Annotated in this window: 45 protein-coding genes (2 of these 45 running past the window's edge); 15 read left to right on the plus strand and 30 right to left on the minus strand. The window is 36.3% G+C overall.

Translation table 11 applies throughout. The annotated features are described in order from the left end of the window. The 6 genes from ACJRPK_RS16360 to ACJRPK_RS16385 all read right to left on the minus strand — a co-directional run. Positions 1-135, minus strand: partial view of a DUF4287 domain-containing protein gene (locus tag ACJRPK_RS16360; RefSeq protein ID WP_407141490.1) — the 5' portion only. 408 nt of this gene lie to the left of the window's left edge; only the first 135 of its 543 coding nucleotides appear in the window; its start codon is at positions 133-135; its stop codon lies beyond the left edge, outside the window. Between the two features lie 126 nt (positions 136-261). After that, positions 262-696, minus strand: a complete 435-nt coding sequence (locus ACJRPK_RS16365) for an SRPBCC family protein (protein ID WP_407141491.1) — start codon at positions 694-696, stop codon at positions 262-264. A 15-nt stretch (positions 697-711) separates the two neighbouring features. Next, positions 712-1,344 (minus strand): MarC family protein, encoded by a 633-nt coding sequence (locus ACJRPK_RS16370; RefSeq protein WP_407141492.1) that lies wholly within the window; start codon positions 1,342-1,344, stop codon positions 712-714. Positions 1,345-1,540: 196 nt separating this feature from the next. Further along, positions 1,541-1,966 carry a hypothetical protein gene (locus ACJRPK_RS16375; RefSeq protein ID WP_407141493.1) on the minus strand — a complete coding sequence of 142 codons (426 nt, stop codon included), beginning with the start codon at positions 1,964-1,966 and terminating at the stop codon, positions 1,541-1,543. 117 nt (positions 1,967-2,083) lie between these two features. Continuing rightward, positions 2,084-4,588 carry a zinc-dependent metalloprotease gene (locus ACJRPK_RS16380; protein WP_407141494.1) on the minus strand — a complete coding sequence of 835 codons (2,505 nt, stop codon included), beginning with the start codon at positions 4,586-4,588 and terminating at the stop codon, positions 2,084-2,086. A 496-nt stretch (positions 4,589-5,084) separates the two neighbouring features. Next, on the minus strand, positions 5,085-6,068 hold the full coding sequence (locus ACJRPK_RS16385; protein WP_407141495.1) for a D-cysteine desulfhydrase family protein: 984 nt from the start codon (positions 6,066-6,068) through the stop codon (positions 5,085-5,087). Between the two features lie 524 nt (positions 6,069-6,592). On the opposite strand from ACJRPK_RS16385, the gene tssD reads away from it, so the two are divergent. The 11 genes from tssD (at position 6,593) to ACJRPK_RS16440 (ending at position 18,061) form a co-directional block, all read left to right on the plus strand. Further along, positions 6,593-6,991 (plus strand): type VI secretion system tube protein TssD, encoded by a 399-nt coding sequence (gene tssD, locus ACJRPK_RS16390; RefSeq protein WP_407141496.1) that lies wholly within the window; start codon positions 6,593-6,595, stop codon positions 6,989-6,991. 103 nt (positions 6,992-7,094) lie between these two features. Beyond that, a complete protein-coding gene (locus ACJRPK_RS16395) occupies positions 7,095-8,900 on the plus strand; it encodes a type VI secretion system Vgr family protein (RefSeq protein ID WP_407141497.1) in 1,806 nt (601 codons plus the stop codon). Positions 8,901-8,928: 28 nt separating this feature from the next. Beyond that, positions 8,929-9,417, plus strand: coding sequence for a PAAR domain-containing protein (locus ACJRPK_RS16400; protein WP_407141498.1), 489 nt, complete (start codon positions 8,929-8,931; stop codon positions 9,415-9,417). A gap of 11 nt (positions 9,418-9,428) precedes the next feature. Beyond that, positions 9,429-12,371 (plus strand): hypothetical protein, encoded by a 2,943-nt coding sequence (locus ACJRPK_RS16405; RefSeq protein WP_407141499.1) that lies wholly within the window; start codon positions 9,429-9,431, stop codon positions 12,369-12,371. Positions 12,372-12,388: 17 nt separating this feature from the next. Beyond that, positions 12,389-12,988, plus strand: coding sequence for a hypothetical protein (locus ACJRPK_RS16410; RefSeq protein ID WP_407141500.1), 600 nt, complete (start codon positions 12,389-12,391; stop codon positions 12,986-12,988). Between the two features lie 208 nt (positions 12,989-13,196). Further along, positions 13,197-14,243 (plus strand): glycoside hydrolase family 108 protein, encoded by a 1,047-nt coding sequence (locus ACJRPK_RS16415; protein WP_407141501.1) that lies wholly within the window; start codon positions 13,197-13,199, stop codon positions 14,241-14,243. After that, positions 14,179-14,697: a hypothetical protein gene (locus ACJRPK_RS16420; RefSeq protein ID WP_407141502.1), complete on the plus strand. Its 519-nt coding sequence runs from the start codon at positions 14,179-14,181 to the stop codon at positions 14,695-14,697. Before ACJRPK_RS16415 ends, ACJRPK_RS16420 begins: the two co-directional genes overlap by 65 nt. Positions 14,698-14,776: 79 nt before the next feature. After that, positions 14,777-14,926, plus strand: coding sequence for a hypothetical protein (locus tag ACJRPK_RS16425; RefSeq protein WP_407141503.1), 150 nt, complete (start codon positions 14,777-14,779; stop codon positions 14,924-14,926). Positions 14,927-15,069: 143 nt separating this feature from the next. Then, positions 15,070-17,055, plus strand: a complete 1,986-nt coding sequence (locus ACJRPK_RS16430; protein WP_407141504.1) for a CHAP domain-containing protein — start codon at positions 15,070-15,072, stop codon at positions 17,053-17,055. Next, entirely contained in the window at positions 17,033-17,761 is a 729-nt protein-coding gene (locus tag ACJRPK_RS16435) for a M949_RS01915 family surface polysaccharide biosynthesis protein (protein ID WP_407141505.1), read from the plus strand. The genes ACJRPK_RS16430 and ACJRPK_RS16435 overlap by 23 nt, the downstream gene beginning before the upstream one ends. Before the next feature lie 42 nt (positions 17,762-17,803). Further along, positions 17,804-18,061, plus strand: coding sequence for a hypothetical protein (locus ACJRPK_RS16440; protein WP_407141506.1), 258 nt, complete (start codon positions 17,804-17,806; stop codon positions 18,059-18,061). A 208-nt stretch (positions 18,062-18,269) separates the two neighbouring features. Here ACJRPK_RS16440 and ACJRPK_RS16445 read toward each other — a convergent pair whose 3' ends face one another. The 7 genes from ACJRPK_RS16445 to ACJRPK_RS16475 all read right to left on the minus strand — a co-directional run bounded on the left by ACJRPK_RS16445 (position 18,270) and on the right by ACJRPK_RS16475 (position 27,928). Continuing rightward, positions 18,270-18,749, minus strand: a complete 480-nt coding sequence (locus tag ACJRPK_RS16445; protein WP_407141507.1) for a hypothetical protein — start codon at positions 18,747-18,749, stop codon at positions 18,270-18,272. 9 nt (positions 18,750-18,758) lie between these two features. Then, the gene (locus ACJRPK_RS16450) at positions 18,759-20,378 is read right to left on the minus strand and encodes a M1 family metallopeptidase (RefSeq protein ID WP_407141508.1); all 1,620 of its coding nucleotides are present in this window, start codon (positions 20,376-20,378) and stop codon (positions 18,759-18,761) included. Positions 20,379-20,391: 13 nt separating this feature from the next. Beyond that, positions 20,392-21,321, minus strand: a complete 930-nt coding sequence (locus ACJRPK_RS16455; RefSeq protein WP_407141509.1) for an alpha/beta hydrolase — start codon at positions 21,319-21,321, stop codon at positions 20,392-20,394. Between the two features lie 8 nt (positions 21,322-21,329). Beyond that, on the minus strand, positions 21,330-22,682 hold the full coding sequence (locus tag ACJRPK_RS16460) for a M28 family peptidase (protein ID WP_407141510.1): 1,353 nt from the start codon (positions 22,680-22,682) through the stop codon (positions 21,330-21,332). A 12-nt stretch (positions 22,683-22,694) separates the two neighbouring features. Beyond that, positions 22,695-24,422 carry an amidohydrolase family protein gene (locus ACJRPK_RS16465; RefSeq protein ID WP_407141511.1) on the minus strand — a complete coding sequence of 576 codons (1,728 nt, stop codon included), beginning with the start codon at positions 24,420-24,422 and terminating at the stop codon, positions 22,695-22,697. 122 nt (positions 24,423-24,544) lie between these two features. Further along, complete coding sequence (locus tag ACJRPK_RS16470) at positions 24,545-25,699, minus strand: nitrate/nitrite transporter (protein ID WP_407141567.1); 1,155 nt, start codon at positions 25,697-25,699, stop codon at positions 24,545-24,547. Positions 25,700-25,717: 18 nt separating this feature from the next. Then, entirely contained in the window at positions 25,718-27,928 is a 2,211-nt protein-coding gene (locus ACJRPK_RS16475; protein ID WP_407141512.1) for a bifunctional alpha,alpha-trehalose-phosphate synthase (UDP-forming)/trehalose-phosphatase, read from the minus strand. Positions 27,929-28,023: 95 nt separating this feature from the next. On the opposite strand from ACJRPK_RS16475, the gene ACJRPK_RS16480 reads away from it, so the two are divergent. Further along, positions 28,024-29,835: a glycoside hydrolase family 15 protein gene (locus ACJRPK_RS16480; protein ID WP_407141513.1), complete on the plus strand. Its 1,812-nt coding sequence runs from the start codon at positions 28,024-28,026 to the stop codon at positions 29,833-29,835. On the opposite strand, the gene ACJRPK_RS16485 is transcribed toward ACJRPK_RS16480, so the two are convergent. The 10 genes from ACJRPK_RS16485 to ACJRPK_RS16530 form a co-directional block, all read right to left on the minus strand. Further along, complete coding sequence (locus ACJRPK_RS16485; RefSeq protein ID WP_407141514.1) at positions 29,816-30,865, minus strand: mechanosensitive ion channel family protein; 1,050 nt, start codon at positions 30,863-30,865, stop codon at positions 29,816-29,818. The genes ACJRPK_RS16480 and ACJRPK_RS16485 overlap by 20 nt on opposite strands. A 170-nt stretch (positions 30,866-31,035) precedes the next feature. Next, the gene (locus ACJRPK_RS16490) at positions 31,036-33,312 is read right to left on the minus strand and encodes a starch-binding protein (RefSeq protein WP_407141515.1); all 2,277 of its coding nucleotides are present in this window, start codon (positions 33,310-33,312) and stop codon (positions 31,036-31,038) included. Between the two features lie 484 nt (positions 33,313-33,796). After that, positions 33,797-35,608, minus strand: coding sequence for an acyl-CoA dehydrogenase family protein (locus ACJRPK_RS16495; protein ID WP_407141516.1), 1,812 nt, complete (start codon positions 35,606-35,608; stop codon positions 33,797-33,799). Between the two features lie 47 nt (positions 35,609-35,655). Beyond that, a complete protein-coding gene (locus ACJRPK_RS16500) occupies positions 35,656-35,988 on the minus strand; it encodes a four helix bundle protein (protein WP_407141517.1) in 333 nt (110 codons plus the stop codon). 73 nt (positions 35,989-36,061) lie between these two features. Beyond that, positions 36,062-37,252: an acetyl-CoA C-acyltransferase gene (locus ACJRPK_RS16505; protein ID WP_407141518.1), complete on the minus strand. Its 1,191-nt coding sequence runs from the start codon at positions 37,250-37,252 to the stop codon at positions 36,062-36,064. Between the two features lie 78 nt (positions 37,253-37,330). After that, entirely contained in the window at positions 37,331-39,736 is a 2,406-nt protein-coding gene (locus ACJRPK_RS16510) for a 3-hydroxyacyl-CoA dehydrogenase NAD-binding domain-containing protein (protein WP_407141519.1), read from the minus strand. Positions 39,737-39,749: 13 nt separating this feature from the next. After that, positions 39,750-40,208, minus strand: a complete 459-nt coding sequence (locus tag ACJRPK_RS16515) for a MarR family winged helix-turn-helix transcriptional regulator (RefSeq protein ID WP_148783269.1) — start codon at positions 40,206-40,208, stop codon at positions 39,750-39,752. A gap of 193 nt (positions 40,209-40,401) precedes the next feature. Then, positions 40,402-42,174 carry an AMP-dependent synthetase/ligase gene (locus tag ACJRPK_RS16520; protein WP_407141520.1) on the minus strand — a complete coding sequence of 591 codons (1,773 nt, stop codon included), beginning with the start codon at positions 42,172-42,174 and terminating at the stop codon, positions 40,402-40,404. 376 nt (positions 42,175-42,550) lie between these two features. After that, positions 42,551-46,216, minus strand: a complete 3,666-nt coding sequence (purL, locus tag ACJRPK_RS16525) for a phosphoribosylformylglycinamidine synthase (protein WP_407141521.1) — start codon at positions 46,214-46,216, stop codon at positions 42,551-42,553. A 153-nt stretch (positions 46,217-46,369) separates the two neighbouring features. Continuing rightward, positions 46,370-47,581, minus strand: coding sequence for an RsmB/NOP family class I SAM-dependent RNA methyltransferase (locus ACJRPK_RS16530; protein ID WP_148783272.1), 1,212 nt, complete (start codon positions 47,579-47,581; stop codon positions 46,370-46,372). Between the two features lie 73 nt (positions 47,582-47,654). Between ACJRPK_RS16530 and ACJRPK_RS16535 the strand changes: the two genes are divergently transcribed. Beyond that, positions 47,655-48,725: a WD40/YVTN/BNR-like repeat-containing protein gene (locus tag ACJRPK_RS16535; protein ID WP_407141522.1), complete on the plus strand. Its 1,071-nt coding sequence runs from the start codon at positions 47,655-47,657 to the stop codon at positions 48,723-48,725. A gap of 16 nt (positions 48,726-48,741) precedes the next feature. Here ACJRPK_RS16535 and ACJRPK_RS16540 read toward each other — a convergent pair whose 3' ends face one another. From ACJRPK_RS16540 to ACJRPK_RS16570, 7 genes are all read right to left on the minus strand, one after another. Beyond that, positions 48,742-49,179: a hypothetical protein gene (locus tag ACJRPK_RS16540; protein WP_148783274.1), complete on the minus strand. Its 438-nt coding sequence runs from the start codon at positions 49,177-49,179 to the stop codon at positions 48,742-48,744. A gap of 5 nt (positions 49,180-49,184) precedes the next feature. Next, the gene (locus tag ACJRPK_RS16545) at positions 49,185-49,703 is read right to left on the minus strand and encodes a hypothetical protein (RefSeq protein ID WP_407141523.1); all 519 of its coding nucleotides are present in this window, start codon (positions 49,701-49,703) and stop codon (positions 49,185-49,187) included. A 16-nt stretch (positions 49,704-49,719) separates the two neighbouring features. Next, positions 49,720-50,271 carry an RNA polymerase sigma factor gene (locus ACJRPK_RS16550; RefSeq protein WP_407141524.1) on the minus strand — a complete coding sequence of 184 codons (552 nt, stop codon included), beginning with the start codon at positions 50,269-50,271 and terminating at the stop codon, positions 49,720-49,722. 991 nt (positions 50,272-51,262) lie between these two features. Continuing rightward, on the minus strand, positions 51,263-53,092 hold the full coding sequence (locus ACJRPK_RS16555; protein ID WP_407141525.1) for an ABC transporter ATP-binding protein: 1,830 nt from the start codon (positions 53,090-53,092) through the stop codon (positions 51,263-51,265). 27 nt (positions 53,093-53,119) lie between these two features. Next, entirely contained in the window at positions 53,120-54,847 is a 1,728-nt protein-coding gene (locus ACJRPK_RS16560; protein ID WP_407141526.1) for a phospho-sugar mutase, read from the minus strand. A gap of 60 nt (positions 54,848-54,907) precedes the next feature. Beyond that, positions 54,908-55,855 (minus strand): glycosyltransferase family 2 protein, encoded by a 948-nt coding sequence (locus tag ACJRPK_RS16565; protein ID WP_407141527.1) that lies wholly within the window; start codon positions 55,853-55,855, stop codon positions 54,908-54,910. Between the two features lie 113 nt (positions 55,856-55,968). After that, positions 55,969-56,496, minus strand: coding sequence for a DUF4199 domain-containing protein (locus ACJRPK_RS16570; protein WP_407141528.1), 528 nt, complete (start codon positions 56,494-56,496; stop codon positions 55,969-55,971). 172 nt (positions 56,497-56,668) lie between these two features. Here ACJRPK_RS16570 and ACJRPK_RS16575 point away from each other — a divergent pair, with 172 nt between their 5' ends. Then, the gene (locus tag ACJRPK_RS16575; protein WP_027411739.1) at positions 56,669-56,920 is read left to right on the plus strand and encodes a type B 50S ribosomal protein L31; all 252 of its coding nucleotides are present in this window, start codon (positions 56,669-56,671) and stop codon (positions 56,918-56,920) included. 112 nt (positions 56,921-57,032) lie between these two features. Then, positions 57,033-57,671, plus strand: partial view of a GlmU family protein gene (locus ACJRPK_RS16580; RefSeq protein ID WP_407141529.1) — the 5' portion only. It continues 543 nt past the right edge of the window; only the first 639 of its 1,182 coding nucleotides appear in the window; it begins with the start codon at positions 57,033-57,035; the stop codon falls past the right edge of the window.

A 57,671-nucleotide genomic window follows, 5' to 3' on the forward strand; every position in this document is an offset into this window, starting at 1 on the left:
CTCTTTTTTCAGATAGTTGACACCTTCAGAATGTTTAGAGAACTGTTTTTTTTGAAGTAACTTTTTCCATTCCTGTAATGATTTCCCGGTTTTTTCGGGCATATTGTCAATCATAGTTTGTAATGCCTTATCCATTTTATTATAAGTGTTTTATATTATTTTTGGTGTCGTAGGGCAATTGGACATAGCGGTGCTTATCTATAAAAATACAAATTTTGTGAAACACGAGTGCCTGTCAATTAAGCAATTTTTTAAAATATGTTATTGTTTCAGGTAAGCAGGTAAACGTTCCTGAATAAAATACTGCCAACCCCCGATGCAACTTTCTCTTGTGAACTCCGGTACAGTATCCGGGAAATCTGCCACAACGTTTGTAGTAAGCCGTAGGATAAGGTTTTCTTCATGTTCGATAATCTCAAAAGTAACAAAAGAATCACCGGGATATTCTTGATACTGCCAATTGTAAGTGATTTTATGCTGAGGTACTACTTCAGTGATTTTCCATAGATGTGTAAAAATACGATCCTCTACCTGTACCTTAAACTGTGTTTTAAAACCAACTTGTGGTTCGAATGCCTTTATATTTTCAAAAAACCATTGTGTCATTTTAGATACCTGTGTAATGGCTTCCCAAAGGCGATTCCGCGATACTTGAAAAGGTTGTGTTACTACGATTGGTACATCTGTATTTTTCATAAAGTAGTTAATTTTTTAGTTCATCATGTCTAAAACGATCGGTTTGAGTCCGCTAAAAAAGAATTCGACCGCAATAACCATCACAATGAGTCCCATCAAACGCATCATCACGTTGACGCCTGTTTGTCCCAAAAATTTCATGATTCGAGAAGAACTATACAAAATAATATAAGTCAAAATTATAACCAAAAATACTGCAAAAATCAAAACTCCTTTTAGTTCAGCTGTATCAGCATCTTCCATCATCACAATGGCATTAGTCATAGCGCCCGGACCACATATCATTGGAATAGCCAAGGGTGTTACTGAAATATCATCCACATACGTTTTAACTTCTGAAGCGTTTACCTTTACCTTACCCAATCGTGCCTGTAACATATCCATTCCCATAAGGAAGAAAATAACGCCACCAACTACTCGAAAACTATTGACCGAAATACCGAAAAAATTAAATAATAATTGACCAGAAAATGCAAACAGAATGATGGTTATAAATGAAACGATGGAAGCTTTTTTTGCAGTTTTTGTTCGATGCGCTTGATCCAGATCGGCGGTCATCGTCATAAAGATAGGCATGGTGCCAAACGGGTTTAAAAGGGTAAAGAAAGATGTGAACGTTAAAATTCCGAAAGATAAAATATCATTCATGTAGCTGGTAGACTTTTAATTAGTGAATTGGTTCAAATACGACCGATCATAGAAGTATAGAACACAAGTTTAAAACTACATATTTTATTTGTTTATAGAAGGATTTTATTATCTAAATCAAAAACATTGAAGACAGATAAACTGATAGCTATTCTTTGGGGAAATAAAGCTGTTTTTGACAGGTTTGCCGAGGCTCTCATCTTTTTTCATAGAACAAAGCAGGTCCGTCGCATGCCTGCCAGTTGCTAATCATCGTAGTTGCAGATGTGAAATATAGTTGCTCTTCAGGAGTACCGGAGCAAGATCCGATAATTTCGTTATCCTCCGGATAGCTTAAGAACAAAACTGCTTCTCCCTGTACTACCGAATCCTTATACACGCCGAATATTTCAATAGTTGTATTGTTTCGGGTTCTGGATTTTATGAAAGTAGTATCGTCAGAGAAATCGTAAAATTCCTGCCACTCCATAGCATCTCCTGTGGTTTCTGAATTCGGTTGGGTTCCGGACATTTTTACAAGTACCCATAAATCTTCATATACTCGAGGGTTGGTATCATCATCTGAATTACAAGAATAGCTTACCAAATTTAATATGATAATCAATAAAACGATTTTCTTCATGAAGCTTTGTTTCTTATTAGATACATAGATAATTAAATAGTTGCTTTCTGATACTAAAAAATCCTGTTTGACTCGTCAAACAGGATTTTGATAATGATAAGGTTTAGCTTTGAAATACTAGGCCTTAGGATCTAATATTAAAGAAACACGCTCTACAATGTCTTGTAAATGGTATTTTGTCATTCTATCTGATGTTCTCGCAATTGCATTGCGCGCGTCACGACGAAGTGTATTAAGCTCAGCACGAACCACGGCACGAATATCACTTTGCGATGCATTTACATCGGTACGAACTACCCAGCGTCTCATATTTTCAGGAATTTTAGGTTGTTCTTTCGTCATTAGAAACTCCATACGATCGATGTAAGCTCTTTGTAAATTACGACGATAAACATCTGTTTTCTTGCCTGACCTCAATTCTGACCAGAGCCCTTTACGTAAGGCACCCATCATGTCAAGTAATGTGTAGGCTTCCTTAGTATTTAGTGCCTCGTTTTCAATTAAACGCGCCATTCTGCCATGATCTAAAAGATTATCCAAGGTACGCACTTGAAACTTGCGAATACGTTCTATAGTACCGGCAGATTCGATTTTGTCAAAAATATTCTTTTCTAATAACCATTCAGGTGTATCAAAAAGTTGTTCCTGTAAGAATGCCATGGCACGTTCTTGATTTGCTTTTGTAACATGAGTATACACGGCACCTTCTTGATCGTATGTTTTATAGTACTCGTATACCCCACCAATATTAGAAGTTACGTGGCCCATATAACGATTATACTGACCCAATACCTGTTCGTACATCGTTTTGAGATCTTCATAGTTTTTACCATCCTCTGCGGTCCATGTGATTAGATTAGGTACGATACGCTGTAAATTTTTGATTCCGTACATACTTGCTTTTACGGCATCATCTCCTAAGTCTTCAGTTTGTGAGCTCGGATCAATTACACCACGTTGTTGTTTTCCAAAACGGTACATCGGGTCATCCTGATGTTTTAAGATCCAACTATCCAAGGTTTTCTTTTCACCTTCGGCAGTAGCGTCCAAAATAGGTTTGTACCCCCACATAATGGCATATTTATCATATATTCCGATGTTAGGCATCAGTGCAACATCACCATCGCCTGGTTGCGCTACATAATTAAAGCGAGCATAATCCATTATTGACGGAGCTGTTCCGTATTTTTTTGTAAACTCCGGATCTCTTAAGGAATCCACAGGATATGCAACACTGCTTCCCATATTATGTGGTAATCCTAAAGTATGACCTACCTCATGTGAAGAAACAAAGCGAATTAAACGTCCCATAACTTCATCCTTAAACGCCACACCTTGTGCATTCGGGTTGATGGCTGCAGTCTGTACAAAAAACCAGTTGCGTAGTAAAGACATCACATTATGATACCAGTTGATATCACTTTCTAATATTTCTCCAGATCTTGGATCACTAACATGGGGTCCATTAGCATTGGGAATTGGAGAAGCCAAATAGCGAACAACAGAATATCGAACATCTTCTGGACTCCAATCAGGATCTTCTTCGATACTAGGCGGGTCTTTAGCAATGATCGCATCTTTAAAACCGGCAGCCTCAAAAGCAACCTGCCAATCCTCAATACCTTCTTTTATGTATTTTCTCCATTTTTGTGGTGTTGCACGATCTATATAATATACGATCTGCTTTTTAGGAACCACAAGTTCCCCATTTTTGAACTTTTCCTGGTCTTCCTCACGCACCTCAAGTCTCCATCGATCAAGATAACGTACGGTTTCACTTTTTTGCGCTTCTAATCCGTAATCGACCTGCCCTCTGGCAAACCATCCCACACGTTGATCAAAATAACGTCGTTTCATTGGATTCTTAGGAAGTAAAATCATTGAGTTACTCATTTCTATCGAAATGGATCCCGTACTTGCATTAGAAGGAGGTTCGGCTGCGATATAGGTTTTTACGTGACGCGCTTCAATATTTAACGGATAACTTCGTATGGTGTCAATATAAGAGCGACTGTCGTCGAGCTTGGATATTTTATATTGTTTTCTACGATTTTGAGGAAGCCCTAAAGCTTTGACATCTTTTTTAAACAGATTGGTTACTTCGATAACCGTAGCGTTGTTACCATTTACTGAGTCTTTATTGAAGGCTTTGATAGGAAAAGCATAAAGTACAGGCTCAAAATTAGAGTTTTCTACGGCTTCGTGAATCGGTAGCGAATCTGATGCCACAACCTGGTGAGACACTACGCGTAGCAAAATTTGTTTGTTTTTACGTTGCCAACGGAGCACTTGAGTATTTTGTTTTCCACCTCCAAAGCCTATACCGTTAGCAGTTTTAGCGATTCGGGTCACCATTAACATTTCACGATTAAGCAACGAATCGGGAATTTCATAATAATACTTACTGTCAATATTGTGGACAGTAAATAAGCCCGAATCGCTCACCGCTTTATCGGTAATAACCTTATTATAAGGTTTGATTGCATCTTTATCAGTTGACTTTGATTTGTTTGTTTCTGTGGCTGCTGCAGTCTTTCCTTTCTTAAACGGAAGCACAGAACATCCACTAATGGATAAGGCGACTGCGGTAGATAGCAACAGTCGGTATGTGTTTTTAATCATGTAAGGGAATTTTTTAATCATTTTGAAGCTACTAATGTAGCCAAAAACGTGGGTTTTGAAAATATTGAAGTCTTAAAATTATGAGTTATGGGATTTTAATTATTGTTACTATTTGGAAGTACCTAATTTGCACGTTTGTAGTATGCTGAATGCAAAAGAGAATTGGGTTTGAAGTGGATTGAATTTTTATTAAAATCTAAAATAGCTTTAAAGCCGTTGAATAAAGCACTTTTTTTAAATAATCCGTTGTGTTGTATTTTTTCTAAATCAGCCTTATTTTTTGAGATATAAATTTGGTAGGCGCTCAATGTCACGATTCTAAATTAAGGAAATATGTATTTACCTGATTTTCTCGGATTCCTATTAGTGATTGATAGAAAGCTATATAAATAATCAGTTTATGCGGAATTGCTTTGCAATATTTAGAGAAGGTTAGAATATGTATGTTTCGTTAAGTTTATTAGAGAATATAATAGAAAGAAAGATCGTAAAACTTTTATCTTAATTGAATTTGATCTACGTATTCAAATATAGCAGGAAAACCTCCGGTATGCCAAAATAGAACGTTCGCACCCTTCTTAATTTTATTGTGTTTTAAATGATCAAGCATAGCATAAAAAGCTCTAGCGGTATATACAGGATCTAATAATATACCTTCTTGTTGAGCTAGTTTATATAAGACTGATTTTTCATCTTCAGATAGGTGTCCATATCCGGCTTCGTCGTACCCGGTGATTAAAGGAATGTCGGATAGGGTGAAATCACGGTCGATGTCAAGCAGCTCAGCGCCAGACCGTACAATCGTTAGTACAGATTCCTGAATTGAGCGTCCGTTATTTTCTTCTTTATCGATACGTATGGGAACGAGGGTGGTTTTTAGGTCAAACTTGGCAACACCTAAGGTCAATCCGGCTTGCATGCCTCCCGAACTGGATGCAAAAAAAATATAGTCTATTGTGGTATCAGTCTGCTTTAGCTGATCTTTTAATTCTTTTACAGCAGTGACAAAGCCCAAAGCACCCGTGAGGTTTGATCCTCCGTAAGGTATCACGTAACTTTTTTTCCCGGAAGCTTTTAACCTCTTCTCTACAACATCAATATCTTCTCCTTTGCGATTGTTTCCTGTAAAACGGATATGAGCCCCAAGTATATGTGATAGCAATAAGTTTCCATCATACTTTTCAGGTTCTTTTCCGCCGAGCAACAAATGACATTCTAAGCCGGCTTGAGCACACGCTGCGACTGTTTGCCGACAGTGATTAGATTGTTGAGCTCCCGCAGTGATAACAGTATCGCAACCCTTTTGTAAAGCCGCCTGAATCAAATACTCCAATTTTCTGGTTTTATTTCCTCCAGAGGCTAAACCGGTAAGATCATCCCGCTTTATGTAGATTTTATAGTCAGTATAATGCTTCGATAGGTTTTGAAGCAATTGTATGGGTGTAGGAAAAAAGCCTAAGTTGTATCGATGATGTAGCATAATCTTATAGTTAAAACATTAGTGATATGTGAAATGGGATCGAGTTACCGTAAACGTTTAGGCATAAAAGATAAAAATAAAATATAATAAGAGATTATGCTGGGACTTACGTAGCGCTAAGTCATTTTTTATATAATCCTCAAAATAAAGGGGGGGGATTTTCCCCCTGACTCTTTATGAATGTTAATTTTTTTGATTACGTAATACGCTGTTTTTCAAATTATTTAGAATATTATTTTGTTTTTTTTAAGAAGATATGTTGCATATTTGAATTTAAGTAGTAGTTTTACTCTAAGAAAATGACAATTTAGAATCTTCTTCTTCTTTTAGAATAAACTGTCACAAGTCTGCCGATGTACATGCATTTTTTGCATTTCTTATAGTCGGTATCCCTTCCACAGTTTTACGTATAAGTAAGAGTCTTTTTTAAGTTGTTTAAAAAAGACATCGAGATTTTTTATACTAGTAACAAAAATCAACATGTTTCTTTCTAACATTAATTAATTTTTTTAAAACCAAACAACATGGGATCATTTAGAGCTACTTTAGAGCTAGGAGGAAAAGAATTTGACGTATTAGCAACAGAATACGCTTTCAGTAGAGATACTGACAAGAAAGGTAAAATTGCTTCTAACGTTTATGGAGGTCGTATCAACGTTACAATCGAGTCTACATCTGATACTTCTGTAATCGAAGCGATGTTAAACAGTCAATTTAAATCTGTTGAAGGAAAAATCATTTTTAAGAAATCTGAAGAGGATGCAAAAATGAAAGAAGTAGAGTTTAGAAACGGGTATATCGTATACTACAAAGAGAATCTTGAAGTAAACGGGGACGTGCCTATGACTATCAACTTTACGGTATCTGCCGAAGAGATGACTATCGGTAATGCAGCAATTGATAATCGCTGGCCGGTAGCTTAGTTACCATAAACGAGTAGGTGTTCTGCCTACTCGTTTACTTTTTGTCAACCCTAAGTATTCTAAAATATTAGGGGTTCATACTTAACTCTAATTCTTATAACCAATGTCTCAATCAAGCATACTGATCAGTATCAATGATCAATTTTTAAGTAACTTCGAATCCTTGTCATTAACTCAAAAAATTCATGAACATCATGAGTTTGAGATACATATTGATTATGACGAAATTGAAGAAAATGGATCACATACCATAGAACGATCCAAGGATTGGTTGGGTAAAGCAGTGGTTATAACTATTGACGAAAAGGAGTTTTTGGGTGTGGCAACTCATGTAAGTTTAGTGCACAAAAACGGATTTCACGGAATCTTGGTGGTCAAAGGCTACTCAAAAACCATTATGCTTGAAACAGGTGCACATCTACAATCATGGACACAAAAATCGCTAAGCAATATTGTAGGAGAGTTAATCAATGATTATCCTGAACATACTGTGGTACAACCTGAAGAGAATCCGGTATTGGCCTATGAAGCGCAGTATAAAGAAAGTCATTTTGAAGTACTCAAGCGTTTGGCGAAACAATATAATGAGTGGTTCTTTTACGATGGCTTAACACTACATTTTGGTAAACCCGAATTAGAAGATCCTATTAAAATTGCCTATGGAGAAGGAATTAGTGAGATCTCTATTGGGATGAATGTTGTAAATCACACAGCATCAAGCTATAATTACAATAGTTTCAATGACGAATTGGTGTTATCTCAAACAACCAATCAAGTAGAAGGATTGAGCGAACTGGGTAACCACGCTTTTCAGACTTCACAAGAAGTATATGGATTCACACCTAATTCATTTCATAGCTTCGAGGTCGAAGATAAGAGTCAGTTAGACCAGGCACTTATAAAAAATCAAGCAGCTGCCTCTGCAGCATTAAATACTGTACAAGGTAAAAGTACAGACAAAAGATTAGGAATTGGCGTAGTGATTAATTTAGAATCGGCCCGTTACGATAATAAAAGTTTTGACGAAAAGCGTTACGGGAGTTATCTTATTACATCCATTACCCATTCTGCCACAGGGCATGGTGCCTATACCAATAGCTTTGAGGCAATACCGGCAGGGGTTACCGTACTGCCAACTCCCAAAGTAAAACTACCGGTAGCACAACCACAAATTGCAACCGTAGTATCCAATGAAGATCCGGACCAAAAAGGTCGGGTACAAGTTCGCTTTTTATGGCAATCTGCCGGCATGCAAAGTGCATGGATCGAGGTGATGACACCCGATGCGGGAAGCAGCGAACATCATGCTCAAAACCGCGGACATGTTTTTGTGCCTGAGGTTAATGATCAAGTGATGGTAGGATTTAAATATAACGATCCCAACAGACCTTTTGTGATGGGAAGTTTATTTAACGGTACCACCGGTTCGGGCGGACAGGATCAAAATAATTTTAAAACTATCGTTTCAAAAAGTGGACACGTCATAGAATTTAATGACACCCCTAACGAAGAACGTATTACGGTAAGAGATAGAAATAACAATATGGTGGTGATCGATACTGCAAACGATAGTATTGAAGTCACCGCAAATGAAAATATGACCTTTGCAGCCAAGAATATTGAATTGAACGCAGAGAATATCAGGCTCAATGCCGAAGAGAACATCAACTTGGCAGCACAATCCGGTATCGAAGCCTTGTCACAAGGTACGATCAGTTTACAGTCAGATCAAGATACCAGTTTGTTAAGTAGCGCTGCCATCGCTATAGAGGCATCAACCAATGCTACTATTACCAGTCAAAACACTATTGTCGAAGGACAAACAACGGCAGAGCTTAATAGTGCTCAGACAAAAATATCAGGAAGCGCAATGACCGAAGTTTCGGGTGGTGTTATCAAACTAAATTAAAATCAAAGACTCTTAAAATTTATCTATTATGCCAGGACCAGCAGCCACTATAGGAAGTATGCATACATGCCCTATGTGTACAGGAAGCACTCCACACGTAGGCGGCCCGATTACGGGACCGGGAATAGCCACTGTGTTAATCGGTAACAAACCCGCCGCTGTGATGGGTGATATGTGTACCTGTTCGGGACCACCGGATACCATTGCACAAGGATGCGGAACCGTATTGATTGGCGGTAAACCAGCCGCAACCGTTGGTGATATGACGGCCCATGGGGGTGTCATTACCGTTGGTGAAGCTACGGTATTAATAGGTACGGGCGCGGGGCAACCCAGCAATGTTATGCCTTTACAGGAAATCCCGTTTCCTAATCATGACTTTCTCAACCGCGTACGAGCAACAGCTGCAGGTGAGAATAGCAACCTAAACGATGCCCTTGCTAACCAAGCTAGCTTGGCAGAAGAAGCAGCACCAGAAAATAGAGGATATCTATCCCGAGTAGATTTTAGTATTTAAAAGACACAAGTATGAAGGTCGAATACCCAATAGTGGCAGAGGATTTAATTAATAGAACTGATGTCAAATCCGAGATAGAAAAAGAATCTATAAAAGATCGTTATTACGGTCATTCTAACCAATTTGGTTTTTTTCCTATCGGTCGCTTAAACTCTTGGCATGGTGGGATACATATTGAATATAGTAGGGTAGTGCGTGCGATAGCTGATGGCCGCATTATCGCTTATCGGTTGACAGAAGATTATCTGACCGAAAAAGACACAGGTCGTAACTACTCCAATAGTTTTATACTCATTCAACATAATTTTGAGACACCCGAAAAGAAAAAGCTACGTTTTTATAGCTTGTATATGCACTTAAAGCCAAAAAAAACATTAGAAAAGGAGAGTGGTAATTACATTCCGGATTGTTTTGCAAAATATATAGTAACGACTAAAAAAGACTTGCCAAAACTAGGCTTGAAAGTTCGTAAATTTGATGAAAGTCATATTAGTAAAGATGAAGCAACAGAATTTAAATTTGTTACAAAAGGGGATACCCTTACTAAATCTAAAATAAAGATTGAGACATTGCCAGAAAAGCATTGGCTCAGGCAAAAAAAAGGTAAAAAATATAGACTTTTTGAATTAGATGGAAGTACGGTTTGTGCATTTACGGGTTGGTTACAACCGGTAGATGAAACCACTTCTAAAGTAATCTATGTCAAAAAAGAAAAAGGAGAATTTGACAGTGGCACTTTTGATAAAAGTGGTGCCAAAGGAACCATGCTTTTTGATGCTATAGAAGGATGTTATGTCGGGATGGAATGTAAAGATGTGGAACTCGAAGTAGAAAAAACTAAAAACCCGAATTGGTACAAAGTTAAAAAAACAGGTCAATACGTTCTCAAAAGGGATTGTACAGCAATAAAGAAAAAAGTTAGCGACACTGTTAAGGTCAATAAAATTGACGATACAAGTGTTCAAAATGTTGATATTCTTATTAAGGCAGGAGAAGTTGTTGGCGTGCCATCTAAATTTGCTTTTGAAAAGCAATCACATTATAACGCCATGCATCTAGAGGTGTTTACTGATGATGAAGGAGTATCCAAATTTATTGATAACAAAGAAGATAAAGGACGTACAACTTATGAAGTACCGGCAGATAAAAGTCTTAAGTTAGCTACTCCTTGTGACTTTTTAAACGCCAATACTAAAGTAAAGATCTACCAGCAAGGTGACCATTATACACAAATAGGTTTTGAATCTATTAAAAATATCGTATTACCGGTCAAAGGAAATATATATACTAAAGATGAAGATGGAGATAACGGAGAGAAAGGATATGAAACCGCTCCAAAAGGATATCATGTTTACGATTTTAAAGTCGTAAATGAGTATTTTTCAAATGCGTTAGAAGAAGGCATAAGTTCTATCCTTTGGATGGCAAGTGATAATACAAAAGATAATCCTACCAGAACAGTTAAATACATTCACCCCAAAGCAGGTCAAAAATTTTGGGTACCCAACGATAAAGTATCAGGAACAAAGGGAGCGTGGGTAGCGTTATCAAAACCTATTACAAGTTATTATGATAAAGATCCAATGGATACAGATAAGGGTATAAAAATTGAAGAACCTACCCCAATTCGTAAAATAGAAACATTCGAGGATTCCACTAACAAAACTAAGTGGTGGAAGGTACAGGGAAAAGGCAAGGAGAAGGATAAAAAAGGATGGATTAAGTATGATGACTTAACCAAAAAGAATCCGTATCAATGGGAAACATTAGGGTGGAAATTAAAAGAAGATACAGGTACACAATATTTTTACCAATTTGGCGATTATGTAAATGAGTCAGAACCCCATCAATTTATTAATGATATCTGGGAGTTGGTAGATACTGATAAAGACAAGGTACTGAGTGTTCGAGAACTGCAACGCTGTATGTCAGATGAGGTAAAGATAGCAAAGCTAAGCAAGCTAATATGTAAGCACTCCAGTGAATGGAATATGTCACAAAATTTTGATACATTTAAGCAAGAAATCGAAGCGATTTATGCAAAAGGTATCGAGCAGGAGGAGGAAGAAGGCCAGCGGCAAGACTTAGAAACAGCAAGAGATGAAAAGATTGCATTGTTAAAGGAAAAGATCGAGAAGCTTAGCTTTTGGGATAAAATACAAGATGGCCCGATAACTGAGAAAACAACTGACACTTCTAAAAAGGAGGAGCCAAGCAGGTTTAGTATTATGCAGGAAACAACAGCTTTAAAGCAGGCACAACATACAAAGAAGCAAGAAGCCAAAGTACCCAAACGTACTTTTCCTGTAAGCAATGATAATGTTTATCATTTTCATCCGATAGCTTTTGTAGAGCATATGAAGTTAATTGTGGGTGATGGTGGCAAAATGAAGTCTGTACTAGAAGAAATGAAGCTTTTAGTAGACAAGCATATCCCTTATAGTCAACAAGGGGAACGAAGTTCGTTGTCTGATGAAGGTATGGCAGCTTTGGATTGCTCAGAAACGGTTGGAATATATCTTCATAAACTTGGTTGTATGCCAAAATATAAAGCTATTCATACAGGCATAATGACCACAGAAGCAGATTTTAGAAAAGCAATAGGATCGAATAAAGTACAACTTGTAGAAGGTAGCGACAAGGCGGATTTTATTCCTGAATCTGGAGATATTTTTGTATGGCGAAGAAAAAGAGTTAAAAAAGATAAAAATGGAAATGAAATTGTAAAATATGATGGACATACTGGTATAGTATATAAATATGAAGAAATTAAAGATGTAGTTTGGATTCTGGAAGCCATAGGAAGTGGTGGTGCAAGTGGGGAATCTCAACAAGTCAAAAATGGAGGTCATTCGGGAATTGATTGTACACGTACTGCTATATATAATAAAAATTCTAAGGCATTGAATAGACATGACGGGTGGGTTGGTTATTATAGACCTATTAATTATTAAAATTTGAAAATTATCCTATGTTAAGATTTTGTATTTTTTTTTTCACATTGGTTTTACTTCTTAGTTGTAAAAAAGCTTCTAATAATTTAGAGTTATCAACTGTCAACAAAAAAGACAGTACTATAACAAAAGTAAAGACCGAAACAGAAAAATTGAAATATTCAAAAGAAGATTTTGATTTTATTTTGAAAGATAAAGAAGACATTAATTGGCACCCTAAAGGTCTTTTAGTTATGAAATCTGATTATTTGCCAAACTACAATGATATAGGGAATATTTTATTTTATACTTTTTCTAAATTAGGAGCATTAAAGTGGCAGGAAAAGATGGATGATTATTCAGAAGAAGAGACTGAGGTAGAATTGGAGCGTATTAAAAATTTATCCTTAGACGCATTTAAGAAAGAGTTTGAGATTTATGCTTTTGTAATTGATAAGCAGTATATAAAAGACACACCTGAAGGACCTTATCAAAAGGAAACTTATGTAAAAGAGTTATATCATTGCAACGATAAAGATATTTGGAGAAAAATTGACTCATTCGAGGTTAAAAAAGAGGATAATTTTCTTAAAGAGCGTGAATGGTCTAAAAGAAAGTTAGCTGAACTCGTAAATTAATCCACCCCGCTGCTCCTAGTATGTGCTTCCGCTAGTTTACAACTAGTGGCGGTATGAGTAAGCGTTAACGATATATGATTAATCCACAGCATTGTATGTTGTGGATTTTTTATTTGCTCCTCGCCCACAGTTTGGCAACATTTTTACTTTTTAGCTAATCCAACCTGTTGGTATCTATATAGATTAGTTGACCGATAAAGACAAGGTAGTGAGTGTTCGAGAACTGCAACGCTGTATGTCAGATGAGGTAAAGATAGCAAAGCTAAGCAAGCTAATATGTAAGCACTCCAGTGAATGGAATATGTCACAAAATTTTGATACATTTAAGCAAGAAATCGAAGCGATTTATGCAAAAGGTATCGAGCAGGAGGAGGAAGAAGGCCAGCGGCAAGACTTAGAAACAGCAAGAGATGAAAAGATTGCATTGTTAAAGGAAAAGATCGAGAAGCTTAGCTTTTGGGATAAAATACAAGATGGCCCGATAACTGAGAAAACAACTGACACTTCTAAAGAGGAAGAGCCAAGCAGGTTTAGTATTATGCAGGAAACTACAGCATTAAAGCAGGCACAACGTAAAAAACAAAAAGAGGCTGAAGTACCCAAACGTACTTTTCCTGTAAGCAATGATAATGTGTATCATTTTCATCCAATTGCTTTTGTAGAGCATATGAAATTGATTACGACCGGTTGGAATCCAGATGAATATTTTAAAGAATATTTCTTACCAACCCTTTTTAAACATGAAGGAGGGTATCAAAATGACACAACTGATAGTGGTAATTATATAGGTAATAAATTGATTGGGACAAATCATGGTATTTCAGCACCAGTTTTACAAGCTTATATGAAACGAACTATTACTGTTAGTGATATGAAAAATTTAACAAAAGAAACTGCAGAAGCTATTTATAAAAAGAATTATTGGACAGATGCTAAGGTTCATTTGATAAGTGATAAATTTGTTGCAGTTCAGTATGCTGATATGTGTGTAAATGGAGGTTTAGGAAATGGTGCTAAGATAATGCAACGAGCCTTAAATAAATTAAGTCATTCTATATCCGTCGATGGTAAAATAGGAAAACAAACTCTAAACTTAATTAATAGTGAAGATCCTTTAATTTTGCATGAACAATATAAACAAGCAAGAATAAGACATTACACGAATCTTGCTACTAATAACCCTACTAAATATGGAAAATGGAAAAATGGTTGGATTAAAAGAGCTAATAGTTTTATATATGGTAAAGAGCGTTAAATTTTGCTTAGTATTAGTTCTTTTGATAAGTTGTACTTCAAAAGCCCAAAAAAATACATCTATAAACCAAGAAACAAATCAAGTAGTTGAAAAATTAGAAAAGGAAAAATTAGATTGTAATGCAATAATTGGCAATTGGCATTATCAAGATAATAATGATAAGCAAGATTTTGGATTGACATTCCAAAAAATAAATAATATTATTTATGGAAAACATTGCCTTATATACGGGTTGCAAGGTGATTTAATTGATTGTGACCCTGAATCTAAAGGCAGTGTTTTTGAATGTTTTGAAAATGATTATAGAGGGGAGCTAATATCTTATTACTTCCCCGATAGTAAATCAAAAGTTAGTTTAATTATAAAATCTAAAGATACAATTGTATTCAAAGTAATTCCTGAAACTGAAAGTTTTTCATATTTTAGGTCAGGTATGATATTTATAAGGGATTGATTAAATAATGAAATGCTGTAAATCATTACCTGCCACGTGAATCGCCAAAGAAGTGCCATTCAAAAAAGGAGAAGATACTATGCTATCGCAAGATATAAGTACTGCTTATTCAAATGTTCCAAAAGGCAAGGAAACTCCGGATCAAGAAATCTGTCATGATAATAGTGTTGCTGTATTCTATAAAGATAAAGGCTCAACGCAAGGAGTAGTGATGAACATATCTATGTAGAATGTGAAGAAATTATTGCAAGAAAAAAGATAAAAAAAGAAGGCTGGGTAGCTACCAAAGATTTAAATATTGATAAAACAGCATTTAATGCCTATGACTGGACTAAATTTGGATTTGAATAAATAGATGGAGGTGATGAGTATATGTATGATATCAAAGATCTGCGTGATAAAGAAAGTACAGAGAGTCAATTTATACAATCGCTATGGAAGAAGTTGAGTATATCAAAGAATAAAGAAGTTGTTGATATGTTTGAGCTGGATGCCAGTTATAGAATGCTCGAGACTCAGGACAAAATTTCAAAACTAGTTTGTAAGCACAAAATTGAATGGTCTTATAAGCCAACAGAGATAAAAGATGAGGTAACCATATATTATGACTACCTTATAGATAAACTTGAAGAAGAAGGTCGAGATACCACTGGATTACTAGAACTTAAAGATAAAAAGTTGGAGGTGCTTTCAAAACACGTAGCTCAGCTCATGTGGTGGGATGAGGCTAAGAAGGCAAACATCAAGTTTGAGTCTCCAAAAAAAGATAATAATCCTGACGCAAACGTAACCACTTCAAAAAAACCAGAAACAAACCAGCAGAAGACGAACGGTAGTCAAAACATTGTTTCTACTTTGACACCAACAAAAGAAAAAGAACAAACAAAAGGGAACGCTAAACCAAAGCGTAGCTTTCCCAGTACTGATATGGTACATCATTTTCATCCGATTGCTTTTATCAATCAAATGAGATTGATGTTCCCTGAAGGTGGAAATTGCTTGTGTTCTAGAGAGCTTATAGAAAAAGAAGTTATCGCTATGGTAAAACGAATTTCTGGCAAAGACAGTCTATGGAATGGTATTCATGAAAGTTGTGATATTACAGATAAAAATTTTGCTTCGTTTACAGATGAGCTAAATAGAATGTTTAAGAAGTATGGGTTCAAAACTTGTATTGACAAAATATCATTTTTAGCACAAGCAGCGCACGAGACAGGAGGGTTTCAACAGAATAAAGAAGAAAAAAGTAAGTATTTGTCAAGTAAAAGTATCTATAAGGGAAGAGGAATGATCCAATTGACAGGAAATAAAAATGAAAGCACGGGTTACTATAATTTAGCAGGTGTTTATAAGTCTTATTCGAAACATATTAATGATCCAAATATTGAAAGTGATCCTGACTTAATTTCAAAAAATCTTCATTATACGGTAGATTCAAGTGGTTGGTTTTTTAAATCCAAGAAAGTTCCCAAGTGGAATAAAAAGTGGTCTAGTTATGACAACCTAAGACGACAAAGGCTTAGTCATTTTAATAAGGGATTAGGTAAAAATTTACTGGATTTATCTCCACTTATAAATAAAGATGAAAAGTATTTTTGGTTACAATCTAAAATCATCAATGGTTATTCTAAATCGAACACATTAAAAAGTCATCCAAATGGCTGGAATGATAGAATTGAATCTTTTATGCAATTAAGATCTGTCTTTTATTTTGGAACGGAGTGTGTAAATAATTTAGAAAAACTAGAAGTAGAGGGAAGAGCTCCATGGATGAAGATTGCAATAGAAGAAGCTGAAAAGGCAGCTGGATGCCACGAGGGGAAAGAACCTTTGTTGACAATGGGTAAGGGTTACTTAACATTTGCTGGTAATAATAATTCTCCTGATGACGATGTTGACGGGCAATGGTGTGCTTCATTTTTGTCTTGGTGCATAAATAAAGCTGGGTTAGACGTTCACAAAGAGAAGTGGAAAAGATCAAACTCTCAAGAATTTAGAAAAAGCGCTGAAGCTGGAGTTATCTATAAAAAGATCGATAAGCCTATTTTTGGTGCTTTAGCTGTATATACTAAATATAGTGACAGTGATCACGGACACATTGGTTTCATTGCAGGAAAAACAAAAGAAGGAAGATACCTTTTATTAGGGGGGAATCAAGGAGATTCCATAAGAACTACTTCTTATGGAGAAAAGACAAAATCGAAATTTTTAAATGGTTTTTATATACCTAAAGATTATAATATAACTAAAAAAGATAATCTTACGGATGATGAAAAAAACTATTCGAGTTCTAGTGAATTAAATTATAAGTTAGGAATTTACACAAAAGTTAAGAATGATTCAGATAAGACAAATTAATACACTTACATCTATTCTTCTAGTTTTATTGCTAAATGTTAGTTGTAAGGGGGAGATAAAACACGTAGACGTTTCTGTAAGAGAAAAGGTAGAAGAAAAACAACCAGTAAAACAAGTTGTAAAAGTTGCTGTTAACACATTATCCAGAGGAGATTTTGATTCCCTCTTAAATTCAGGGATAATTGATAATATTGATTATAAAGGAGATTTCGTTGCATGTTATAAAATATTAGATAAGTCAGGAGACTATTATTTGATTCTAACTCATGATTATGACAGTAAGATAATTTATTCTTATTATGCTGAAAAAAAAGCATTTGAATCAAAATTGATTTGGGACTTAAATGATTCTGTTGTCCAAAAAGATTATTCAGAGGAATATGACATAAACTTTCTTAAAGATTTTATTCATGTAGCTGATTTAGATAATGATGAATTAGTCGATGTCGTTCTGACATATAAGACAAAATCAAAAGAGGATTATGATAGGTTAAAAATTGTTATTTTTCATAAAAACATAAAGACTGTAATAGATCATGAGGGAGCATCTTTAGATGATGAGAGAGAAACTAAAATAGGTGAAAGCTTTTATTCTTTGCCTAAATCAATAAAGCAAACAGTTTTTACTGATATGAAAAAACTAAACTCTAATGTGTTAAGTATTAACTCAGATGTACTGGAAAAAATTGAAGCAAACTTAAATTGAAAGTAAAACCTAGCCCCTCGCTGCTCTTAGTATGTGCTTGATATGTTTGAGCTGGATGCCAGTTATAGGATGCTCGAGACTCAGGACAAAATTTCAAAACTAGTTTGTAAGCATAAAATAGAATGGTCTTATAAGCCAACAGAGATAAAAGATGAGGTAACCATATTTTATGACTATCTTATAGATAAACTTGAAGAAGAAGGTCGAGATACCACTGGATTACTAGAACTTAAAGATAAAAAGTTGGAGGTGCTTTCAAAACAAGTAGCCCCCGCTGCCGCTCGTATGTGCTCCCGCTAGTTTGTAACTAGTGGCGGTATGAGTAAACAAAAGAAATATAATGCAAACCACAGCAGTAATGTTGTGGTTTTTTGTTTACTCTTCGCACAACGTGGATACATCTTTGCTTATCTACTAATCTCACATTTTGTTACCGTTATAAGTTAGCTTTGCATTATAGCCGATGCTTTCAATTTCGCATACCCACTAACTTGCCTTAAACTTTAAATCAAAAATTAGTCAATTCATCCAATTCTTGCTTATAATCATATTGAAGGTCTTCATGCAATGCCTGTATCTTCTTTTCAATCGAGGCTAGCTCACGACGGTATAGATTGAGCAAGGTAATGTTACGTTTAATGGAAGGTGAAAACTCCGAGAGTTGTTCGCAGAAATAGAGGAGAAGCTCTACTTCAGTTTCTTTATTTTTGGAATAGCGAATATACTTTTTGACCATCCGCAGAATTTTACGCACACTTTTCTTTATAAAGTAAAATGTTTTGGTATTAATTTCTAAAAATTGATCGGTTATTTCTTCCTTCACACTCTCGATAAAACCAGCTTCATTTTGCGCTTCTAACAACAGATAGGTAAGCAATTCCTTGTTTTCTTTTTTAAACTTAGATAAACGTAGACACAGCTCTACCAGTTCATGATGAGAACGTTCATTTAATTCAACCTTTAGTGTTTTAACGGTAACTGCTTTCATGCTGTGATACTACCTTTTTTCTTTTTTATTCACATAAAAATTCGGATCTATCGACCACTCTTTATCTTTAACTGTAAGGGTCTGCCATGCTGCATTAGGCTGTATCCATTGCAATGTATCATTTACACGAATACGAATAGGCATATCAAAATCTCTTACGATGTTGCTATATCGATAACGTAACTTATTTGTGTCAACCATTTCATATTCCAGCACTGGTATTCGGGTATCTCTTAAATATTGATTAAAAAAAGCAGAAAGATCGATGCCGGTACTATCACTTAGATAGGATTCAATTTGTTTTGTTGTAACTGTTTGATGATAGAATTTCTTATTCAGTCCTCTTAAAATAGTACGCCATTTATCATCATTATCCACCAGTTGCCTTAGCGTATGTAGCATGTTGGCACCTTTATAATACATGTCTCCTGAACCTTCTTGATTCACATTGTACGTACCAATGATGGGTGTATCATTACGTATTGATCTCCGTGTACCGATTACATAGGCTGCTGACGCCTCTTTACCGTAGTAGTAATCCAAAAACAAATTTTCTGAATAGGCCGTAAAACTTTCATGAATCCACATATCTGCTGCATCTTTATAGGTGATGTTATTAGCAAACCACTCATGTCCTGATTCGTGTACGATGATAAAATCAAATTTAAGACCCCAACCGGTGCCAGAGAGATCTTTGCCAAGATAACCGTTCTTATATTGGTTGCCATAGGTCACAGAGCTCTGATGCTCCATCCCCAGATAAGGAACTTCTACTAGTTTAAAACTGTCTTCATAAAAGGGATAGGGGCCAAACCAATGCTCAAAAGCTTTCATCATTTTGGGAGCATCTTTAAATTGTTTTTTAGCTTTCTCCAGATGATCACGCAAAACGTAATAATTCATATCTAGCGGACCTTTTTCACCTTCGTAAGTTTCGCCAAAATGTACGTAGTCACCAATATTTATATTGACTCCGTAATTGTTGATAGGATTGCTTACAAACCAATGGTATGTTTTGGTGCTTTGGTCAGAAATTACCTTCCGTAAACGTCCGTTAGAAACATTTATAAGGTCTTTGGGCACCGTGACACTGATAAGCATACTGTCCACCTCGTCATACATGTGATCCTTATTTGGCCACCAGACACTGGCACCCAGCCCTTGACATGATGATGCGATAAAAGGTTTTCCATTAGCATCTGTTTTCCACGAAATCCCTCCGTCCCAAGGCGCATTCACGGCTTCTCGGGGATGGCCACTATAATATACATGTAATGAATCGGTAGCACCCGGTTGTTGTTTCTTTTCTAACGATACAAAATGTGCATTCTTCTCACTGCGTACTTTTAAAATTTTACCATGCTGGATAACACTGTCTATTTGCAAGGGTTCTTGTAGATCTACCTGAAGCACATCCTTAGCTTCCAGTACCGTATACTGAATGGTAGTGGATCCTGAAATATATTTGGTTTCAGGCTTTACTTCGATATCCAGGTGGTAATACGTCAAATCCCACCATGCACGCTCAGGGGTGATACTGCCTCTTAAAGTATCTTGACGCGTATATGATTTTTGAGCAGTCAGTGAAGAAATGCAAACCAATGCTAGTATGGATAAATATTTATTCATCAATTTTATTTAATTATTTTTTTAAAATGAATTCTATAGGAATGTGTATTCTGGCATTCCAGCTTTGGATGTTATGTGAGGCGCCTTCAAATTTTTTAGAAATAAAATCTACACCTTCTTTATACCCCTTATTCTTCAAAATTTCATTCACGCGTAGCTGGTACGGTTCATATTGAGCGTCCAAAGATAAGGTGCCATAGTCAAAATATAACTTATGAGTTGTTGGATCCGGTAAGGTGTTGGTGAGCGTATTAATATAGGCATTTCCCAAAAAAGGAACCGGCCAATGTGTCGATAAACAAGCGGCAGCACCAAAGATATGAGGATAGGTTGTTAACGCATGTAGCGAAATAAGTCCTCCCATAGATGCTCCCATAATAGCAGTATCCTTAGGTGCTGTTGCGGTATTATAAGTGCTGTCAATAAACGGTTTTAATTCTGTAACAATAAATTTTAAATAGTCGTCAGAATATAATTTGTCATAGCCCGTTTTTTGCAGTAGCGCTTTTCTAGCTTCTGGGTTCTCGGTTGCTACCGCTGGTGCCTTCGGCATATATTCAGAAAATCGTTTAGCTCCATTATTCCAGATTGCGACAACCAGCGTATTTTTAATCACATTTGCTTGTAACAAACTATCCAGTATTTCATCTAATCCCCAATCCAACCTTACATCAGCAGTTTTTGCATTAAAAACATTCTGTCCGTCGTGCACGTATAAAACTCCGTAGGGTGTTGAGGTATCAGAATATCCTGTGGGCAAAAAAACTTCGATTGTACGGGCATCAATATATTGCGAAGAAAGATTAGGGTGCTTAATCAAAGTCCCGTGATTGGTTTTAGTAACAAGAGCTTCCGAAGATAATACTTCGTTAGATTGCGAAAAACCAAGGGTGGTAATTAACAGTACTAAGATCCAAACGACACTATGAGACTTTGATAGCATTTTATTTTTTAATGGTCACTAGTTCTAAAAATTTCTGAAGGAAATGCAACTGGACTTTCATGTCCGTCCTTACCTACGGTGGCAACACCAAAGAAATAATTATCAATAACAATGCCTTTTAGTAAAAAATGATCTACGTCACCCACAAATCGACTGTGATCCCATGTTGGTGATGTTGTAGCTCTCCAATAAATCTTGTATCCTTTAACTCCTGAATGATTTGCTTTTTGCCATTTTAGCTGAACTGATGGCTCTACAATTCCGCCAATGGCAACCTTAGTTGGTGCAGGCGGTGCCGATGCAATATTAGCCATGGTGATAGCATTTACAGCAGTAAGCTTAGCCGCATAGTCAAAATTGACATGCTCCACCACGTCGCCATATTTGATACCATTCTCTTCTCTCAGATCCTGATGTTGTTGTGTGTAGTTTTCATGAGCCTCCATAATACGAATTCCGGCAAATCCGGCATCATTAAAAGGGCGGTGATGACCACCACGTCCAAATCGATCTAATCGATAGACCATCATTGGATTCATTTCGGGCATATACGTTTGTACCGTTTTATGGATATAACGCGCTAATTGTCTTGAGATTCCGTCTACTTCGCCGCCATAAAAACGTCTAGCGTTACGCTCTTTTTCAGTTTCAGTTGGAGGCACAGGTTCAGAAAATATTCTGAAGGTTCTATTATCGATCACACCGTCTACACCTTGTATGTTTCCGATCATGTCATTGTTTAAAACTCCAACTAGATCCCAGTTTTTTTCCTTTGCATATTCGGCCAGTCCTTTGCCTCCAAAAAGACCTTGTTCTTCACCCGACAACCCGGCATAGATAATACTGCTGTCAAATTTGTGCTTTGATAAAACACGTGCAGCTTCAATCGCACCAGCCATACCACTGGCATTATCATTGGCGCCCGGAGAATCAGAGGTGAAATCTGTGGGATCTGTCACTCGAGAATCAATATCTCCGCTCATCATAACAAAGCGATTTGGATGCTGTGTCCCACGCTGAATTGCAATAACATTCACCACCCAAACGTCTTTGACTATTCGTGGATTTGTTCCTTTTTTGACTAAATTCTTCTGATAAAAAACTTCAAGACAGTTACCGCAAGCTTGCGAAATTTTTTCAAACTCAGATTTTATCCAGCGACGCGCGGCTCCTATTCCGCGTGTTTCTGAAACCGTATCACTTAGTGTATGTCTTGTGCCGAAGTTGGCTAAAGTATTGATATCCTTTTCAATACGATCTGCAGATATACCATCGACGATTTGATAGATCTTAGGATCTGTTTGTGCTAATGTAAATAAATAACTAAAAAAAAGTAATACTGTTAAATAGAATAGTCTCATTAGAAATATGGTTTATTGTCTTAGAAAGGTGACTTTAGATATTTTATTATTTGTTAATTCATAAATTGCAATTACATCCGAATAACGTTCATTAAATCGTACATGCTCACGATCGACAACTTTATTCCCCAGAACAATTCGGTTTTTAATTTCGCAATAGAGGTTGGGAACTTTTTCGAATAACTGACTGAAACGTTGGCGAAGTTCATCTTTACCGTTTATCGAAATTTCTTCTGGAAAATTAAAAATCTTTATGTCATCACTATAGGTTGCCATAAAAGCTTCAATATTCCTTGCATTGTAGGCGTTTACCTGTCGTTGTACTATTTGTGACGGGGTTTCTTGATATGTATTCAGAATATTCAGGGGTACGCCACTCTTGATTACTTCGGTAATCGAATTTAAGTTAGTAATGTCATCTAAAGGGTTTTTACTCAACAATACTAAATCTGCTATCTTACCGGTTGCAATAGAACCAATCTTATCCTCTAGTCCAAAGGCCTTTGCAGCGTTGTATGTTGAGGCTTTTAAAATCTCAAATGCCGAAAGGCCACTCTTCTTCATGAGTTCAGCCTCCTGAATATAAGAAGATGCATGCATGGTGCCTATGTTTCCCGCGTCAGAGCCTGTTGCTATCGCTACGTCATTATCAGATAATAGTTTAAGATTAAGTGCTTGTATGCTATCACTTTGCTCATATCGATGATAGATGTTTTTTTTATTTGGGAGCACCTTTTTTAATCGTTCAGGAGTTTGCGATGCTTCGATTTTTTGAAGATCAGAAAGCGTGTTGTATAGTTCTGGATTTGCAAACGTTAAATCCTGAGAATGATGTGGTAACTCAGAAAAGAATGTGCTTATATAGTTTTTCGACACCAATAAAGTTGGGATGTAGGTGACATTATTTGCTTTAAGAGCTTCTATAAAATCTTTAGGGATAATTTCATCTCGAATACTGTGTACTAAGATATCCGCACCCGCTTTGACAGCTAGTTTTGCGGTACTTAAATCCGTAGCATGAACAGCCAGCTTGAGCTTATTATCATGTGTTCGCTTGGCGATATGATTAACAATCTCAAAAGTGTCTTCTGCAGGATGATCCTTGTTAGCGATATACCAAATCTTAATAAAATCTGGTTTATATGACAGCATCTTATCGAATAATGCATTTGCATCGTTAATTGATGTTATTTTTTCAATTGGGATATCATCTAATTGTGAGAACGCCTTTGGTTGGTAAGGAGAAAATAAAGGCCCTGTGACAAAAACATTCGGAGCTAGTGTGTCTTTGCTAAGGCTATCCCGAATTTTGAAGTTATAGAATGGACCACCTAAATCCATTACACTGGTAATTCCAAGCCTGAGATATCTTTTAAAATGATCAGGAATTAATTTTTTAGCTCGTTCTATTTCCTTTCTATACGAATAAATATGTGTCAAATCTAGTGCATCCGGCCTGGTATACAGTCCACCAGTTTGGAAAAAATGTATATGTGTATCTATTAAACCGGGGATTGCAAAAGTATCGGTGCCATCAACCACCTTCGAAACGCCCTTTGTAGAATGGACCTTTTTTGAAATCTCGACAATTTTATCCCCTGCAATCAAAATGTTAAGAGGCTCAGAAATATCACCTGTCTTGACATCTATAATTTTAATATTTTGGATGATCGTATTTTGAGATTGTAAACCAATATGAGCAGTTATCAAAAAACTTACAAGGGTGAGTATTATTTTCATATGTATCAAGTCCTAGATGAGTTTCAAAGTTATAAATAAAATAATAGTTTATCGTAGTGATTACTACTTTTGTAGTGATCGTGAGTATGAAGTGAAATTTTGTAAGCTTTGACAGCGTTGTCTTACTTTCTCAAAAAATACAATCCGATTAACGGTCCAATACTGAGTAAAACAAATAGGAAGGTGATGGGTATCGTATCGGTTAAGGCATTTAATAGTTGGATGCTAATGATGGTTATCGCAAAACCAATACAATTAACGATGGTTAATCCTGTACCTTTTAACTCGGGAGGAGCAGCATCGGCTATCATCTTCGAAAATTGAGGAGAATCAGCGATCACAACCATTCCCCATAAACAAAGTATAATCAGAAATAAGTAAGGAGATACTTTAAAAAATAGAGGAGAGGCCAAGCAAAAGAGGGCGGAGCACATTAGCATGAAGCGGGCTACTTTTTTGCTGCCTATTTTTAGGGAAATAAAGCCTCCGACAATACAGGAGATAGATCCAATGGCAATAATAATAAAAGACCATAGCGCAATGGGAATAGATATGCCCTGAAGTTGAGAATATGTCTTTAAAATTAAGGGAACAAATCCCCAAAATGCATATAGCTCCCACATATGACCAAAATATCCAATTGCAGCTTTTCTAAAGGAAGTTATACTGAATAACTGGGTGATTACACCCAACTGAATGCGAAGTGCCGGGGATCGATACGGACCATCGGGAACAAAAAAGAAAATTAAGAATCCGCCCAATGTAGACAGAAAAGAGGTGCTTAGAAGCACTGTATTAAAAGCATTATCGCTATTGAACTCAAAAAGTAAATGGGGTAAAGCAGTACCCAAAACTAAAGCGCCGACCAAGAATCCAAGTGCCGTACCTAATCCTTCTTTATAATAATCTGAAGCAATTTTCATTCCTACCGGGTAAATACCGGCAAGAAAAAAGCCTGTAGCAAAACGGGCAGTGAGTAAATTAAAAATGCTTACCTCAGGAAGTAACAACGGGAGATTGGATAAGGCTCCAAGTAAAGCACACGCAAAGAAGACTTTAGAAGGTGAAAATCTATCTGCCAACGTAAGCAGTGCAAAACTTAAGGTTCCAATAATAAAGCCAAGTTGTACCGAAGAAAGTACATAACCCTCAATATTGAAACCTACCGTGAATTTGTTGGTGAGTTCATCAATCACCGCATTCCCTGCAAACCACAAAGAAGTGCAAAAAAATTGCGCAATGATAATGATGGGAAGTATGTGAAATTTTGATTTCAGGCGATTCTTTTTAGTGAACTACAAGTATACGAATTCTTTTAAGAGCGCATGTACCTGCTCGGTATCATCCACATAGTATTGAGCAACCGTTTTTTTTAAGCCGACTTTGACCGTATGAGCAGTTTCGGGTAATTCTTTAAACATGTATTCATCGGTCCAGTCGTCACCAATCGCAAATATGAAATCATAGGGGTCATCTATTAACATTTTTGACGCAGATTTCCCTTTATTCACTCCACTTACTTTAATTTCAAGAACTTTATCCCCTTCTAAGATTTCAAGATTATGATTTGCAATCAATTGTTGAATTGTAATTTTGAGTTCATTAGATCTATTCTTACCCAATTCGGGATCTACATTTCTAAAATGCCAGGCCAGCGAATAATTTTTTCTCTCGATTAACGAGCCGGGTGTGCGATCAGTGAAGGATTCTAAAATAGGAGCAATAGCATCAAACCATTTGTTATCTACACGCTCCAGAAGTTCCCAATCCTTTTTAGGCTGCTTTAACCAGACACCGTGTTCGGTAATCAAGGTATAGTCTTTATGACCAAACCATTCATTAAAAGTCATTTTATCTCGTCCTGTTATAATGACAAGTTTTGTGTTTTCTTGCTTATTCAGGGTGTCCAGTAAATCAAATATTTTTGATGTTGGTTTTGCATTTTCCGGAAGTTTTTCAAAGGGTGTGAGTGTTCCATCATAGTCCACAAAAAGAATTCTTTTTTTGGCTTTCTTAAACTGTTCTACCAAATTAGTTCTCGACTGATTCTCTAGTCGTTGCAAGGTGTATCGCTTGCCATGATGGGTGGAGCTTTTCAAGGCCTCCATAAAATCAGTAGCCCATTTATCTACATTGTAACGTTTTAATCGTTTCTGTAAAGCTGAATTTCGTTTAATTTGTTCCTTTTCGGGCATTTCCAAAGCTAACTTTAGGGTGTCGGCAATTTCTTCAAAGTTATTAGGGTTGATAAGTAATGCTTCACTCATTTCATTAGCTGCCCCGGTCATTTCGCTTAAAATCAACACTCCTTTTTTGTCAACTTTAGAAGCGATATATTCTTTCGCAACCAAATTCATCCCGTCTCTAATAGGTGTCAATAAAGCAACTTCACTTGATGTATAGAGATCAATTAGATTCTCAAAAGGGAGGGAACGATAAAAATACCAGATAGGTGTCCAACTAATTTCAGCAAATTTTCCATTGATTCTTCCAACCAACTGATCGATTTCTTTTTTTAATCGTTGATATTGGGGCACTTTTGCTCGGGAAGGAACTGCAAGCATCACCAATCGAACTTTACCTTTAAACTCAGGATATTTCTCCAGAAAATACTCAAAAGCTCTTAGGCGTTTATCAATTCCTTTGGTATAATCCAAACGATCAATGGATAAAATCAGTTTGGCTTGATCATTATCAAGCTGATGTTTGTCTAAGCCTTGTTGAATTATACTTTTATCTCTTTTTTCTTTTGCATTGTGAAGTTTTGCACTTTCATGAAAATTATCATAATCTATACCCATTGGAAAAGAATCGACTTTTACACTGCGATTGTCTAGGGTGATGGTATTAAAACTACTGTCGTATCCTAGTATGCGTTGTACAGAACTTAAAAAATGACGTTCGTAATCATAGGTGTGAAAACCTAACAAATCAGCACCCAGCATACCTTTTAGCAATGCCTCTCTACAAGGGATAGTTCTAAAAACTTCGTAGGACGGAAACGGAATATGCAGAAAAAAACCGATGGAAACATCGGATCTCTTTTTTCGTATAAGACTGGGGACCAATAATAATTGGTAGTCATGTATCCAAATCCTATCTCCGCTTTCAACGGTATTTAAAATGACATCGGCAAATTTTTGGTTAACGGATTGGTAAGTCTCCCAGGTATGTTTTTCAAATTCAGTATACTCTAAGAAATAATGAAATAGAGGCCATAGCGTGGTATTGCTAAAACCATAATAATACTCATCTATCTCTTTTTTTGTTAAAGAAACACCTAAACATTTATGGTCTCTTAATGTACTGTCTATATTTGCTTTTATGGTATCGTCAATTTCTTCTTCGTTTACACCATTCCACCCAATCCATATACTATCATTAGCTGCATGAACCGGCTTCATTCCTGTGGCTAATCCACCAACACTTGGAGTGCTGGTGACTATTTTTTTATCAATATGTAATTGCAGCGGTAGTCTGTTTGATATAATGATAGTTTTACTCATAAAATGTGGTTAAAGGAGGTCAATTGTTTTTTTTATTTTATAAATTTCGTGAATCGAGACTTAATAAAAGACTATTTAAAAGAATTTTAGTATTTATGAATAATTTGGACTACGGAATTATTGGAAACTGTAAGAGTGCAGCACTCATTTCAAAATATGGTTCTTTAGATTGGTGTTGCTTGCCCAATTTTGATTCTTATTCAGTTTTTGCCAAAATATTGGATGAGAAAATAGGAGGGAGCTTTAGTATAGAAGTGGGAGCTGATTATACTATTTCTCAAAAGTATATTCATAAAACAAATATTCTGGTTACCGAGTTTAGTAATGGCACCGATGTCTTCGAATGTATTGATTTTATGCCAAGATACAAGAATGAAGATGGTTCCTTTTATGCTCCGCCAGATATCATACGATATATTAAACTTATCTCGGGAACTCCCAAATTTACTCCAAATTACCATCCTAAATTAGAATATGCGTTGGGTGTTACAGAGTTTGAGGTAGAAGAAGGGTATATTAAGAGTATTAATAATGAAGATAAGTATGATACCCTGTATCTTTATTCAAACTTTAATCTTCAGAAGGTTCATGATTCTCAGGAAATTGAATTGAGAGAGAATGGCTATTTTGTAATTAGTTATCACGAGAAAATTTTAACGCAATCCTTAGAGCGTTGTTACCTTAAATTACAACGTACACGTGTATATTGGCTCAACTGGAGTGAAAATACAACAGAATATAAATATTACAATGATCAAATTTTACGAAGTGCTCTAGTACTTAAATTATTAAGTTATGATAAATCCGGAGCGGTGTTGGCAGCAGCAACTACCTCGTTACCTGAAACTATCGGGGAGGTGCGTAACTGGGATTATCGTTTTTGTTGGATTCGGGATGCTTCTATGGTGATAAAAGTGGTCTCAAATTTAGGACACAAGCGGTTAGCACAGCGTTTTCTTCAGTTTATTATTGATATCATACCTGATAAGGATGAAAAGATACAAATCATGTATGGGATCAATGGAGAAAAAGATCTTACCGAAAAGACATTGGATCATTTAAGTGGTTATCAGAATTCGAAACCTGTTCGCATTGGTAATGCTGCGTATCATCAAAAGCAAAATGATATCTATGGTATTTTGATGGATGTTATTTATCAGCAATTTGCCGAGTTTGAATGTGATTTAGATAACAGTGAGGGCTTGTGGACAATTTGTAAAAGTATCGTGCATATAGTTAACGTCAATTGGGAAAAAGCAGATAAAGGCATATGGGAATTTAGGACCGAAGAGCGGCATTTTACTTTCTCTAAATTATTATGCTGGGTAGCGATAGATCGTGCTATAAAAATTGGTGAGTTAATCAATAAACCAAAAACAATTCCACGTTGGACAGCACTAAGAGATCGTATTTATAAGGATATTTATGAAAACGCATGGAATGAGGATATACAAGCCTATACACAATCATATGGTACAAGCGACTTGGATGCTTCAACGTTGTTAATGGAATCTTATGGGTTCATAGCTGCAAACGATCATCGCTTTATAAGTACCGTCAAAGCTACAGAACGTGAATTATGCAATAATGGGCTCATGTATCGTTATAAGAATAAGGATGATTTTGGACTACCTTCTTCTTCTTTTACAATTTGTAGTTTTTGGTTCATCAATAGTTTGTATAAAATTGGAGAAAAAGAAAAATCAAAACAATTGTTTGATCAATTGTTATCGTATAGCAATCATCTAGGCTTGTTCAGTGAGGATATAGATTTTGACAGTAAACGTCTGTTGGGCAACTTTCCTCAAGCGTATTCACACCTGGCACTCATAGAAACCGCCGCTAACTTTTCTGGAGGTCTAACCAAGGAGGAGGAAGTAATGGATATTATACATCACGATCAGTAGTACCGTGTGACTTATCTAAATAAATGCGTGTATGAGGGATGCTTTCTTTGTGATGTTGTTGAATAAATATAAGTAACTTTTCTCGAACGAGTACCCGTAGATCCCATGCGTCAGATGAGTTTCTGGCGCTCATAAGTGCTCTTATTTCAATAGCTTCTTTAGTTGCGTTCGTCACTTGAATATTTTGAACATTATTATCCCACAAAGGGGTGTTATCCAAAATATTTTTTAGTTCGGTACGTAAGGCTTCAATTTGAATCTGATAATCGGTGTAGATATATACAGTACCTAAAAGATCCGAAGAGCTTCGCGTCCAATTTTGAAAGGGTTTTTCAATAAAATAGGTTGTCGGTACAACCAGTCTTCTTTTGTCCCATATCTTTATAACGACATAGGTTAAAGTTATTTCTTCAATAGTACCCCATTCTCCCTCTACAATGACTACATCATCCATTCGTATTGGTTGTGTAAAAGCAATTTGAATTCCTGCCAATAAAGTTCCTAATGCCTTTTGTGCCGAAAAGCCTATGATGATTCCTGCTACTCCGGCCGAAGTAAGCATACTTACACCTACACTGCGTATACTATCAAAGCTCATAAGTGCAACACCAATAGCAAAGAGGATGATAATAAAAATAACAATGCGTTCTAATATATTAAATTGGGTATAAATTTTACGAGCATGTAGGTTATCAGATACGCTAAGGTCATAATGTCGTATTACGCGATGCTTGATAATTTTGATCATTACGATCAATCCCCAAGTGATGGATATAATATAAAGGACTGTGCTTATTGATTTGATATATTCAAAATAGTTTTCGGGAATATATTGACTTACCAGACCCAATCGTACCCCGGTGGCTAACAAGAATAGAAATAAAGGAATCTTGATACGTTTGGCAAAACGAACCGGTAAAATAGAATTAGAGTTCTTACCGATTTTTTGTAATAAAAACTGCAGTAGGAAAAAAGTAACAAGTAAAACTAGTATCCCGATTGCAATTTGTTTAGCGAACTGTAAATCCATGAGGTAGCCTATTTTAAGCAAAAATACAGGTGTTATTTATAAATTGTGAGGAATTAGTTTTAAAACTATGCTAATATTCAATGCTATTTTTTTTACTGTAACGAAATGCTATTAAATAAAAAACCGTTTTCAGATCGAAAACGGTTTTAAATATAGATGAAATATATAGTCTATTTTTTGATAAGTTTAATATTCTTAATCATTTTTCCGTCCAACAAAACAGTGCAGAAATATAGACCGCTTTTTAAGAATTTTTCGGTGTTGATTGGCAAAGCATGATATCCTGATTTAATTCTTTGATTGATTGATGTTACAAGATGCCCATTCATGTCAGATATGATAACGTCCAATACTCCACTATGGTTGACAGATAAAGTTAATTGAGATGTAGCGTTAATTGGATTAGGAGCGATTGTTGTAAAATTATCTCCCAATCTTACTTTGCCAACAGTTTCTGCTCGCATCATTGACCGATTTTGTATAGGACAATCGGTAGTACAATTTGCAGTCCATTGCCCTGTTCGTTTACCATTGACAACACGAGTAGTGATAAACCATCCACTCGTAGAACGAGAAAGATCAACCGTCTGATCTCCATTGCCGTTGTTGAATAGTACTCGGATGTTAGAAGCCGAAACTCCGGCAGGTATAGTATAATTAAATTGACTCCACTGAGTTCCGCTAATTGGATTCATTGCTTGACCTGGCCAATTTGGGGTTCCTGGTAGTTTAGTGTTTGTAGAGGCATCGAACAAATAGATATTACTTGTTGTACCCCATCCATTCGGTCGGTTAAAGCGATAAGTGATCTCATTCTCAATAATCGCTGTGCTTGGGCAGTTCGACGGGCAAGAAGTGCTCCATGAATTATTAGCATACCATCCATTTGTAGCTCTTACTAAATCTAAGGTCTGATTATTCCCGTCATTAAAAATTAATCGAATGTCTGATGCTTTTACATTTGCATCGGGAGTTATTGTATATTCATACCAGGGTGTTCCCGAAATGGTGTTCATGGATTGCCCGGGCCAGTTAGCGGTACCTGATAATTTGGAATTTGTAGAGGCATTAAAAAGGTATACATTGATTGCAGTATTCCATGCAGCTGGTTTTTTAAAATTTACTTTAAATGGAGGAACCGCTGTAGTAGGAGTGCTGGCACCTTTGCTCCAGACAGCATAGCCATTACCAGAGGTTCGAAGCGTCCAGCCACTTCCATTAGGAGACCAAGAACCGTTACCAAGTTTCATAGCCAAGGTTCCACTTTTACCATCAATATAAGCTGCATATAGATCATTACGCGCTTCCGCAATGTTGATAGAGGAACCAGCATGAATCCGAACACTCTTGCGAACAGCAATTAAATCTTTTATTGCATTTTGAACTCCAGCACCCGTATCAAAAAAATGTGTCCAAAATATCATTGGATTCCCCGGATGGGAGAGTATATAAGCATACCCTTTTCTCAAATTAGTCTCTCCTCCAGGAAAAACATATCCCGGACCACAGCATTGTTGTGCAGCGCCTGTATCATGATTTTCCAGAAATGTAACCGATTTTGAAGGGTTGACACCAATCATTCCAGAAGGTTTTCCATTCCCATCTCTTAAATAAGATAGATTGTTATCTCTTAAAGCGTTCTGTAAAGTTACCTTGGTGTTAAAGTCAAAAGCTGACGAGGATTGCTGAGTATAATTCACCCAATTATTAGTTTGTACACGACTACTTTCTAATAGCTCTCCAACAGCGAAGTATGGATTTGTAGCATCATTGTATTGTTTATTATAGATCGGATCATAGCCATGAACAAAATCATATCTCCATCCATCAAAACCAATGTCATTTTTCAAGAATTTCATCCAATTGATAATTTCACCGCGTACCTCAGGGTTTTTATGATCCAAATCTCTTGCAGCTGCGTAGGTACCGTTGGATCCATCCGATTTGAGTGAAGTACCGGGAAAGTAATCTGTGTTGCCACTAAAATTTACCGGATAACTAACAAAGTTTCTACCCTCGTCATCTGCGGTAATATAATACGTGGGCCATGCAGGGTTTACAAATGTCACAGCGTCAGGAGATCCTACTCTGTGATTAATGACAATGTCGCTCAATACCTTAATGCCCAGTGTGTGATATTGGTCAATCAGGTTAACCAATTGATTTTTTGTACCGTAAGCACTGTTTAGATTATATAATTCTCTTGGAAGGTATCCTTGAGGAGAAGCAGCGTCACTAGGAGGTGGCATCCATATAACATCGATCCCGGCGTTTTTAATAGTATTTCTATTTTGAGAAACAATATCGTACCATGTTTGTCCAGCTGGTTGATTTTGAACGTTCCAATCAAAGGCTTGAAATAATACATCTTCATCTTGCGCGTTTCCCGAAGATATAGAAAATAATGTCATGAAAATCATAACATAAAAGGTCAAATTACATTTCATTTTAAGAGTATTTAAGTTACTTAATGAAGACTATTTAAAAATTTTAGAGGAACATGCTAATCTCAACGAAAAAAAATGGTTGTTTTTCGCTCTGAGGATACTTGTTATTAAATTGTATTTATTTCCATTGTAAAATTGATAATATCTCCGTTTTTTTACTAAGTTATTATGAAGTATGTAATAAAGCAAAAATGAGAAAGTGCTATAACGTTTGCGTGTTAATAACTAACCAAGTTTTTTTATAAAGTACTGTTTTTCCGTAAGTAAGATGTGTGATTTTAGAAAAATATGAGGTCTTTAAGTGTAGAGTTTCCCAATTATAGAAAAGATAAGATTCATAGTTCTTATAGGGCACTAAAATTTTTAGTAATTATTCTGAAAAACAAATGTAAAAGAAAACACCTTCCATTTTAATTAAATGAAAGGTGTTTCAATATTAGAGATTATTTAAATTTTAAAAAATATCTAAGATTATTACTTTAAATTAAGCAATGAAATATCCATTTTCTGCAGCTATCTTATCTGCTATTTTCGTACGCAACGCTACAACATTAGGTTGATTAGCATACTTGGTAAAGCGTTTAAGTCCCATAAGCATCATACGTTGTTCATCACCTTCAGCAAAAGAGACAATAGCTTCCTTACCTTGTTTGATAACGATGTCTACTGCGTTGTACAGATACAATTGAGACATCGCGATTTGAGTTTCTTGTGACTCTTCTCCAAAACGCTTTGCGTTTTTCTCTGTACGTAGAATAGTAGATTCTGCCATATAGATTTCGATAAGAATATCAGAAGCAGCTAACAATAATTGTTGGTGCTTATCTAACTCTGGACCGAATTTCTGTACTGCAGCTCCAGCTACCATAAGAAATACCTTCTTTAGCTTCCCTAAAATTTCTTTTTCTTCAGCGAATAATTCTGAATAATCAGGCGTATCAAATGAAGGTATTCCGGTAAGCTCATCAGCAACTTTCATCGCAGGCCCTAAAAGATCTACATGACCTTTCATCGCTTTTTTGACTAACATACCTACAGCGAGCATTCTGTTAATTTCATTCGTTCCTTCATAGATTCGAGAGATACGTGCATCTCTCCACGCAGATTCCATTGGAGTATCTGCAGAGAATCCCATTCCTCCAAAAATCTGAATACCTTCATCAGTTGTATTCTGAACATCTTCAGAAACAGCTACTTTAAGGATAGAACATTCAATTGCATATTCTTCAACACCTTTAAGTTCCGCTTCCTGATGTGAATTCCCTTCCGCTTGACGTAATGCAATTCGATCTTCAATATTTTTAGCAGCACGGTAGCTAGCAGATTCATCTGCGTATGTATTGGTTGCCATTTCTGCTAATTTGGCTTTAATTGCACCAAAATTTACGATGGGCGTTTTAAACTGAATACGTTCGTTAGCATACTTTGTAGCTTCTCCGATCACACGACGTTGTGCATCCAGACACGCTGCAGCTAATTTAATACGACCCACATTCAACGCATTCATAGCAATTTTGAATCCATTACCACGCTCAGATAACATATTTTCTACCGGTACTTTGGTATCACTAAAGAATACCTGACGGGTAGAAGAGGAGTGAATACCTAACTTCTTCTCTTCGTCTCCCATGGAAATACCATTTGATGCATCATTTTCAACAATGAATCCGGTAATGTTTTTATCGTCTCCAATTCTGGCAAATACGATGAACACGTTACAAAATCCTGCATTCGAAATCCACATCTTTTGACCTGAAATCAAATAATGTTTACCGTCATCAGATAAAACTGCTTTTGTTTTTCCTGAGTTTGCATCAGATCCAGCTCCTGGCTCTGTAAGGCAATAGGCACCAAACCACTCACCAGTAGCTAATTTTGGAACGTATTTTTTCTTTTGCTCCTCATTACCGTATAAGGTGATAGGCATTGTACCGATACCCGTATGTGCACCAAATGCTGTACTAAACGAACCTGTAGCGCCAGAAATATAATCACAAACTAACATTGTAGATACGAATCCCATACCTAAACCATCATAAGCCTCTGGTACAGCTACACCTAGTAAACCAAGTTCACCTGCTTTGCGCATACATTCTTCTGTAAAGGCGTAATCTTTTTGCTCAAAGCGCTCCCAATTAGCCCATAATTCACGATCAACGAATTCTTTAGCACTATCGCGCATCATTTTTTGTTCTTCAGAGAAATCTTCCATTGTGAAAATATCTTCTGCTTTTGTTTCTTTTACAAGGAATTGTCCTCCTCTAAGTAGATCTTTATTTATAGCTTCTGTACTCATTGTTTTTAGATTTTATTTGTTAAGAAAAAGAAGAGAGAAAAAAGACTTTAAGAATTCAAACTATTTTGGAAACCCATAGTCATTTTCTGCCATTCTTCAATTTTATATTCAAGTTTTTGTAAAGTGTCAATATCAATATATCCCCTATGATTTGCTATCAAAAGTTGTGTCCCTAATTCGAAAGAAGAACTCAAAGAATAATCAATGAAATTATTAAATGATTTATTCGATCTTCCTGAACCTTCAACTAGGTTACTAGGTAAAGAAACAGAGCATCTACTAATTTGTGAGCTTAGATCATATCTTTCATGTTTAGGAAAAGACAGTAAAATATCAGATATATCATTAGCGATTTCTAATCCTAACTTCCATATTTTCAAATTTTTATAATTATGTCTTTTCTTCAAAATTAATTTTCTCTGTTCTTTGCTCTCTGCTCTCTGTTCTCTATTCTTACTTTAGGAACTCATAGATTCCTGCAGCACCTTGTCCGGTTCCTACACACATGGTTACCATTCCGTATTTTCCTGTCATATCACGCTTACGCATCTCATCGAATAATTGAACAGATAATTTAGCACCCGTACATCCTAGTGGATGACCTAAAGCAATAGCACCACCATTAACATTTACGATATCCTGATTAAGATCAAGTTCTCTCATCACGGCAAGTGATTGCGAAGCAAAAGCCTCATTCAATTCGATTAACTCAACATCTTGTTGTTTTAATCCTGCTTGTTTTAAAGCTTTTGGAATCGCTTTTACAGGTCCGATCCCCATAATTCTCGGTTCAACACCCGCTGCAGCGTAGTTAACAAGTCGGGCGATTGGTTCCAGATTTAGCTCCTTCACCATTTCTTCGCTCATCACCAACACAAATGCTGCGCCATCACTCATTTGAGAAGAGTTACCGGCAGTTACACTTCCGCCAGCTTCAAAAACCGGACGTAACTTACCTAACACTTCCTTGGAAGTTCCTGCACGGGGACCTTCATCCTTATTCACCGTGTAATTTTTGGTTACCTTTTTACTGTTTTCATCAACATAAGTATGCTCAACATTAATAGGAACAATCTGGTCGTCAAATTTACCTTCTGCTTGCGCTTTTAGGGCTTTCATATGAGAATGGTATGCAAATTCATCCTGATCCTCACGAGAAACATTGAATTGATGGGCTACTGCTTCTGCGGTAAGTCCCATTCCCCAATAGTAATCTTCGTGACCATTGGCAGCTAGTTTATAATCCGGAGTAGGTTTATAACCACCCATCGGAATGTAAGACATGCTTTCTGCACCTCCTGCAATAATACAATCTGCCATACCTGACTGGATTTTAGCCGTCGCCATACCAATCGTTTCGATTCCTGAAGCACAGTATCTATTCACAGTTACTCCAGGGACATCCTCTATCTTTAATCCCATAAGAGATATTAAACGAGCAACGTTAAGCCCTTGCTCTGCCTCGGGCATGGCATTACCAACAATAACATCATCGATTCGGGTCTTATCAAAATTAGGCAGTTCACTCATCATATGTTCGATGGTTTCTGCGGCCAATTCATCGGGTCTTTTAAATCTGAACACTCCGCGAGGTGCCTTACCTACGGCAGTTCGATATGCTTTTACTATATATGCTGTTTTCATTTTTTTTTATGTTATAAAATTGATTCAAGAATCAAGGGACAGGAACCAAGACGTAAATTAGTCTAAACTGTCAATTTTCTAATTTCTAAGTGGTTTTCCTTTTTTAAGCATATGTTCTATACGCTCCAGCGTTTTACGTTCGGTTGTAAGCGACAAGAATGCTTCTCTTTCTAGATCTAGTAGATATTGCTCAGACACGTAAGAAGCTTCCGATAAATCTCCACCAGCCATTACATAAGCTAGTTTGTTGGCGATCTTTCTATCATGTTCAGAAATGTATTTACCAGCCTCCATAGAATCTGTTCCAACAAGGAACATACCCAAGGCTTGTTTACCCAATACCTTCACATCTTTACGAAGAACAGGTTGCGTGTAGCCTTGCTCGGCCATTAATTTGGCATGTGCCTTTGCTGTAGCGATCTGTCGATCTTTGTTTACTACTACAATATCTTTTCCATGTTGAAGGATATTAGTATCATATGCCTCGTAAGCAGATGTAGATACTTTTGCCATTCCAATGGTTAAGAAATGTTCTTGTAATACGTTCAGCTCTACATCATTTTTTTGGAATAAGTCCGACGCTCTAAGTGCCATCTCTTTGGAACCACCACCACCGGGGATCACTCCAACACCAAATTCTACAAGTCCGATATAACTTTCTGCAGCAGCCACTACTTTATCAGCGTGTAGCGTCATCTCACAACCACCACCCAGTGTCATACCATGCGGCGCAACAACCGTTGGAATAGAGGAGTAGCGCAATCGCATACATGAGTCCTGAAAATACTTAATAGCCATATTCAACTCATCATATTCCTGCTCTACAGCCATCATGAAAATCATACCGATATTAGCTCCTACAGAGAAGTTAGGTCCTTGATTTCCTACAACCAGTCCTTGAAAATCTTTTTCTGCTATATCAATAGCCTTGTTTAGTCCGGCAAGTACATCACCGCCAATACTATTCATTTTACTTTGAAACTCTACATTAAGGATACCGTCACCAAGATCTTCGACCACAACACCACTATTTTTAAAGACTTCGGAAGATTTTCTAATATTATCTAAAATGATAAAAGCATCTTGACCAGGCTTTTTAACCAATTCCTTTTTAGGAATATCATAAAAGTAGGTAGCTCCATTTTTAACTGAATAAAACGAAGTGTTTCCTGAAGCAATCATTTCATTTACCCATGCTGCAGGTTCCTCACCTTCAGCTTTCATCATTTCAATTCCTTTTTCAAGTCCGATAGCATCCCATATTTGGAAGGGACCATGCTCCCAACCAAAACCGGCTTTCATTGCATCATCGATTTTGTAAAGCTCATCGGTAATTTCAGGAATACGATTCGAAACATAGGCGAAAAGCGCGGAGAAATTTTTACGATAAAACTCACCTGCTTTATCTTTTCCTTTTACCAATACTTTAAAACGATCAGCTACCTTATCAATAGTCTTAGTCATTTCTAAGGTTGGAAAAGAAGCTCTTTTATTTGCTCTGTAATCTAATGTGTTAAGATCTAAAGAAAGAATTTGTTTAGCTCCGTCTTTAGCAACTTCTTTTTTGTAGAATCCTTGTCCGGTCTTACTTCCTAACCATTTTTTCTCCATCATTGTGTCGATGAAGCCTGGAAGTTTGAAGAGGTCATGTTTTTCGTCATTCGGACAGTTTTCTGCAATTCCGTTTGCTACATGAACCAAGGTGTCTAACCCAACAACATCAACCGTACGGAAAGTTGCCGATTTAGGACGACCAATTACCGGTCCGGTAAGTTTATCCACTTCTTCGATGGTCAGATCCATGTCTTTGACCATGTGAAATAAACTCATAATGCTAAAAATACCAACACGGTTACCGATAAACGCCGGAGTATCTTTAGCTACCACCGATGTTTTACCTAAATATTGCTCTCCATAACTGTTTAAGAAATCAAGTACTTCTGGAGCAGTGTTAGGTCCCGGAATAATTTCAAATAACTTTAAATAACGAGGAGGGTTGAAAAAGTGTGTCCCACAGAAATGCTTTTGAAAATCTTCACTACGACCTTCATTCATGAACTTGATCGGAATACCAGAAGTATTCGAAGTAATCAAAGTACCCGGAGTTCTATGTTTTTCAAGGTTTTCAAAAACCATTTTCTTAATATCAAGGCGTTCTACAACGACCTCGATGATCCAATCCACCTCACTTACTTTTGCGATATCATCTTCTAAGTTACCGGTAGTAATTCTATTGGCAAATTTTTGATGATAAATAGGAGAAGGTTTTGATTTTAATGAAGCGGTAAGCGCATCATTTACCAATCGGTTACGAACAACCTTATCTTCTAAGGTTAGTCCTTTTGCTTTTTCTTTATCATTAAGCTCTCTTGGCACAATGTCTAATAGTAATACTTCGACACCAATGTTTGCGAAATGACATGCAATACCGGATCCCATAATTCCTGATCCAACAACTGCAACTTTTTTTATACGTCTCTTCATTGTAAACTTCTGGTTATTTAGCTATTATAGATTCTTGATTAATATATATTTTTTTTGTTGCTATCAAATCGTTGATAATTTGAAAAACTTCTAAAAACGTGTCCAGTTTTTCTTTAGGCACATGTTTTTTCACCGCAGTATCAAAAGCAAAAACAACTCCTTTTGAGAAATTTCTCATCTCTACACCAAAAGGCGTAAGGTAAATAAGTACACCACGACCATCTTGCGGATTTTTCTTTCTATAAATCAATCCCTTTTCTTCCATGGTTTTCAATGTTCTAGAAAGACTTGTTGCTTCCATTCCCATCTTAGGGCCAAGTGACGTTGATGGCGTTCCGTTTTCAGGATCAATACTTAGTAATGCAAATCCTGTTGCCATGGTACTACCTTTTTTACTAGCTTCTTCGTTATACATTTTTGTGACAGCCATCCAGGTAGCTCTAAGTGCATAATCAATTGTTTTTTCTCTCATTCAAAAAATGTATTACAAATGTAAAAATACTAAAATTTATTATGCGTGCATAATAAATTTGATAAAAAATAATGATAAAACGATTCTATTTGTAATTAGCTATCAATTTAATAAAAAAACTCCTCAATTAATGAGGAGTTTGTTGATTTAAAGTTAAGGTGTTCTCAACTTTAAAATTCAATGAAACATTGAACTAGCCATAAATTTTTGCGTATAAATCGCTGTATCGTTGTTTGATAATTCTTCTTTTTAGCTTTAAAGTAGGAGTGAGGTGCCCTGCTTCTATACTCCATTCATCCGGAGTAAGTTCAAAACGTTTGACTTGTTCCCACTTACCAAAACGAGCATTATGCTCGGTTACTTCTTCTTGAAAACGCTCAATTACTTTTTCGTTTGTGATCAGATCTTCATTGGAACTCCCTACTTTTAAATGTTTGCGTTCTGCCCATTCTCTCAAAAATTCAAAATTTGGTTGAATAAAAGCTGCTGGCATTTTCTCTCCCTCACCAATCACCATTATTTGTTCAATAAAACGCGATTGCTTCATCGCATTTTCGATTAATTGTGGGGCTACATATTTACCGCCTGAAGTTTTGAACATTTCTTTTTTACGATCGGTGATACGTAAAAAGCCTTCACTATCTATTTCACCTATATCTCCAGTATGAAAATATCCATCTTTTAAAACTTCTTTGGTTTTAGCATCATCCTTGTAGTAACCCATCATAACTTGTGGACCTTGCACTAATATCTCACCATCATCAGCTATCTTGACAACAGTTTCAGGAATAAGTTTCCCTACACTTCCAATTTTGAAACCATGGTTTCTTTCATCATTAACAGAAATTACAGGAGAAGTTTCTGTTAACCCATACCCTTCCATAACCGGAATACCTGCAGCATTGTATACTCGGGCTAACCTTGGCTGAAGCGCAGCACTCCCTGAAGCTACTACCTTGATATTACCTCCCAGAGCTTCTTGCCACTTACTGAAGATTAATTTACGGGCAACACCTAATTTTTTCTCATACCACCAACCATTAGCTCCGTAAGGTTGATACTCTAATCCCAACTCTACAGCCCAAAAGAATAACTTTTTCTTAATACCTGTTAGATCAGTGCCCTTTGCAATAATCTTGTCATATACTTTTTCAAGCAAACGTGGAACTGCAGTCATAACATCAGGAGAAACTTCTTTCAGATTATCAGAAATTGTGTCAATCGATTCGGCAAAATGAATGCTGACACCTCTATATTGATATAAATACATCAACATACGTTCGTAAATATGACAGACAGGTAGAAAACTTAAAGCCTTAGCCTCACCATCCTGAATAGGAAAACGCGTGGAGCTGTTTAATGCATTACTCACTACGTTTTTATGACTTAACATAACACCTTTAGGCCTTCCTGTGGTTCCTGAGGTATAAATTAGTGTTGCGAGATCATCCTCTTTAACACCTGCCATTATAGCTTCTACTTCATTTTGATTGCTTACATCGATACCCAATTCAAGGACCTCATTCCAACTTTTGCACCCTGGTACATCATTAAAAGAATATACTTCTTTTAAGGTAGGTACATTATCCTTAATATTTTTTACTTTTTGATAAACTTCCGCATCCGAAACAAAACAGTACGAGGCACCCGAGTGGTTTAATACATATTCGTAATCTTCTTGAGATATCGTTGGATAGATAGGAACATCCTGAGCACCGGTTTGTAAAACACCAATGTCAACAATATTCCATTCTGTTCGATTATTGGAAGATATAATAGCAATTTTATCATTTGGTTGCACACCTAATCGTAACAATCCTCGACTGATTTTATTAGCCTGATCTATGTACTCTTGAGTAGAAGTAGCAATCCACTTGCCATCATACTTAGTAACTAATGCTTTTTTTAAATTGAAACGCTCTAATTGATAGTGAGGGAAATCAAATAATCTAGTAATTTTATTCATAAGTTGTTTTGGATATTATTGATGCTATGGGCATAATCAACTGTCAGAACATGTTACAAAATTTATTGCTTTGTTAACAGTGGTATTGACTCATAATTATTATGCGCGCATAGTTTCGCAAAATATAAAAAATCTAATAATCTGCAACCCTAATATATAAAAAAACGTTTAAACCTTTATTAATCTGATAACATAATATGTGTTAGACTATCAAAATGATGGATACATCACCATAATATTCTTTATTCTTTAATAAAAACAGTGTCAAATTGCTGAATTAAAACGCTAATCTTCAGTTGTAAGAGGAGAACTAATTATTATTATAAACAAAAATGCCGGTAAACTACCGGCATTTTTGTTTAACATATGTGAATTTCTATCCATTCTTAGCGTCAATCCATTCTTTTGCATTTACAAAAGCTTCTAACCATGGTGATACTTCATCGGTGCGTCCTTCTGGATAATGTGCCCAATTCCACTGAAAAATAGAACGCTCTATATGGGGCATCATAACCAAATGTCGACCCGTAGTGTCTGTCATCATAGCTGTATTATAATCCGATCCATTGGGATTGGCGGGATACTGATCGTAACCATATTTGGCAACTATTTCATATTCCTTCTCATCTAAAGGTAGCTCAAAGCGTCCCTCTCCGTGAGATATCCATACACCAAGGGTGCTACCTTTGAGGCTAGACAACATTACTGAATTATTTTCCTGGATAGTTACAGAGGTAAAGCCGCTTTCGTGTTTATTAGATGTATTGTGAAGCATCTTCGGTTTTGTATCATGCTCAGGATTAATTTTACCCAACTCAATAAATAGCTGACATCCATTACATATTCCTACAGAAAGTGTGTCTTCTCTGTTAAAGAAATTGGTCAATGCGGTGTTTGCTTTTTCATTATATAAAAATGCTCCGGCCCAACCTTTGGCTGACCCTAAAACATCACTGTTCGAAAACCCTCCAACGGCACCTATAAACTGAATGTCCTCAAGCGTTTCGCGTCCTGAAATCAAATCGGTCATATGAACATCTTTGACATCAAAGCCAGCTAAAAACATGGCATTTGCCATTTCACGCTCAGAGTTACTACCTTTTTCTCTAATAATAGCTGCTTTTGGTCTATCGGTTTTGGAAGTGTTTTTTGGTAATTTACCAGTAAACTGTTTCGGAAATGTAAACTGAAGCGGTTGCTTTGAGTAATTATGGTAGCGATCAGTAGCTAAGTTGTTAGCTGTTTGTTGTTGATCTAATAAATAAGAAGTTTCGAACCAAGTATCGCGTAGAGCTACAATATCCAATGTGATCGCATCGTCTCCATTTTTAATGACTAGATCAGTAATTTCAGTAACAGTACCTATTTCGAAAAATTCGATCTCATTTTCAGTAAATAAGTTTTCAATTTCTTTTTCTGCTTGTAATACAATACCGACATTTTCAGCAAATAAAAGCTTTATAAGATCAGTTTCACCTAATGCTGTCAAATCTAAATCTGCTCCTAAATTTTGATCAGCAAAACATAATTCAAGTAAAGTCGTTATCAACCCACCCGAGGCAACATCGTGACCCGCATGTAGTAGATTTGATTTAATGGCTTGTTGAATTGTATTAAAAACCTTCTTAAAGTTATCAGGATTGTTAATGGTTGGTGCATCGTCACCAATCTTATTTAGCGTTTGTGCAAAGGACGATCCTCCTAGTTTATAAGTGTCCTGAGATAAATTAATATAGTAAATTTTCGCAGCATTCTTCTTTAGTACAGGCTCAATTACTTTCGTTATATCATTACAATTTCCGGCAGCCGAAATAATAACCGTACCGGGAGCAATAACTTCTTCATTAGCATATTTCTGTTTCATGGATAAAGAATCCTTTCCCGTAGGAACATTAATGCCAAGTGCTATGGCAAAATCAGAAATTGCTTTTACGGCTTCGTATAAGCGCGCATCTTCTCCTTCATTTTTACATGGCCACATCCAGTTGGCAGATAAAGAAACAGATGTCAAACCATCTTTTAACGGAGCCCAGATAATATTAGATAAGGCCTCGGCTATAGAGTTTCGTGACCCGGCTTTAGGATCAACTAAACCAGAAATAGGAGAGTGACCTATACTCGTTGCTATTCCTTCTTTTCCTTTGTAATCCAACGCCATAACGCCGCAGTTATTTAAAGGAAGTTGTAAGGGACCCGCACATTGTTGTTTTGCCACTTTACCACCAACACAACGGTCAACTTTATTCGTTAACCAGTCTTTGCAAGCCACAGCTTCCAATTGAAGTACTTGATGTAGGTATTCATGAATGTTATCTGAACTATACTGTAAAGATTCATAATTACGCGTAATAGTTGAATCTTTTAATTCTGTTTTGGGTGAACTCCCAAACATGTCAATAAGATCCATGTCCATTGGTTTTTCGCCCGTTGTTTTTGATTCAAAGGTAAAACGATGATCACCCGTTACATCACCTACGGTATACATAGGGGAGCGTTCACGATCTGCAATACGTTTTAAAGTACTGACATCTTTTTCTCCAATGACTAATCCCATGCGTTCCTGAGATTCGTTACCGATAATTTCTTTAGCAGACAATGTAGGATCTCCTACAGGAAGCGCATCAAGATCTATTTTACCACCAGTTTCTTCAACTAACTCTGATAGACAGTTAAGGTGCCCGCCGGCTCCGTGATCATGAATGGAAACAATAGGATTGGTTTCACTCTCCACCATACCCCGTATCGCATTAGCAGCACGTTTTTGCATTTCCGGATTAGAACGTTGTATAGCGTTGAGTTCGATACCACTGCTCAACTCTCCCGTATCTGCTGATGAAACTGCAGCACCTCCCATTCCTATACGGTAGTTCTCACCACCAAGTATTACAATCTTGTCTCCGGTTTTCGGAGTATCTTTTAGTGCCTGGTCTGCTTTACCATAACCAATTCCGCCAGCCTGCATAATTACTTTATCAAAGCCAAGCTTGCGTGCACTTTCTTCATGTTCAAAGGTTAAAACGGATCCGGTAATAAGCGGTTGTCCAAATTTGTTACCAAAGTCTGAAGCTCCGTTAGAAGCCTTTATCAGGATGTCCATCGGCGTTTGATATAACCAATCTCTCTCCTTCATGGCTTTTTCCCATGGACGGTTTTCTTCTAGCCTTGAGTAGGAGGTCATGTATACTGCACTTCCTGCTAAAGGTAGCGAACCTTTACCACCGGCAAGACGATCACGAATTTCTCCACCAGAACCGGTTGCAGCTCCGTTAAAAGGCTCTACGGTAGTTGGAAAATTATGGGTTTCTGCTTTCAAAGAGATAACACTATCAAAATCAGTTTCTTGATAAAAATCGGGGCGATCTGCTGTTTTTGGAGCAAATTGTGTGACTTTTGGTCCTTTAATAAAAGCAACATTGTCCTTATATGCCGAAACTATATCATTAGGATGTGTTTCTGAAGTTTTTCTAATTAACTTAAACAAGGAAGTTGGCATCTCTTTGCCATCAATTGTAAAGGTTCCATTAAAAATTTTATGACGACAATGTTCGGAGTTTACCTGAGAGAAACCAAATACCTCTGAGTCGGTTAATGATCGTCCTATTTTCTTTGCTATTTGCTCAAGATATAGTATTTCTTCTTCGTTGAGTGCTAAGCCTTCTTTAGCATTATATGCGGCAATATCATCAATTTCAAGAACGGTTTCTGGGGCTATGTCGATAGTAAAGATGGCTTGATCTAATCTAGGATACTTTTGAGAGAGCATAGGATCGAATTGATCAAAAGTATCAGACACGGCCTTAAATTCTTCAATTCTAATGATACCATCTACACCCATGTTTTGAGTAATCTCAACAGCGTTGGTACTCCAAGGGGTAATCATCGCGGCACGGGGACCAACAAAAAAAGCGTCAATAGACGCCATGGATAGTTGAGGTTGGTTGCCAAATAACCAGATAAGTTTCTTACTGTTTTCGGTCGAAATTTCTTTTTCAGTCTGAACTGCAAATACTTTTTCCTTTGGGTTTCCGAAGAAATTAATCATGCTTCGCTTATTTATGTTGTGCGTTAGTAAGCTGCAAATTTACTCTTTTATCTGTAATAATTTGCATGAAAAAAACCAGTAAATAAACAGAGTTATTCACTGGTTTTTAAAAGTTTTTTAGTCTTAAAAATACGTAAGAAATTGTATGTCGTTCTACGCTTTCTTTTCTAACAAGGCCATATAAAATCCATCATATCCTGAAACATGAGACAAAACCTTTTTATCTTTTATGAAATTAAATTCCTGCCCGGCCTCACTAGCCAAAAAGTTTTTTACTTGTTGTTCGTTCTCTGATGGCAATATGGAACAGGTCGCATACACTAATTTACCGCCTGCTTTTACTATTTTTGAGTAATCATTGAGGATGGTACGTTGTGTTTCTCTAATTTGATCCAAAAATTCTGGTTGTAATTTCCATTTTGCATCCGGATTTCTGCGCAGTACACCAAGTCCGCTACACGGAGCGTCGATTAATACACGATCAGCTTTACCGTGCAGTTTTTTAATGTCTTTTGTACTTTCAATGACTCTGGTCTCAATATTATGAGCTCCTGCACGACGGGTACGTCTTTTAAGTTCTTTTAATTTATTTTCATAAATATCCATGGCAATGATTTGCCCTTTATTTTCCATCAAAGCAGCAATATGCAAAGATTTTCCACCAGCACCCGCACAGGTATCAACTACGCGTTGACCAGGTTTTACATCGAGAAACTGAGCCACCAACTGGGATGAGGCATCTTGTACCTCAAAGAAACCATCGGTAAATGCTTTGGACGAGAACACATTCATTCGCTCTGTTAGTTGTAAAGCATCCGGGTATCCTTTAATAAATTCAGTATCTACTTCCTGATCTTCAAGAACACTACGCAACTTATCACGTGTAATCTTCAAGGTATTGGCACGAAGTACAACCGGAGCCTGAATATTTAGTGCAGCAATCTCTTTGTCCCATTTTGCACCCAATTCCTTTTCTCCTAAGGCATCCAACCAATCAGGAATGGACTCTCTGTATTTTCTTATTTTTATTAATTCGTCAAACTTACCTTTGATACGACGCGTAGGAGTAGGTTCTATTTGTTTCCAATCAGGTAGTGTGATACCTCTCAACGTCGCCCATACTGCAAAGAGACGAAAGGCGTTTTCTCTGGAATAAGGCGCACCAACTTCTGCGATTTCAGAATACAATCTTTTCCAACGTACGATTTCGTATAAGGTTTCTGCTACAAAACTACGGTCTCTGGAGCCCCAACGCTTATCTCTTTTTAATAGATTACGCACGACTTTGTCGGCATATTTACCTTCGTTGAAGATTTCTCGTAATCCGTCAACGACGGCAAAGACTAAATTTCTATGTAAACGCATTGTATTTTTTTAAGGGTTGCAAAGGTAATTGTTTGATTTAGAATAGTGTTATATTTAGCCTTAAAATATTACTATGCGATTCTCAATTTACCTAGTAAGTAGTGTTATCTTTTTTGCTTGCGGAAAACAACAGAAGGCTATCGTTCAACGAGATTTTAATCAAGTAACAGTTCAAATGCTTTCTACGGATACGATGAGTATCCGTTCTTTGACTCAAATTAATGATTCTATTATTGGATTTGGCTATGATAAAGGGTATGGTTTTCTAAATTTGATAACAACCGATAAAACGTTGTTTCCTGTTGATAATTCAGATTTTATCTCACAAGATGCGCAGTCAGCAACTGCCGAGCAGAGGGCAACAGCTTTTTCGGGGTCACATTTCTTTTCTCTGGGAGTAGGATCTCCTGCAGTTTTAAGAAAGCACGATGTCAATACTGGTCAGAGTCGTATCGTATATGTCGAACAGCACGAAGCAGTTTTTTATGACGCTATGGCTTTTTGGAATAAAAACGAGGGGATTGCTATGGGAGATCCAACCGATGATTGTATGTCGATACTGATAACGAGAGATGGTGGTGAACAGTGGAAAAAAATAAACTGTGAGCGTTTACCAGAGATTTTAAAGGGAGAAGCTGCCTTTGCTGCAAGTAATAGTAATATTGTACTACATGAGGAAAATGTCTGGATAGTGTCAGGAGGTGTGGTAAGCCGCGTGTATCATTCTTCGGATAAAGGGAATAGCTGGAGTGTGGTGAATACCCCGATGATCTCTGGTGCATCAACGACAGGTGCTTATGCTATGGATTTTTACGACACCCAACATGGGATGATTGTAGGAGGAGATTATACTAAACCCGCAAGTAATAACGCAAATAAAGCTGTAACTAAGGATGCGGGTAGATCCTGGAATCTGGTAGCTGATAATAACGGACCGGGATATAAAAGTTGTATACGTTACGTACCTCATAGTGGAGGGGATAAAGTAGTAACAATTGGAGTCACAGGAGTTTCTTACTCTCCTGATAATGGAAACACCTGGAAAAATTTAAGTGAAGAAGGCTTTTATACCATGCAATTTCTCAATGACACGACAGCCCTAGCCGCAGGTAAAAATAAAATCGCTAAATTACATTTTCAATAGGGTAGAAGACGTACAGTTATTCTTTTGATTTTTGTCGTAATCGTTGCATTAGTTTTTTATGAAACTCATATTCTGCTCTAAAAAGTAATAAAATCTTGTGACTTGAAATAACTTTTTTAAGATCTGTGATCATTGCAAGTTTTGTAGAGAGTTGTTTCTGTTCAGTCTCCCGATACTCATTTAAAAGTTCTTTGGCAGTTGTTTCCGATTGTTCCTGTTCTGATTGTGATTTGAAGGTTCTAAAAATTTGACGTTCCTTTCGCTTTAAGTCATGCATTTGCGTGTCATACTTATTATAAACAGGCCAAAATTTTGTTGCCTCGTCAGAGGATAGCTGGAGCTGTTCTGTAAAAAACGCAATTTTATATGCTTTAATTTTTTCTCTTGAATTCTTTTGTGCTGTACCAAACTGGACAGCAAAAAGGATGCTCAAAATTAGACTAATCTTTTTCATAGGTTTTATTCTTGTATAAGTAAATCTACTTGTATGTCTTCTGATAATAAATAATTTTCAATATTCTTTTCTTCAATCGACGAGAAACTCATTGTATTCGTCAATTCTTCTGTCGTACTATATAAATAGCTTTGATAGTTTTCATAGTCAATAGGTTCTTCACCCAAATAATTTTCTATATCCGCTATAGTAAGGTCATTAATTGTAAACGTTTTTGAAGGAGCATTTACAATAGTGAGTATTAGGATAAACATAGCAGCTATGGATGCCATGACCGTTAGCTGGGTTTTTGTAAGATAAAAAATAGGACTGTTCTGTTTCTGCTTAGAATGATTAATAACAACTTCGGATAAGGTTTCAAAATAACCTTCTGGCACGATAAAACCAGTTTTAACAGGTTTTGAAACTACAGGAACCTTCGTGGTACTGTTCACAGCATTATACAATGACTCATTTAATGTTTCAAAGTAATTTTCTGGAGTTGTAAATCCTGATTCAGGTATGTTGTTATGAGATGATTTCACCTTTTTTTTAATTATCTTAATGGTTCTTGATGTAACTTTCTATTTTTTTTGATGCCAGATGATAAGTAGCCTTAAGTGCTCCTTCACTAATTTCTAAAATTTGTGCAATTTCCTTATACTTTAGATCCTCAAAATATTTCATATTAAAAACTTGTTGTTGCCTTTGAGGTAAGGTAGCTATTGCTTTCTGTAACTTAAGTTGCAAGGCGTCTCCCTCAAAATAAACATCTGCTTCAAGATTTGCTGTCAATTGTAAATATAATTCTGCATTTGAAATATTATTCTTTTTTGCTTTAGAGTTTAAAAATGTTAAGGATTCATTAGTAGCTATACGATATAACCATGTAAAAAGCTTACTGTCTCCTTTGAAACTATCGATATATGTATGTATTTTAATAAATACGTTCTGAAGGATGTCGTTAGCATCATCATGATCTTTCACCATATTCCTAATATGCCAGTATAAGGGTTTGCCATAGTGCTCAATTAGCATTTTAAAAGCGTAATCCTTATCACTACCATTAATCAGAAGCTCCGCGATATGTTGGTCTTTATTTGATGTTGCCAAGGATTCGATCGATAATAAATTTAATAGTTAATATAAGTAAGACTTTAATTTAATCAAAAGGTTTAATGCATATATAATTTTTATTGTAAGAATAAGACTACAAATATACAGGTTATTTAAACTTGATAATGTTAAAAATGCTAAATTTATCGATTAAGAGCATTTTTGGTTTGGTGGATTGAATTTTGAATGGTATGTTTGTCATGTAACAATGAAATACTACTTTCATTTTCCCCAAGATGAAAGTTTTATATAAGAGTGAGTTTTAATTTTAGAATAAGCCCTAAAAATTAAGATGATTTGTGTGAAAGGAAAAAAGCGCTACTAGCGCTTTTTTTCATTTATATAGGTTTCTCAAAATAAAACTTTGATCGCTATTTAATGCGTCTAACAAATTTGTAGGAAAAAGATTACGAATAGTAGTATTTTTAGATTAAGGATATGTTAAAAACGCTAAATTTATCGATTAAGAGCATTTTTTGTTTGGTAAATTGAATTTTGTATGGTATGTTTGTCATGTAACAATGAAATACTACTTTCATTTTCCCCAAGATGAAAGTTTTATATAAGAGTGAGTTTTAATTTTAGAATAAGCCCTAAAAATTAAGATGATTTGTGTGAAAGGAAAAAAGCGCTACTAGCGCTTTTTTTCATTTATATAGGTTTCTCAAAATAAAACTTTGATCGCTACATAATGCGTCTATCGTATTTGTAGGAAAAAGATTACGAATACTAGTATTTTAAGATTAACAATATGTTAAAAATACTAAATTTATCGATTAAAAGCATTTTTGGTTTGGTAAATTGAAATTTGTATGGTATGTTTGTCATGTAACAATGAGATACTGCTTTCATTTTCCCCAAGATGAAAGTTTTATATAAGAGTGAGTTTTAATTTTAGAATAAGCCCTAAAAATTAAGATGATTTGTGTGAAAGGAAAAGAGCGCCGTTGGCGCTCTTTTCTATTTATTAATAATATATATGTAGATGTTATTCAAAAGATTGCATGGTCACTAGTTTTTGATAGGCGCCATTTTTTGATAACAACGTTTCGTGAGTACCTTGTTCTACAATACGTCCTTTTTGCATAACCACGATTACATCAGAATTTTGTATCGTTGATAAGCGATGAGCGATAACAATACTTGTTCTGTTCTTCATCATATTTTCTAAAGCAGATTGAACCAAGCGTTCACTCTCTGTATCTAAAGCAGAGGTAGCTTCATCTAAAATCATAATGGGAGGGTTTTTAAGAACCGCACGTGCAATAGATATGCGTTGTTTTTGTCCTCCACTCAACTTGTTTCCGCTATCACCGATATTCGTATGAATGCCTTTTGGTAATTCTTTGACGAATTCCCATGCATTAGCAATTTTAAGAGCATCTATGATTTCTTCTTCTGTGGCGTTCTCTGATCCAATTAGAAGATTATTTTGGATGGTGTCATTAAATAGAATTGAATCTTGTGTTACTAAGCCCATCAAACCGCGAAGCGACTCTTTTTTTAAGTCCTTTATTTCAATACCATCTATTGTAATTTCTCCTTCATTCACATCATAAAAGCGAGTGACTAGATTTGCGATGGTCGACTTACCACTACCGGACTGACCAACCAATGCTACCGAACTTCCTTTGGGCACCGTAAGATTAAAATCTTTGAGCACATATTCGTCTTCATACTTAAAGGATATATTTTGAAGGCTAATGTTAGTAGTAAAATCATTTTTTACAATAGCATCGGATTTATCTTGAAGAGGGGATTCTGTGTTCAAAATCTCTAAGACACGCTCTGCCGCAGCATTTCCTTTTTTAACGCCGTAATTTGCTTTCGAAATAGCTTTGGCAGGTGTTAGAATGTTATACGCCAATCCAATATAGGCCAAAAACATTTCAGCTTGTAACGATTCATCAATAAACACCAATCTACCTCCGTATAGTAATAAGACCGAGATTACACAGATTCCTAAAAACTCACTCGTAGGAGATGCTAAATTTTGTCGATTGAGCAGTGTGTTTGAGTAATCGAAAAAACGATTCGTAGAAGCTTTAAATTTGTTACTGAAAGCTTTTTCAGCATTAAAACCCTTGATAACTTTCAGTCCGCCTAGGGTTTCTTCGACTATAGATAAAAATATTCCTTGTTCTTTCTGAACCTTATCAGAATGTTTTTTTAAAGATTTACCAATCAGTGATATAATAAATCCTGATACCGGAATAAATATAAAAACAAAAAGCGTCAACTTCGTGCTCAAAAACAGCATAGCGCCCAGCGTAAAAAGAATGGTCAGAGGCTCCCTTACAATAAGTTCCAAAATTGATAAAAAAGAATGTTGAATCTCTAGAACATCAGAGGATATACGTGCCATGGTATCACCCTTTCTTTTTTCTGAAAAGAAAGATAAGGGAAGGCTGACTGTTTTGTCGTACAGCTCATTACGAATATCTTTGAGCACACCATTACGCAAAAAGGTGATAAAAAACATCGCCAGATAATTGAATAAATTCTTTAACATAAAAATAGTAATGATCCCAATAATCATATATGAAAGGACATACATTTTACCTTCACTCTCTACGGTTTCTACGATAAAACAATTCAGAGAATCGGTCAAATATGCTTTAGCATTAGTAATGCCATTCCATACCGGTTCGTAATACTCTACATCCGTTTCTGAACTAAAAAGCACCTTTAATACGGGGATTAAAGCAATAAATGAGAGGGTGCTAAATATTGCGTAGAATATGTTACATATAATATTAAGTATACCATATGTTCGATAGGGTATTGCAAAATGCAGAATTTGTTTGAAATAGGTCATGTATAATGTATCTGTAAGTAGCTACAATCAATCTAATTTTAAGTCCGATTTGATAGCGTGTATTTTTTGATCTAGTTTAGTTTCAACAGCTTCGTAATCACTTACCTCGTTTAGCGGAGCCTGTACACTGATATAAAATTTAATCTTAGGTTCTGTTCCACTTGGGCGAGCTGCGATTTTACTTCCTTCTTCGGTATAAAAAATCAGAACATTAGATTTTGGAACATCGAGTGTTGTGACCGTGTGATCTTGTGTATTTTCTGAAGTGCTATTTTGATAATCTTCAATGAGTACTACTTTTTCGCTACCGATCTCTTTTGGAGCATTAGTCCTCAAATCAATCATAGTTTGCTGAATCTCCTTGGCACCATCTCTTCCTTTTTTAACTAGGGAAATTAAACTCTCTTTATAGCAACCATGTTTAGTATATAAATCCAATAACATGTTATAGAAAGAACTTCCTTTATCTTTGGCATACGCAACAATTTCACAAGCGAGTAGGGTAGCGGTAACCGCATCTTTATCACGTACAAAATCCCCAACCATAAAACCGAAGCTTTCTTCTCCTCCACCAATAAAATGCTTATCAGGAAAATCCTTGATTAGTTTTGCAATCCATTTAAATCCGGTAAGTACTTCTTTATAGTCAACATTATATGCTTCAGCGAGATTGCGCATCATGGGTGTTGATACGATAGTAGATGCTATAAATTCATTACCTTTTAAACCTTGCTTTTTGTAGTGTTCTAACAGAAACCAGGTCATGGTCACCATAGTTTGATTACCATTAAGAAGCTGTAAGTTACCTTCATTATTCTTCACGGCAATACCCAGCCGGTCACAATCCGGATCTGTACCAATAACGATATCTGCATCGATCTCACGCGCCAGTTTCATCGCCATTTCTAAAGCTTCAGGCTCCTCCGGGTTTGGAGATACTACTGTTGGGAAATTCCCATCAGGACGTGCTTGTTCTTCAACAATATGAACATCGGTGTAACCCGCTTGTTTTAATGTTTCGGGAACTAGTGTTATAGAAGTACCATGTAAGGAAGTAAAAACAATTTTTGTTTGTTTTTTGGCCTCACTGGTAGCAACAAAACTTCCGTTTTTTACACTTTGCTGAATAAAGACCTGATCTATTTTATCGTCGATTAATTCGATTAACTCTGGCGTTGCATCAAACTTGATATCAGCATACGTCAGAGCGTCAATTTCCTGTATAATTTCGGCATCTTGTGGAGGAACTAATTGCCCTCCATCTTCCCAATATACTTTGTAACCGTTGTATTCGGGAGGATTATGACTTGCGGTTAATACAATACCGCATTGACAACCTAATTCTTTAACGGCAAAGGATAATTCTGGTGTGGGACGAAGTTCAGAAAATAAATATACTTTAATGCCGTTGGCAGAAAACACATCGGCTACAAGTTTTGCCAGGGTATCGCTTTGGTTTCTACAATCATAAGCGATTACAGCTTTTGGTTGTATATCAGGGAAGGTGCGTTTCAAATAATTACTTAGTCCCTGTGTATTTTTTCCTAACGTATATTTATTAATTCTATTGGTCCCCACACCCATAATACCTCGCATACCACCGGTACCAAATTCAAGGTTTTTGTAGAAACTCTCTTCTAATTCTTTGGGATCAGTATTTTGTAAGTTATGGATCTCTTGTTGTGTCGTAGTGTCAAATATTGGAGTTAACCATTCGTCGATTCGTGCTTGTATATTAGAATCCTTATGCTGCATGTTCTCAAGATTTATGTGCAAAAATACTATTTTATAGCGAACTCAGGATAGAACTATCCTTTACACTTTAATCTGATCGGAAATTTTATAGCGCTCTTTGTTGCGCTTACTGGTAAGGATAATTTCTCCCAGAAATCCGGCTAGAAAAAATTGCGTACCTAATAGCATTGCTGTCAGTGCAATATAAAACTCAGGACGCTGTGCTATCATTCTGCCCTCTGTCTCAATAAACAATTTATCGATACCCAGATATAAAGAGAAACATAGCCCGACAAAAAAGACGATGGTACCGATTAATCCAAAAAAATGCATGGGTCTGCGCCCAAAACGTGACATAAACCAAATAGTCACCAAGTCTAAAAAGCCATTAATAAATCGATTCATACCAAACTTTGTAGTTCCGTATTTTCTGGCTTGATGGAGGACTATCTTTTCTCCGATTTTATTATAGCCGGCATTTTTTGCTAGCACAGGAATATAACGATGCATTTCACCATGCACATCTATATTTTTTATTACCTGACTTTTATACGCTTTCAGACCGCAGTTGAAGTCATTTAATTTAACTCCCGAAGTCTTTCTTGCTGCTGCATTAAACAGTTTTGAAGGTAAATTTTTTGCAACTACAGAGTCGTAACGCTTCTTTTTCCATCCGGAGACCAGATCATAATTTTCTGCTATGATCATTTGGTATAATTCTGGTATTTCTTCGGGGTTGTCTTGTAGATCTGCATCCATAGTAATGACCACCGTTCCTTTCGCGGCAGCAAAACCTGCATGCAAAGCTTGAGATTTACCAAAATTTCGTAAAAACCGGATGCCTTTTACAAACTCATCTTCTTGTGATAATTGTTGTATCGTTTCCCATGAACCATCGGTACTCCCGTCATCTATAAATAGAATTTCATAAGAAAAAGAATTGGATTGCATGACTTTTACAATCCAATTATGTAATTCGGTAAGTGATTCTTGCTCATTAAGCAAAGGTATGACCACAGATATATCCACGTTTCAGATTTTTGTTACAAATACAAATTTATAAGTATTTAAGTAAAAAGTTAGATAAACTGATTAAAGTTATAAACGTTAGTGAGCAAGAAATAAAATAGCAATGTCCTTAATTAATTAAAGGTTTGTTTTTTCTGCATAACTAAACTCGCTACCAATGCGAAGATGAATCCAAAAAACAAATTGAATAGTAAGCTAAAAGCAGAAATAATGAAAGGTGATGAGAATTTTTCAGCCATTGCAGCGCTTTGATCCAACTGCTCTTGTGTAAAATCAGGATATTGTTCCTGCATTTTTTCTCGAGAAACTTCGGCCATTCTTTCCATCATATCAGGTTCGATAACTTGCATCAGTAATAAGGTCCAAACGACACTTATTAATCCGCCTACCAAGGCAATACCTATTCCTACTTTAATACCTTCTCCCAAGGTAAGGAAACCTCCATTAGCGGTTTTGTAGGCTTTAATACCATAAACAATTGCACCAATAAGGATTAGAAAACCTATAAGAGAATGCATCCAGTTTTGATCCATGTAGCTATCGGTAACATAGAGAATAACGCCAAAAACTACGGAAACAATACCTAGTAGAAGACCATAGTTAATAATAATTTTTTTTGCAGAAACTTGTGTATTTTCCATTTTTGAAAGGTTTGGTTGATTATATTTGATCAGTATACAAATATAGGAAAACGTTACATGTACTACCCAAAAATCATTTTTTGCATCAAAAACATAAAAAAAGTTGCTTTGGTCTTGTAGATTCGCATAATATATTTAAATTTGCACCTCGAAAAAAGAAAAGATTATAACCATGAGAAAAGATATTCATCCTGAAAATTATAGATTAGTAGCGTTTAAAGACATGTCTAACGAAGAAGTTTTTTTAACGAAATCTACAGCGAATACTAAAGAAACTCTTGAAGTTGACGGAGTTGAATATCCGTTGGTAAAATTAGAGATCTCTAGAACGTCTCACCCTTTCTATACAGGAAAATCAAAACTTATCGATACCGCTGGTCGTATTGATAAATTCAAAAATAAATACGCTAAATTCAAAAAGTAATTTAGTTTTAAGATTTTTTTATAAGCCTTTCCAGTTGGAAAGGCTTTTTTGTTGCCTAGAGTTGATGTATTTTTGACCGACAATTTAATGCAACATTATACAACTGTTTTCTATGAACTATATTCTGTTTGACGGGAGTGCGCGTAATGCCCTTTTACCCTTTACCTTTACAAGACCAATCGCTGAGATTCGTATTGGTATATTAACCATTAGAGAGAAGTGGGAAAGTTATTTGGGAAGTACAACGTCAACGGTAACCGAGGAGTATCTTAGCGAAAAATTTCCAATGGTTGAATTAGCTGAGAATGTCATGATTAATGCGTCTTACCTACCCACACCAACGCTGGTAGAGATAATAAAAAACTTACAGCCAAATCAAGGGGTTTTTATAGAAGGCGAACCTGTTGCTTTTTATGTGTTAGAGGATCAAGAAGTAGCTTTAGAAAATTATGAGGCAATCAGTTTTGACCAAAAAGTGGAAACTGTAAAAACTACTTGGGATATTTTTGCAAAAAATGGAACCGCATTACAAGCTGATTTCGATTTGTTAACCGAAGGTCGCACTAGTGGACCTATTGATGAAACAAACACCTGCATACATCCTGAGAATATTTTTGTCGAAGAAGGAGCTTCTATATCCTGTGCGATTATAAATGCAACTGATGGACCCGTTTACATAGCTAAAGATGCCCAGATTATGGAGGGTAGTATAATCCGCGGACCTTTTGCTCTGTGTGAAGGTGCAACGGTA

It is taken from the genome of Aquimarina sp. 2-A2 (genome assembly GCF_045505135.1).
Lineage (GTDB): Bacteria > Bacteroidota > Bacteroidia > Flavobacteriales > Flavobacteriaceae > Aquimarina > Aquimarina intermedia.

Coding starts and splice junctions, on each gene's coding strand:
- ACJRPK_RS16480 (WP_407141513.1), top strand. CDS start 28,024: ATGAATAATTTGGACTACGGAATTATTGGAAACTGTAAGAGTGCAGCA.
- ACJRPK_RS16365 (WP_407141491.1), bottom strand. CDS start 696: ATGAAAAATACAGATGTACCAATCGTAGTAACACAACCTTTTCAAGTA.
- ACJRPK_RS16405 (WP_407141499.1), top strand. CDS start 9,429: ATGAAGGTCGAATACCCAATAGTGGCAGAGGATTTAATTAATAGAACT.
- ACJRPK_RS16505 (WP_407141518.1), bottom strand. CDS start 37,252: ATGAAAACAGCATATATAGTAAAAGCATATCGAACTGCCGTAGGTAAG.
- ACJRPK_RS16535 (WP_407141522.1), top strand. CDS start 47,655: ATGCGATTCTCAATTTACCTAGTAAGTAGTGTTATCTTTTTTGCTTGC.
- ACJRPK_RS16540 (WP_148783274.1), bottom strand. CDS start 49,179: ATGAAAAAGATTAGTCTAATTTTGAGCATCCTTTTTGCTGTCCAGTTT.
- tssD (WP_407141496.1), top strand. CDS start 6,593: ATGGGATCATTTAGAGCTACTTTAGAGCTAGGAGGAAAAGAATTTGAC.
- ACJRPK_RS16450 (WP_407141508.1), bottom strand. CDS start 20,378: ATGAATAAATATTTATCCATACTAGCATTGGTTTGCATTTCTTCACTG.
- ACJRPK_RS16370 (WP_407141492.1), bottom strand. CDS start 1,344: ATGAATGATATTTTATCTTTCGGAATTTTAACGTTCACATCTTTCTTT.
- purL (WP_407141521.1), bottom strand. CDS start 46,216: ATGATTAATTTCTTCGGAAACCCAAAGGAAAAAGTATTTGCAGTTCAG.
- ACJRPK_RS16475 (WP_407141512.1), bottom strand. CDS start 27,928: ATGAGTAAAACTATCATTATATCAAACAGACTACCGCTGCAATTACAT.
- ACJRPK_RS16375 (WP_407141493.1), bottom strand. CDS start 1,966: ATGAAGAAAATCGTTTTATTGATTATCATATTAAATTTGGTAAGCTAT.
- ACJRPK_RS16560 (WP_407141526.1), bottom strand. CDS start 54,847: ATGCAGCATAAGGATTCTAATATACAAGCACGAATCGACGAATGGTTA.
- ACJRPK_RS16395 (WP_407141497.1), top strand. CDS start 7,095: ATGTCTCAATCAAGCATACTGATCAGTATCAATGATCAATTTTTAAGT.
- ACJRPK_RS16440 (WP_407141506.1), top strand. CDS start 17,804: ATGTTTGAGCTGGATGCCAGTTATAGGATGCTCGAGACTCAGGACAAA.
- ACJRPK_RS16555 (WP_407141525.1), bottom strand. CDS start 53,092: ATGACCTATTTCAAACAAATTCTGCATTTTGCAATACCCTATCGAACA.
- ACJRPK_RS16490 (WP_407141515.1), bottom strand. CDS start 33,312: ATGAAATGTAATTTGACCTTTTATGTTATGATTTTCATGACATTATTT.
- ACJRPK_RS16520 (WP_407141520.1), bottom strand. CDS start 42,174: ATGAATAAAATTACTAGATTATTTGATTTCCCTCACTATCAATTAGAG.
- ACJRPK_RS16465 (WP_407141511.1), bottom strand. CDS start 24,422: ATGAAAATAATACTCACCCTTGTAAGTTTTTTGATAACTGCTCATATT.
- ACJRPK_RS16530 (WP_148783272.1), bottom strand. CDS start 47,581: ATGCGTTTACATAGAAATTTAGTCTTTGCCGTCGTTGACGGATTACGA.
- ACJRPK_RS16385 (WP_407141495.1), bottom strand. CDS start 6,068: ATGCTACATCATCGATACAACTTAGGCTTTTTTCCTACACCCATACAA.
- ACJRPK_RS16410 (WP_407141500.1), top strand. CDS start 12,389: ATGTTAAGATTTTGTATTTTTTTTTTCACATTGGTTTTACTTCTTAGT.
- ACJRPK_RS16455 (WP_407141509.1), bottom strand. CDS start 21,321: ATGCTATCAAAGTCTCATAGTGTCGTTTGGATCTTAGTACTGTTAATT.
- ACJRPK_RS16575 (WP_027411739.1), top strand. CDS start 56,669: ATGAGAAAAGATATTCATCCTGAAAATTATAGATTAGTAGCGTTTAAA.
- ACJRPK_RS16435 (WP_407141505.1), top strand. CDS start 17,033: ATGATTCAGATAAGACAAATTAATACACTTACATCTATTCTTCTAGTT.
- ACJRPK_RS16430 (WP_407141504.1), top strand. CDS start 15,070: ATGTATGATATCAAAGATCTGCGTGATAAAGAAAGTACAGAGAGTCAA.
- ACJRPK_RS16510 (WP_407141519.1), bottom strand. CDS start 39,736: ATGAAGAGACGTATAAAAAAAGTTGCAGTTGTTGGATCAGGAATTATG.
- ACJRPK_RS16425 (WP_407141503.1), top strand. CDS start 14,777: ATGCTATCGCAAGATATAAGTACTGCTTATTCAAATGTTCCAAAAGGC.
- ACJRPK_RS16420 (WP_407141502.1), top strand. CDS start 14,179: ATGGAAAATGGAAAAATGGTTGGATTAAAAGAGCTAATAGTTTTATAT.
- ACJRPK_RS16400 (WP_407141498.1), top strand. CDS start 8,929: ATGCCAGGACCAGCAGCCACTATAGGAAGTATGCATACATGCCCTATG.
- ACJRPK_RS16485 (WP_407141514.1), bottom strand. CDS start 30,865: ATGGATTTACAGTTCGCTAAACAAATTGCAATCGGGATACTAGTTTTA.
- ACJRPK_RS16460 (WP_407141510.1), bottom strand. CDS start 22,682: ATGAGACTATTCTATTTAACAGTATTACTTTTTTTTAGTTATTTATTT.
- ACJRPK_RS16445 (WP_407141507.1), bottom strand. CDS start 18,749: ATGAAAGCAGTTACCGTTAAAACACTAAAGGTTGAATTAAATGAACGT.
- ACJRPK_RS16380 (WP_407141494.1), bottom strand. CDS start 4,588: ATGATTAAAAACACATACCGACTGTTGCTATCTACCGCAGTCGCCTTA.
- ACJRPK_RS16570 (WP_407141528.1), bottom strand. CDS start 56,496: ATGGAAAATACACAAGTTTCTGCAAAAAAAATTATTATTAACTATGGT.
- ACJRPK_RS16515 (WP_148783269.1), bottom strand. CDS start 40,208: ATGAGAGAAAAAACAATTGATTATGCACTTAGAGCTACCTGGATGGCT.
- ACJRPK_RS16495 (WP_407141516.1), bottom strand. CDS start 35,608: ATGAGTACAGAAGCTATAAATAAAGATCTACTTAGAGGAGGACAATTC.